Source organism: Nocardia sp. NPDC127526 (assembly GCF_042672265.1).
GTDB lineage: Bacteria > Actinomycetota > Actinomycetes > Mycobacteriales > Mycobacteriaceae > Nocardia.
Genome location: NZ_JBHXVO010000003.1, coordinates 454,294 through 511,964 on the forward strand (window position 1 = coordinate 454,294; position 57,671 = coordinate 511,964).

44 protein-coding genes and 3 pseudogenes (2 of these 47 only partly in view) are annotated in these 57,671 nt (G+C 69.3%); 34 read left to right on the plus strand and 13 right to left on the minus strand.

The annotated features are described in order from the left end of the window. From ACFVIV_RS08270 to ACFVIV_RS08330, 13 genes are all read left to right on the plus strand, one after another. Positions 1-86, plus strand: the 3' portion of a protein-coding gene (locus ACFVIV_RS08270; protein ID WP_379194094.1) for an amino acid ABC transporter ATP-binding protein. It extends 679 nt beyond the left edge of the window; only the last 86 of its 765 coding nucleotides appear in the window; its start codon lies beyond the left edge, outside the window; the stop codon is at positions 84-86. 36 nt (positions 87-122) lie between these two features. Further along, complete coding sequence (locus ACFVIV_RS08275) at positions 123-1,094, plus strand: ABC transporter substrate-binding protein (RefSeq protein WP_379194213.1); 972 nt, start codon at positions 123-125, stop codon at positions 1,092-1,094. Beyond that, positions 1,091-1,618, plus strand: a complete 528-nt coding sequence (locus ACFVIV_RS08280) for a GNAT family N-acetyltransferase (protein ID WP_379194095.1) — start codon at positions 1,091-1,093, stop codon at positions 1,616-1,618. Before ACFVIV_RS08275 ends, ACFVIV_RS08280 begins: the two co-directional genes overlap by 4 nt. Then, positions 1,615-2,685: an LLM class flavin-dependent oxidoreductase gene (locus tag ACFVIV_RS08285; RefSeq protein WP_379194096.1), complete on the plus strand. Its 1,071-nt coding sequence runs from the start codon at positions 1,615-1,617 to the stop codon at positions 2,683-2,685. The genes ACFVIV_RS08280 and ACFVIV_RS08285 overlap by 4 nt, the downstream gene beginning before the upstream one ends. Beyond that, positions 2,682-4,283, plus strand: a complete 1,602-nt coding sequence (locus ACFVIV_RS08290; protein WP_379194097.1) for an ABC transporter substrate-binding protein — start codon at positions 2,682-2,684, stop codon at positions 4,281-4,283. The genes ACFVIV_RS08285 and ACFVIV_RS08290 overlap by 4 nt, the downstream gene beginning before the upstream one ends. Before the next feature lie 4 nt (positions 4,284-4,287). Continuing rightward, a complete protein-coding gene (locus tag ACFVIV_RS08295) occupies positions 4,288-5,247 on the plus strand; it encodes an ABC transporter permease (protein WP_379194098.1) in 960 nt (319 codons plus the stop codon). Next, entirely contained in the window at positions 5,240-5,560 is a 321-nt protein-coding gene (locus ACFVIV_RS08300; protein ID WP_379194099.1) for a hypothetical protein, read from the plus strand. The genes ACFVIV_RS08295 and ACFVIV_RS08300 overlap by 8 nt, the downstream gene beginning before the upstream one ends. Positions 5,561-5,626: 66 nt before the next feature. Further along, the gene (locus ACFVIV_RS08305; RefSeq protein WP_379194100.1) at positions 5,627-6,691 is read left to right on the plus strand and encodes an ABC transporter permease; all 1,065 of its coding nucleotides are present in this window, start codon (positions 5,627-5,629) and stop codon (positions 6,689-6,691) included. After that, the gene (locus ACFVIV_RS08310) at positions 6,688-8,289 is read left to right on the plus strand and encodes an ABC transporter ATP-binding protein (RefSeq protein WP_379194101.1); all 1,602 of its coding nucleotides are present in this window, start codon (positions 6,688-6,690) and stop codon (positions 8,287-8,289) included. The genes ACFVIV_RS08305 and ACFVIV_RS08310 overlap by 4 nt, the downstream gene beginning before the upstream one ends. Next, on the plus strand, positions 8,289-9,365 hold the full coding sequence (locus ACFVIV_RS08315; protein WP_379194102.1) for an LLM class flavin-dependent oxidoreductase: 1,077 nt from the start codon (positions 8,289-8,291) through the stop codon (positions 9,363-9,365). Before ACFVIV_RS08310 ends, ACFVIV_RS08315 begins: the two co-directional genes overlap by 1 nt. An 8-nt stretch (positions 9,366-9,373) precedes the next feature. Further along, on the plus strand, positions 9,374-10,738 hold the full coding sequence (locus ACFVIV_RS08320) for an NtaA/DmoA family FMN-dependent monooxygenase (protein WP_379194103.1): 1,365 nt from the start codon (positions 9,374-9,376) through the stop codon (positions 10,736-10,738). Beyond that, positions 10,735-11,556 carry a DUF1684 domain-containing protein gene (locus tag ACFVIV_RS08325; protein ID WP_379194104.1) on the plus strand — a complete coding sequence of 274 codons (822 nt, stop codon included), beginning with the start codon at positions 10,735-10,737 and terminating at the stop codon, positions 11,554-11,556. The genes ACFVIV_RS08320 and ACFVIV_RS08325 overlap by 4 nt, the downstream gene beginning before the upstream one ends. Next, complete coding sequence (locus ACFVIV_RS08330) at positions 11,553-12,686, plus strand: LLM class flavin-dependent oxidoreductase (protein WP_379194105.1); 1,134 nt, start codon at positions 11,553-11,555, stop codon at positions 12,684-12,686. The genes ACFVIV_RS08325 and ACFVIV_RS08330 overlap by 4 nt, the downstream gene beginning before the upstream one ends. Positions 12,687-12,912: 226 nt before the next feature. Here the strand turns inward: ACFVIV_RS08330 and ACFVIV_RS08335 are convergent, their stop codons facing one another. Further along, a complete protein-coding gene (locus tag ACFVIV_RS08335; protein WP_379194106.1) occupies positions 12,913-14,205 on the minus strand; it encodes an ROK family protein in 1,293 nt (430 codons plus the stop codon). Between the two features lie 526 nt (positions 14,206-14,731). Here ACFVIV_RS08335 and ACFVIV_RS08340 point away from each other — a divergent pair. From ACFVIV_RS08340 to ACFVIV_RS08365, 6 genes and pseudogenes are all read left to right on the plus strand, one after another. Continuing rightward, positions 14,732-15,499, plus strand: a pseudogene (locus ACFVIV_RS08340) (GntR family transcriptional regulator). A 1-nt stretch (position 15,500) separates the two neighbouring features. After that, complete coding sequence (locus ACFVIV_RS08345) at positions 15,501-15,728, plus strand: ferredoxin family protein (protein ID WP_379194107.1); 228 nt, start codon at positions 15,501-15,503, stop codon at positions 15,726-15,728. Positions 15,729-15,744: 16 nt separating this feature from the next. Beyond that, positions 15,745-17,178, plus strand: a complete 1,434-nt coding sequence (locus ACFVIV_RS08350) for an ABC transporter substrate-binding protein (protein WP_379194108.1) — start codon at positions 15,745-15,747, stop codon at positions 17,176-17,178. Positions 17,179-17,233: 55 nt separating this feature from the next. Next, positions 17,234-18,100, plus strand: a complete 867-nt coding sequence (locus ACFVIV_RS08355) for an ABC transporter permease (protein ID WP_379194109.1) — start codon at positions 17,234-17,236, stop codon at positions 18,098-18,100. 11 nt (positions 18,101-18,111) lie between these two features. Then, positions 18,112-18,852: an ABC transporter ATP-binding protein gene (locus ACFVIV_RS08360; protein WP_379194214.1), complete on the plus strand. Its 741-nt coding sequence runs from the start codon at positions 18,112-18,114 to the stop codon at positions 18,850-18,852. Positions 18,853-18,889: 37 nt separating this feature from the next. Further along, on the plus strand, positions 18,890-21,592 hold the full coding sequence (locus ACFVIV_RS08365; protein WP_379194110.1) for a fumarate reductase/succinate dehydrogenase flavoprotein subunit: 2,703 nt from the start codon (positions 18,890-18,892) through the stop codon (positions 21,590-21,592). A 106-nt stretch (positions 21,593-21,698) separates the two neighbouring features. Here ACFVIV_RS08365 and ACFVIV_RS08370 read toward each other — a convergent pair whose 3' ends face one another. Continuing rightward, positions 21,699-23,285, minus strand: a complete 1,587-nt coding sequence (locus ACFVIV_RS08370) for a DUF2207 family protein (RefSeq protein ID WP_379194111.1) — start codon at positions 23,283-23,285, stop codon at positions 21,699-21,701. Between the two features lie 437 nt (positions 23,286-23,722). Here ACFVIV_RS08370 and ACFVIV_RS08375 point away from each other — a divergent pair, with 437 nt between their 5' ends. Beyond that, on the plus strand, positions 23,723-24,652 hold the full coding sequence (locus ACFVIV_RS08375) for a neutral zinc metallopeptidase (RefSeq protein ID WP_379194112.1): 930 nt from the start codon (positions 23,723-23,725) through the stop codon (positions 24,650-24,652). Between the two features lie 58 nt (positions 24,653-24,710). Here ACFVIV_RS08375 and ACFVIV_RS08380 read toward each other — a convergent pair whose 3' ends face one another. Together ACFVIV_RS08380 and ACFVIV_RS08385 are read right to left on the minus strand one after the other, a co-directional pair. Continuing rightward, positions 24,711-26,006, minus strand: coding sequence for an ammonium transporter (locus ACFVIV_RS08380; RefSeq protein ID WP_379194113.1), 1,296 nt, complete (start codon positions 26,004-26,006; stop codon positions 24,711-24,713). Positions 26,007-26,115: 109 nt separating this feature from the next. Beyond that, positions 26,116-26,949: a hypothetical protein gene (locus ACFVIV_RS08385; protein ID WP_379194114.1), complete on the minus strand. Its 834-nt coding sequence runs from the start codon at positions 26,947-26,949 to the stop codon at positions 26,116-26,118. 448 nt (positions 26,950-27,397) lie between these two features. On the opposite strand from ACFVIV_RS08385, the gene ACFVIV_RS08390 reads away from it, so the two are divergent. The 4 genes from ACFVIV_RS08390 to ACFVIV_RS08405 all read left to right on the plus strand — a co-directional run bounded on the left by ACFVIV_RS08390 (position 27,398) and on the right by ACFVIV_RS08405 (position 37,843). After that, positions 27,398-30,358 (plus strand): DNA polymerase III subunit gamma and tau, encoded by a 2,961-nt coding sequence (locus ACFVIV_RS08390; RefSeq protein ID WP_379194115.1) that lies wholly within the window; start codon positions 27,398-27,400, stop codon positions 30,356-30,358. A 255-nt stretch (positions 30,359-30,613) separates the two neighbouring features. Then, on the plus strand, positions 30,614-31,825 hold the full coding sequence (locus tag ACFVIV_RS08395; protein WP_379194116.1) for an acetyl-CoA C-acetyltransferase: 1,212 nt from the start codon (positions 30,614-30,616) through the stop codon (positions 31,823-31,825). A 37-nt stretch (positions 31,826-31,862) separates the two neighbouring features. Then, positions 31,863-34,016: a 3-hydroxyacyl-CoA dehydrogenase NAD-binding domain-containing protein gene (locus ACFVIV_RS08400; protein WP_379194117.1), complete on the plus strand. Its 2,154-nt coding sequence runs from the start codon at positions 31,863-31,865 to the stop codon at positions 34,014-34,016. Positions 34,017-34,309: 293 nt separating this feature from the next. After that, positions 34,310-37,843, plus strand: a complete 3,534-nt coding sequence (locus ACFVIV_RS08405) for a protein kinase (protein ID WP_379194118.1) — start codon at positions 34,310-34,312, stop codon at positions 37,841-37,843. 5 nt (positions 37,844-37,848) lie between these two features. Here ACFVIV_RS08405 and ACFVIV_RS08410 read toward each other — a convergent pair whose 3' ends face one another. From ACFVIV_RS08410 to ACFVIV_RS08420, 3 genes are all read right to left on the minus strand, one after another. Next, a complete protein-coding gene (locus ACFVIV_RS08410) occupies positions 37,849-39,165 on the minus strand; it encodes a class I SAM-dependent methyltransferase (RefSeq protein WP_379194119.1) in 1,317 nt (438 codons plus the stop codon). Then, on the minus strand, positions 39,162-40,595 hold the full coding sequence (locus tag ACFVIV_RS08415; protein WP_379194215.1) for an FAD-binding oxidoreductase: 1,434 nt from the start codon (positions 40,593-40,595) through the stop codon (positions 39,162-39,164). The genes ACFVIV_RS08410 and ACFVIV_RS08415 overlap by 4 nt, the downstream gene beginning before the upstream one ends. A 155-nt stretch (positions 40,596-40,750) precedes the next feature. Further along, entirely contained in the window at positions 40,751-41,290 is a 540-nt protein-coding gene (locus ACFVIV_RS08420; protein WP_379194120.1) for a hypothetical protein, read from the minus strand. A gap of 132 nt (positions 41,291-41,422) precedes the next feature. Here ACFVIV_RS08420 and ACFVIV_RS08425 point away from each other — a divergent pair, with 132 nt between their 5' ends. Beyond that, entirely contained in the window at positions 41,423-41,857 is a 435-nt protein-coding gene (locus ACFVIV_RS08425) for an SRPBCC family protein (RefSeq protein ID WP_379194216.1), read from the plus strand. 25 nt (positions 41,858-41,882) lie between these two features. On the opposite strand, the gene ACFVIV_RS08430 is transcribed toward ACFVIV_RS08425, so the two are convergent. Both ACFVIV_RS08430 and ACFVIV_RS08435 read right to left on the minus strand, forming a co-directional pair. Beyond that, positions 41,883-42,233, minus strand: coding sequence for a VOC family protein (locus ACFVIV_RS08430; protein ID WP_379194121.1), 351 nt, complete (start codon positions 42,231-42,233; stop codon positions 41,883-41,885). A 12-nt stretch (positions 42,234-42,245) separates the two neighbouring features. After that, the gene (locus ACFVIV_RS08435) at positions 42,246-43,064 is read right to left on the minus strand and encodes a MerR family transcriptional regulator (RefSeq protein WP_379194122.1); all 819 of its coding nucleotides are present in this window, start codon (positions 43,062-43,064) and stop codon (positions 42,246-42,248) included. A gap of 96 nt (positions 43,065-43,160) precedes the next feature. Here ACFVIV_RS08435 and ACFVIV_RS08440 point away from each other — a divergent pair, with 96 nt between their 5' ends. Together ACFVIV_RS08440 and recR are read left to right on the plus strand one after the other, a co-directional pair. After that, the gene (locus ACFVIV_RS08440; RefSeq protein WP_379194123.1) at positions 43,161-43,499 is read left to right on the plus strand and encodes a YbaB/EbfC family nucleoid-associated protein; all 339 of its coding nucleotides are present in this window, start codon (positions 43,161-43,163) and stop codon (positions 43,497-43,499) included. A 15-nt stretch (positions 43,500-43,514) separates the two neighbouring features. Then, entirely contained in the window at positions 43,515-44,123 is a 609-nt protein-coding gene (recR, locus tag ACFVIV_RS08445) for a recombination mediator RecR (RefSeq protein ID WP_379194124.1), read from the plus strand. Positions 44,124-44,198: 75 nt separating this feature from the next. Here the strand turns inward: recR and ACFVIV_RS08450 are convergent, their stop codons facing one another. The 3 genes from ACFVIV_RS08450 to ACFVIV_RS08460 form a co-directional block, all read right to left on the minus strand. After that, positions 44,199-44,390 (minus strand): hypothetical protein, encoded by a 192-nt coding sequence (locus ACFVIV_RS08450; RefSeq protein WP_379194125.1) that lies wholly within the window; start codon positions 44,388-44,390, stop codon positions 44,199-44,201. A 156-nt stretch (positions 44,391-44,546) separates the two neighbouring features. After that, positions 44,547-45,188, minus strand: a complete 642-nt coding sequence (locus tag ACFVIV_RS08455) for a hypothetical protein (RefSeq protein WP_379194126.1) — start codon at positions 45,186-45,188, stop codon at positions 44,547-44,549. Positions 45,189-45,245: 57 nt separating this feature from the next. Continuing rightward, complete coding sequence (locus ACFVIV_RS08460; protein WP_379194127.1) at positions 45,246-45,464, minus strand: hypothetical protein; 219 nt, start codon at positions 45,462-45,464, stop codon at positions 45,246-45,248. A gap of 128 nt (positions 45,465-45,592) precedes the next feature. Between ACFVIV_RS08460 and ACFVIV_RS08465 the strand changes: the two are divergent. From ACFVIV_RS08465 to ACFVIV_RS08485, 5 genes and pseudogenes are all read left to right on the plus strand, one after another. Beyond that, a pseudogene (locus ACFVIV_RS08465) lies at positions 45,593-46,816 on the plus strand (transglutaminase family protein); the annotation flags it as partial. A gap of 375 nt (positions 46,817-47,191) precedes the next feature. Beyond that, positions 47,192-49,354 (plus strand): annotated as a pseudogene (locus tag ACFVIV_RS08470) (transglutaminase family protein); the annotation flags it as partial. Positions 49,355-49,383: 29 nt separating this feature from the next. After that, on the plus strand, positions 49,384-52,239 hold the full coding sequence (locus ACFVIV_RS08475) for a circularly permuted type 2 ATP-grasp protein (protein ID WP_379194217.1): 2,856 nt from the start codon (positions 49,384-49,386) through the stop codon (positions 52,237-52,239). Beyond that, entirely contained in the window at positions 52,236-53,114 is an 879-nt protein-coding gene (locus tag ACFVIV_RS08480) for a transglutaminase N-terminal domain-containing protein (protein WP_379194128.1), read from the plus strand. Before ACFVIV_RS08475 ends, ACFVIV_RS08480 begins: the two co-directional genes overlap by 4 nt. A 5-nt stretch (positions 53,115-53,119) precedes the next feature. Beyond that, complete coding sequence (locus ACFVIV_RS08485; RefSeq protein WP_379194129.1) at positions 53,120-54,103, plus strand: putative zinc-binding metallopeptidase; 984 nt, start codon at positions 53,120-53,122, stop codon at positions 54,101-54,103. Here ACFVIV_RS08485 and ACFVIV_RS08490 read toward each other — a convergent pair whose 3' ends face one another. Then, positions 54,104-54,862, minus strand: a complete 759-nt coding sequence (locus tag ACFVIV_RS08490) for a sulfite exporter TauE/SafE family protein (protein WP_379194130.1) — start codon at positions 54,860-54,862, stop codon at positions 54,104-54,106. 271 nt (positions 54,863-55,133) lie between these two features. On the opposite strand from ACFVIV_RS08490, the gene leuA reads away from it, so the two are divergent. Next, positions 55,134-56,933 carry a 2-isopropylmalate synthase gene (leuA, locus tag ACFVIV_RS08495; RefSeq protein ID WP_379194131.1) on the plus strand — a complete coding sequence of 600 codons (1,800 nt, stop codon included), beginning with the start codon at positions 55,134-55,136 and terminating at the stop codon, positions 56,931-56,933. Between the two features lie 210 nt (positions 56,934-57,143). Continuing rightward, on the plus strand, positions 57,144-57,671 hold the start of the coding sequence (locus tag ACFVIV_RS08500) for a MinD/ParA family protein (protein WP_379194132.1). The gene runs 1,311 nt beyond the window's last position; only the first 528 of its 1,839 coding nucleotides appear in the window; the start codon lies at positions 57,144-57,146; its stop codon lies beyond the right edge, outside the window.

The following is a 57,671-nucleotide window of genomic DNA, read 5'->3' on the forward strand; positions in this document are numbered from 1 at the left end:
GGGTCGTCGAACAGGGCCCGCCGGAACAGGTCCTGGACAACCCGTCCCATCCCCGAACCAAAGCCTTTCTCTCACACGCGCTCTGACGTGTACCGGAATGAATGAAGGAACCATCCATGTCGATGTCGTCCCGTCGCAGACGGATCACCGCCGTAGCGGCCCTCGCCGTGCTGAGCCTGTTCGCAAGCGGCTGCGGTGACGGCGACGCCGCCGACACCGTTCAGACCGTGAACGGCCTGAACTACGACCTGTCGCCCGAACAGGCCGGCCGGGTCCGCGCCGCCAAGGTGGATTCGATCGCCGCTCAGGTCCCGGCCGCCATTCGCGACCGGGGGACGCTCATCGTGACCGGCTCGGCGACTACCGGTCCGCCGCTGCGCTTTCCGGCGTCCGACGATCGCACCTTCATCGGTTCCGAAGTCGACTTCGCCTATCTCGTCGCCGACGTGCTCGGTCTGAAGGTGGATATCCGCGCGGCCGACTGGGCACAGAACTTCGTGAAGGTCGACTCCGGCGAGGTGGACGTCTTCATCTCCAATGTGACCGTCACCGAGGAGCGCAAGGAGAAGTACGACTTCGCTACCTACCGCCTCGACACCATCGCCCTAGAGGTCCCCAAGGATTCGCCCTGGACCTATACCGACCGGAAATCCCTGGCGGGCAAGCGGATCGGCGTCGGTTCCGGCACCAACCAGGAGCAATTGCTGCTCAAGTGGAACGAGGAGAATGTCGCCGAGGGCCTGCCCAAGATCGATCTCGCCTACTTCCAGCAGACGACCGACTACTACCTGGCCCTGTCGTCCAATCGCCTGGACGGCTTCCTCGGCCCCAATCCGGCCGCCCAGTATCACGTCGCGGTCGCCGGCCAGACCAAGGTGATCGCCACCTTCTCCGGTGCGGGCGATGCCCTGCAGGCCGAGATCGCCGTGCTCACCCGCAAGGACAACGGCCTCATCGGCCCGGTGCACCAGGCCCTGCAGCACGCCATCGCCCATGGCGACTACCAGAAGGTCATCGACCGCTGGGGCCTGGCCAGCGAGGTCGTCAAGGAATCCCGGATCAATCCGCCCGGGCTGCCCAAGAAGAAGGGATGAGCGTGACGCGCACCGTATTCCACGTCGGACAGCACGACCCCCTGGCCGCTCCGCTGCTGGCGGAGCTGGCCATCGAATACAGCGGCCGCTACGGCGGGACGCCCGGTGAGGTGCACGCCGATCTGGTCGGCTATCCGGCGAGCCGGTTCGCGCCGCCGGACGGCGATCTGCTGGTGGTGGTCGAGAGCGGAGAACCGGTGGCGGGCGGTGCGTTCCAGCGCTACGACGCGGAAACAGCGGAGCTGAAGCGGATCTGGACCGCGAGCGCACACCGCCGCAAGGGCCTGGGCCGGTTGGTGCTGGAGGAATTGGAGGCCGAGATCGCCCGGCGCGGTTACCGCCGCATCTATCTCACCACCGGCCCGCGCCAGCCCGAGGCCGTCGCGCTCTACGCGGCCGCCGGGTACACACCGCTGCCGCGCGATATCGACTCCCCGGTCGGCTCGCTGCACCCGTTCGAAAAGTATGTGGCCGCAGCGGAATCCGCACACCGGTCCGATGAGTCCGAGGCGGTCCCGGCATGAAATTCCTGCAGATCACGCTCATCACCCACACACCCGACCCGGTGACCGGCGCGACCGAGACCGCGCAGCAACGCCTGCGCCGGGTGGTCGAGAGCGCGAAACTCGCCGAGGAACTGGGTTTCGACGGCTTCGCCGTGGGGGAGCGGCACGAGGACCCGTTCCTCTCCTCCGCCCCGCCCGTGGTGCTCAGCCATATCGCCGCCGTCACCTCGCGCATCGCCCTGTTCACCGGCGTGACCACGCTGAGCCTGCTGGACCCGGTGCGCGCCTTCGAGGACTACTCGACCCTGGACAACCTCTCCGGCGGCCGCCTCGAGCTCATTATCGGCAAGGGCAACGGCGCGGCACAGGCGAAGCTGTTCCACGTCACCACCGACGATCAATGGGATCGCAATCGCGAAGGCTACGAACTGTTCCGGCGGTTGTGGGACAGCGACAATGTCACCTGGCTCGGCCAGTTCCGGCCCTCGCTGACCGAGGCCAAGGCCCTGCCCCGCCCGCTGCAGCCGCGCCTGCGCATCTGGCACGGCAGCGCCACCAGCCGCGAATCCGCGGATTACGCAGCGCGGCACGGTGATCCGCTGTTCTCCGCGAACGTCACCAATCCGGTCGAACCCTATGCGGATCTGGTCGCGCACTACCGTGAGCGCTGGGCCGCCTACGGCCACGATCCGGCCGACGCCCTCGTCGGCGCGGGCACCGCGGGCTTCCTGGTCACCCGGGACTCCCAGCAGGCCCTCGACAGCTACCGACCCATTTTCGAAGCCCGCCAGGCCGTGGCCCGGAAATTCGGCGTGCCCGTCGTCTTCGACTCCATCGAGGATTTCGCCGCCCGCTCCTCGGCGCTGATCGGCAGCCCGCAGCAGGTCCTCGACAAACTGCACCGCTACCACGAGCAGCTGGGGCACGAGGTGGTCCACCTCAGCGCCGACGGCGACGGCCTCACCGACAAGCAGCACCGCGAAAGCCTCGAACTGTTCCAGGCGGAGGTGGCCCCCGAACTGCGCCGCCGCATTCCGAGCCGCCAGCTCGGAGCCGACCGCTATCCCTCCGGAGATCCCCGATGAAACGTCCCCTGGCCCTGGCGGGCGCGCTCGCCGCCACCCTCTCGCTCGCCGCCTGCGGCGGCGACACCGGCGCGAGCGACACCTCCGGGCCACCGCGGCCGGGCGGCACCCTGCGCTACGGCCTGTCGGTCGCGCCGACCTGCTCCGATCCGGTGCAGTCCATGACGAATCAGACCATCTATGTGACCCGGCAGATCGTGGACTCGCTGGTCGATCAGGATCCGGAGACCGGGCAGCTGAAGCCGTGGCTGGCCGACAGCTGGTTCGTCAGCGCCGATGCCAAGCAGTTCGTCTTCCATCTGAAGCCCGGGATCACCTTCAGCGACGGCACCCCGCTCGATGCGGAGGCGGTGCGCAGGAACTTCGACGCCATCGTGGCGGTGGGCGGCGCCAAGGCGCCGCTCGCGGCCAGCTATCTGGCGGGCTACGCGGGCACCACGGTCGTGGATCCGCAGACGGTGCGCGTGGAATTCGGCACGCCCAACGCCCAATTCCTGCAGGCCGCCTCCACCGTGCAGCTCGGCATCCAATCCGTGGCCACCATTGCGAAACCGGCCGACGAGCGGTGCCTCGGGAACAATATCGGCAGCGGGCCCTTCACCTACGCCGACTGGAAGCAGGGCGCCGCGGCCACCCTGGCCAAGCGCACCGGATACACCTGGGGCTCGGCGGTTTTCGCGCATCAGGGCGAGGCGTACCTCGACCGGATCGACTTCACCGTGGTCCCGGAGTCCGGGGTGCGCACCGGCAGCCTCGGCTCCGGCCAGCTCGACGCCATCAGTGACGCACTGCCGCAGGATGTTCCGCAGATCGAGGACAGCGGCGGGCGCGTGCAGTTCACCTCGAATCCGGGCGTGCCCTTCGGCCTGCAGCCCAATGTGACCCGCGGCGCCCTGCGCGATCCGGCGGTGCGGGCCGCGTTCCTGACCGCCCTCGACCGTCAGCAGCTGGTGGATACCGTGCTCGGCCCGGAATTCAAGACCGCCACCAGCGTGCTCGCCTCCCGCACCCCCGGATACGTGGATCTGTCGGCCCGGGTGAAGTTCGATCCCGAGGCCGCGAAAAAGATCCTGGATCAAGCGGGTTGGGTGCCCGGTGCGGACGGCATCCGCGCCAAGGACGGTCAGCGCCTCACGGTGGGGGTGCTCTTCGCCCCGGTCTTCGCGGGCAATCAGGCCATTCTCGAACTCGCCCAGCAGCAGTTGCGCGCCGTCGGCATCGAACTGAAGCTCGACCCGGTCTCGGTGGCGGAGTGGACGACCCGGCAGAACGCCAAGGACTTCGACCTCAACTACTACAACACCACCCGCGCCGACGGCGATATCCTGCGCACCACCTTCGGCGTCGACCAGCGCAACCTCAATGACCGCGGCCCCAGCGAGAAGCTGGACGCGCTGCTCACCGCCCAACTGTCCGCCACCGATGCCGCCGCCCGGGCGCGCATACTCGGCGAAGCACAGGGCGCGGTGCTGGACGAGGGCCTGTGGATCCCCACGGTGGAACTGTCGCAGGCCATCGGCGTGGCCGACAGCGTGGCCGACGTGAAGTTCGAGGCGTCCGCGCGCCTGCAATTCCACGACACCTGGCTGCGGCGGTAATCCCATGCGCCGGTACGTGATCGGACGGATCCTGCAAGCGGCGGGCGTGCTGTGGGCGGCCTTCACGCTGTCGTTCGCCGTGCTGTACCTGCTGCCCGCCGATCCGGTGGAGCTGGCCGTGAACCGCAGTGAGGGCGCGCCCGTCGATGCCGCGGCCATTGCCGAGATGAAGGCCAGATACGGGCTGGATCAACCGATCTGGGAGCAGTACTGGACCGCGCTCTCGCATGCGGTGCGCGGCGATCTGGGCCGCTCCATCGGTACCGGACAGCCGGTGACCGAGGCGCTCGCCGAGGCCCTGCCCTCCACCTTGGCGCTGGCCTCGCTGTCCCTGCTGCTGGCGGTGGCGGGCGGCGGCGCGCTGGCCGTCGCCGCCGCCTATACCCAGCGCCCCCGGCTGCGCGCTCTCCTCACCGCGTTGCCGCCGATCGGCGCGTCCATGCCGACCTTCTGGGTGGGACTACTGCTCCTGCAGGTGTTCTCGTTCCGATTGCGGCTCACCCCGGCCTTCGGCGGCGGCGGATTCAGCGGCGTCATCCTGCCCGCCATCACCCTGGCTCTCCCGGTGGGCGCGGTCATCTCGCAGGTCCTCTACTCCAGCCTGATCACCACCTGGCGGCAGCCGTTCGTGGAGGTCGCCTTCGCCAAGGGCGCCTCACGCTGGTGGGTGCAGCTGCGGCACGTGCTGCGCCCGGCCTCCGGAGCGGCGCTCACCGTGACCGGACTGTGGGTCGGCACCGTGCTGGCGGGCTCGGTGGTCGTCGAAACCGTCTTCGCCCGCAACGGAATCGGCCGCCTCACCCACGAATCCGTGCTCACCCAGGACATCCCCGTCGTCCAGGGCATCGTCACCTTCGCCGCCCTGGTCTTCGTCTCCGTGAACCTGCTCATCGACCTCGTCCTCCCCCTGCTGGATCCCCGAGTCGCCCACAGCCGCCCGAAAAAGGAGCGCGCCCATGCCTGAAACCACCATGACCCCCTCGACGGCAGCTGAGTCCCGCTCTCGGCATGCCGTCGCCTCCGGTACGACTGCGGTAGAACACACGGCGCTCGTCGCGGCCCCGTCGCGACTCCGCCGCGTCCTCGGGCGCGCACGGCACGCGGTGGAACGCACGGCGCATTCGGCCGCCGTCAACTCGGGCCGGGCGGAACCGCCCGTGACCGCCGCGGCGGACACCGGATTCCGCTCGCGGCGGCGCCTGCTGGTGTTCTCGCACGCGCTGGTCGATCCGGGCCTGGCCTATGTGTTCGACCAGGAAGGTGCGGCCGATGACTAGAGACGGGAGCCTCGCGCGCCCGCGGCATCCCTGGAACGGCATTCGGGTCCGACCGGGAGCCCGCCGATGACCGGAGCACAAGCGCCACTTGCCCGTTTGGTGGCGGGGCCGACCGCATCCGCGTCCACCACGCCCGGTCTCGCGGTGCCCGATGCGCCTGATTCGGCGGTGCCCGATGCGCCTGATTCGGCGGTGTTCGAGGCGTCCGATCCGGCGCTGCCTGACGCATCCGTGGCGGTTCCCGACGCGTCCGAGGCCGCGGTGTCCGAGGTGGCGGCACGGCGTGCGGGTGCGGCCCGCCGGGCTGTTACGGCGCGTCGCGCGGCCGGGTGGGTGCGGGGCAATCTCGGACTGGTTGTCGCGGGCCTCATTGTCGTGCTGGTGCTCGGCTGGGCGGCCGTGCCATCGCTGGTCGCCAGTGGCGATCCGCTGACGGGCGTGCCCGCGCAGAAGTTCCAGGGCCCGAGTACCGAACACTGGTTCGGCACCGACCGGTTGGGCCGTGATCTGTATACCCGCGTGGTGCACGCTGCCGGGCTCTCGCTGAGCGCAACCGTTTTCGCGGTGTTGCTCGGATTGGTCGTGGGCGCGCTGATCGGCCTCGTCGCGGGCACCGCGGGGGGCGTCGTGGACACCGTCCTGTCCCGCGTCGTCGATGTGCTGCTGTCGATTCCGGAGCTGCTGGTCTCGCTGGCGCTGGTGACCGTTCTGGGCGTCGGCACCCGGAATGTGGCCATTGCCGTGGGCGTCGCACTGATCGCGCGCTTCGCCCGCGTCATGCGCGCCGAGGTGCTGCGGGTGCGCAATGCGCCGTATGTCGAGGCGGCCTTCGCCTCCGGCGTCCGGTGGCACACCGTGCTGTTCCGCCATGTGCTGCGCAATGCTTACGGACCGGTCGCGGCGCTGGCCGCCATCGAGTTCGGCGTCGCGGTACTGGCCGTGGCCGCGCTCAGCTTCCTCGGTTACGGCGCGGTCCCGCCGACGCCGGAATGGGGTTCGCTCATTGCCGAGGGCCGCAACTACCTGGCCACGGCCTGGTGGCTCACCACCCTGCCCGGTCTGGTGATCATCGCGCTGGTGCTCGCGACACAGCGCATCGCCCGCGCCATTCACAAGGACAATGCCCGATGAGCGAACCGCTGCTGACCATCGAGAATCTCGGGGTCGAGTACCGGGGCAGCACCGGCACGACGACCGCCGTGGCGGGGGCGTCCCTGCACATCGAACGTGGCGAGACCGTCGCGCTGGTCGGCGAATCCGGTTCGGGGAAGTCCACTCTCGCGCACGCGGTGATCGGACTGCTGAATGGCGGGACCGTCACCGGGGGCGAGATCACCTTCGCGGGCGAACGCCTCGATCGAGCCGGAGAGCGTGCGCTGCAACGTATTCGCGGTGCGCGCATCGGCCTGGTCCCGCAGGATCCGGGCACCTCGCTCAATCCGGTGCTGCGCATCGGCGACCAGGTGGCCGAGGTGCTGCGCATTCACGGCCGGGCCGACCGGCGCACCGCGCGCGCCGAGGCCATCGGGATTCTCGAGGCCGCCGGACTGGACCGGCCCGAGGTGCGGGCCCGCCAGTTCCCGCAGGATCTTTCGGGCGGCCAGCGGCAGCGCGTGCTCATCGGCATCGCCCTGGCCTGCACGCCGGAGCTGGTCATCGCCGATGAACCGACCAGCGCCCTCGATGTGACGGTGCAGCGCCGCATCCTGGACCACCTGGCCGAGCGCACCCGGGAGTCGGGCACCTCGGTCCTGCTCATCACCCATGATCTGGCGGTCGCCGCCGAACGCGCGGATCGCATCGTGGTGATGCGCGGTGGTGAGATCGTCGAAACCGGCACGGCCGCCGATGTGCTCGGCAATCCGCAGCACGAGTACACCCGGCGCCTGCTGGCCGCCGCGCCCGGTCTCGATCACGACTGGCGGCCCCGGCCCGCAGCGGCTCGCGACGGCGAGCCGCTGCTGTCCGCGCACGGCCTGCACAAGACCTTCCGCATTGCGCGCGGGGTGTCGCTCACCGCCGTGGACGATGTCTCGCTCACCATCGCACGCGGCGAAACCCTGGCGGTGGTCGGCGAATCCGGCTCCGGCAAGTCCACGACCGCCCGCATCGTCGCCCGCTTGGCCGCCGCGGATACGGGCACCGTCACCTTCGATGGCCGAGATATCGCACGCCTGCGCGGTGCGCAGCTGCGCGAACTCCGCCGCCGCATCCAGGTCGTCTATCAGAACCCCTACGTGTCACTGAATCCGAAACTCACCATCGCGCAGATCGTCTCGGAACCCTTGCAGGCGTTCGGCATCGGCGAGCGCCGTACGCGCCGCGACACCGTCGCCGAACTCCTGGACCAGGTCGCCCTGCCGAGCGACTACCTCGATCGCCGCCCGGCCGAGCTCTCCGGCGGCCAGCGCCAGCGCGTGGCCATTGCCCGCGCCCTGGCCCTGCGCCCGGAACTGCTGGTCCTCGACGAACCCGTCTCCGCCCTGGACGTCTCGGTGCAGGCCCAGATCCTGGAACTCCTGGAACGCCTGCAAGCCGAACTGCACCTGGCCTATCTGTTCATCTCCCACGATCTGGCCGTGGTCCGCCGCCTGGCCGACCGGGTCGCCGTCATGCGGCAGGGCGTGATCGTCGAAACAGCGCCCACCGCAGACATTTTCGATTCTCCGCGGCACGCCTACACGCGTGAGCTGCTCGCCGCCGTACCCGCCTTCGAAAGGACCGCCTGATGCCGCAACCCACACCGCTGCTCCTCGGCCTGGAACTGTCCGGCACCGGCGCGCACCCCGCCTCCTGGCGCCGCCCGGATTCGCGCGCCGAGGAGCTGTTCACCGCCGCCTACTGGCTCGGCGCCCTGCGCGGCGCCGAGGCGGCGGGGATCGACTTCGCCTTCCTGCCGGACTCTTTCGCGCTCCAGCAGGACGGGGCCAAGGGCCGCCTGGACGCGATCGCCGTGGCCGCGCGGGCCGCCGCGGCCACCCATCGCATCGGCCTCATCCCGCAGGCCCCGGTCACCCACACCGAGCCGTTCCATATCTCGAAGGCCATCGCCAGCCTCGACTTCGCCACCGTCGGCCGCGCCGGCTGGGAGGTGACCGTATCGGCGGGGCAGGCGGCGCTGTTCGGCCGCAAATCCGAACAGGATGAGCGATCGCGCTGGCACGAGGCCGAGGAGGCTGTCGAGGTGGTAGCCCGGCTGTGGGACAGCTGGGAGGACGACGCCGAGATCCGCGATCGGGCCACCGGCCGGTTCATCGACCGGGACAAGCTGCACTACATCGATTTCGAGGGCGACAACTTCTCGGTCAAGGGCCCGTCCATCACGCCCCGTCCGCCACAGGGGCAGCCGCTGGTGGCCGTGCGCGCCGCCGATCCGCACAGCACCCGGGTCGCGGTGCACCGCGCCGACCTCATCCGCATCACCGCCCCCGATCTCGCGTCCGCCGCCGCCACCCGCGCCGAGCTGCGCGCCGCCGTCACCGCGGCGGGGCGGGATGCCGATCGGGTGCGGATCCTGCTCGACGTGGACATCCACCTCGCGGCCACCCCCGACCGGGCGGCCGCCGAGGTCGCCCAGCTCGAGGACTGGGCCGCCAGCGCCGCGCCCGGCACCGTCTTCCATATCGGCACCCCCGCTGAATTGCGAGAGGTACTGCGGCAGATCGAAACCGGGTCCGTCGCCGATGGCGTGGTGCTGCGCCCTCTCGCGCTGCCCGCCGCGCTGCCGCACCTGTCCGCGCTCACCCCGACGCTGCGCGAACGCCTCGGCCTGCCCCGTCCCGCCAACCGCTACGCCCACGCCTGAGGAGAACCATGCCGGACCATCCGATACGCAAGCAGATTCACCTCGTCGCCCACTTCCCGGGCGTCAACCACCACACCGTGTGGACCGATCCGGACTCGGGCAGCCAGATCGACTTCGACTCCTTCGTGCACCTGGCGCGCACCGCCGAACGCGGGCTGTTCGACTTCTTCTTCCTGGCCGAGGGCCTGCGGCTGCGCGAACACCGGGGCCGCATCCACGACCTGGACGTGGTCGGCCGGCCCGACACGCTCGCCGTGCTCAATGCCCTGGCCGGGGTCACCACCCACCTCGGCCTGGCGGGCACCATCAACACCACTTTCAACGAACCCTTCGAGCTGGCAAAGCAATTCGCCTCCCTCGACCACCTCTCCGGCGGGCGCGCCGCCTGGAACGCCGTCACCTCCTCGGACGCCTTCACCGGCGAGAACTTCCGCCGCGGCGGCTATCTCGAGCACGCCAAGCGCTACACCCGCGCCGCCGAGGTCGTGGACGCCACCCGCGCGCTGTGGGACAGCTGGCCCGCGGACGCGCTGCTGGTCGACCGCGAGCACGGCGTCTTCGCCCGGCCCGCACCGACTGTCCGGTTCACCAGCGACCAGTTCGACATCGACGGCGAGTTCGTGCTGCCGCGCAGTCCGCAGGGCTATCCGGTGCAGATCCAGGCCGGCGATTCCGATGAGGGCCGCGAATTCGCCGCCGCCAAGGCCGATGTCATCTTCAGCGCGCACGGCGAGCTGGAGGACGGGCGGCAGTTCTATCGCGACGTCAAGGACCGGCTCGCCAAGTACGGCCGCCGCCGCGACGACCTGAAGATCCTGCCCGCCGCCGGTTTCGTGCTCGGCGATACGCCCGCCGAGGCCGCGGAGAACGCCCGCCGCATCCGCCGCCAGCAGGTGACGCCGCAGACCGCCATCGCCTTCCTGGAGCAGGTGTGGGGACGCGATCTGTCCGCCTACGACCCGGACGGCCCGCTGCCGGATATCGATCCGGTGGACAATGCGAGCATCACCCGCGGCCGGGTCCGGCATGCCAAAGATCCACTCGCCGTGGCGAACGCGTGGCGCGCCAAGGCCGAGGCCGGGAACCTCAGCATTCGCGAGCTGATCATCGAGACCACCGCCCGGCAGCAGTTCGTCGGCACCCCGCGCCAGGTCGCCGCCGATATCGACCACTACGTGCAGAGCGATGCCGCCGACGGTTTCGTCCTCGTCCCGCACCTCACCCCCACCGGGCTCGACGAATTCGTCGACAAGGTGATCCCCGAACTACAAGCGCTCGGCAGCTTCCGCACCGAGTACACCGGCCCGACCCTGCGTGACCACCTGGGTCTGCGGCATCCCCATCACGGCACCGAAGGAGTACGCGCATCATGACCGCAACCGTCACCGAATTCGAGCAGCAGTGGGCCGAGTGGCGCAGCGAGCGCGACCGCTGGGCGCGGCAGCCCTTGGGCTGGCTCAGCCTGACCGGGCTGCACTGGCTCGGCGAGGCCGGGGAAACCTTCGACGGCTTACCCGGCACGTGGCGGGCCGATGGTGAAAACGTCCATGTCACCGTCGAATCCGAACCGCGGCCGGGCGAGGGCGAACTGTGGTTCGACGGCCGGGTGCTGTCGGGCACGACCACGCTGACGCCGGGTGAGGGACAGCCCGGACTCGAGGTGACGACCGGGCAGCGGGTCATCGAAGTGATCCGCCGCAGTGGGCAATTCGCGCTCCGCATTCACGACCCGGTGGCGCCCACCCTGGCGTCCTTCACGGAAATCCCCGCGTACCAGGCGGATCCGCGCTGGGTCGTCACCGGCCGCTTCGAGCCGTACGAGGTCGCCCGGGTCGTCACCACCGGCGCGGTGGTCGACGGCCTGGTGCACCACCATCCGGCCACCGGCACCGTCACCTTCCGGCTCGGCGAGGCCGAACACCGGTTCATCGTATTCGGCAGCCACACCACGGGACTGCACGTCCTGTTCACCGACGCTACCAGCGGCGTCACCACCTACGGCGGAGCCCGTCGCCTCGACCTGCCCCGTCCCGGCGCGGACGGCGCGGTGGTGCTCGACTTCAACCGGGCCGCCAACCTGCCCTGCGCCTTCACCGACTACGCCACCTGCCCGGTCGCCCCCGCCGAGAACCGCCTCCCGCTGGCCGTCGAAGCGGGCGAACGGGATCCGCGCAAGGAGTTCACCGCATGACCATCCCGCTCTCGGTCCTGGACCTGTCCCCGATCAGCGCCGGATCCAGCGCCCGGCAGGCCCTGCGCAACACCATCGACCTGGCCCGGCACGCCGAACGCCTGGGCTACCAGCGCTTCTGGATCGCCGAACACCATTTCGCCGCGGTCGCCAGCGCCGCCCCGACCACGCTCATCGGGCTCATCGCCGCCGCCACCGAATCCATTCGCGTCGGCACCGCGGCCGTACAGCTGGGCCATCACACCTCCTCCTCGGTGGTAGAGGCGTTCGGCACGGTCGACGCGCTGTACCCCGGCCGCCTGGACCTCGGACTCGGTCGCTCCGGTCACCGGAGCGACCGCGTACGCCCCTCCGATGTGCCCCCGGCACCGGCCCCCGATCGGCCCGCCGAGGTCCGCGACGGGGTGGTCATCCCGCCGCCCTTCGCCCCGGGCCGAGTGCTCGATACCACCCGGTTCGCCGCCGGATTGGAGAACCTCTACCTGCCCGGCGCGCAGCCGCTGCCCTACACCCGGCAGGTGCAGCAGATCCGCGCGCTCCTCGACGGCACCTACACCTCTGCCGAGGGGGTGCCGCTGCGCGCGATTCCGGGGGAGGGCGCGGACGTGCAGCTCTGGCTGTTCGGCAGCAGCGGCGGCGAAAGCGCCCAGTTGGCAGGACAATTGGGGCTGCCGTTCGCGGCGAACTACCACGTTTCCCCGGGCACCATCGTGGAGACCGTGGAGTCCTACCGCGCCGCCTTCCGTCCCTCGGCCCGCTATCCCCGCCCCTATCTGGTGGTCTCGGCGGATGTGGTCGTCGCCGAGGACGATGCGACCGCGCGCTATCTGGCCTCCACCTACGGTCACTGGGTCCACAGCATTCGCAGCGGCGCCGGCGCGGCCGAATACCTGGATCCCGACACCGCGCCGCCGCTCTCCGCGGAGCAGCGCAGCCTGGTCGAGGATCGCGTGACCACCCAATTCGTCGGTTCGCCGGCCACGGTCGCCGAACGCCTGAGCGCTCTCCAGAAGCTCACCGGCGCGGACGAACTCCTCATCACCAGCGTCACGCACGATCACGAGGACCGCCTGAACTCGCACCGCCTGCTGGCGCGGGAATGGGGCCTGACCCACGTGCGCGCCGCCTGAGACGCTCCGCCGCTCGTCAGGGAAGGGGACTCCGGAAACGAGCGGCGGAGCACCGCACCGTGCGCTGGGCCGAGCGCGGTGCGGCACCGGAGCCGGGTCCGGACAGTGGACCGTCCGGGCCCGGCTCGCGGACATTCGCACGGACATCGGAGCACCAATCGCGGCGCAGTGCCACGACAGCGAAAATCCCCGCCGGACATGGTGTCCGGCGGGGATTCCCGGGTGCTCAGCGCGCGGTGCGGGTCGCCCGTCGCATGGCCGAGAGCGGGTCGGCGTAGAACACGCTCAGCGAGGTCACCGCGGCCGCGAACTCCTGCACCCGGCCACCGAAGCGGCTGATGCGCAGATCCGCGGCCGGCAGCGTGGTGCTCTCCGCGAACGCCTGCGCCACCCGCTCCATGCCGGGCCGGTAGCCGGTGAACGCCTGACCGCCCAGGATCACCCGCTCCGGATTGAACATATCGCGCACCAGAGCCGCTGCGCGGCCGAGGATTTCGGCCCGTTCCAGCAGCAGTTCCCGGGCCGGTGCGTTACCGGCGTCGGCAGCCCGGTACAGGTCGGTGACGAGCGGCCGGCGCGGCGCCTCCGGCCGGGGCAGAATGCCCTTGCGCACAGCGCGTTCCAGCAGCGCCCGCTCCCCGACGGTGGCCTCCAAGCAGCCGCGCCGGCCGCAGGTGCACTCCACGTCCGAGCCGGTCGGCAAGTGCGCGATCGAGCCCGGTCCATTCGCGGGCGTGTGCACCCGATCGTGCAAAGTGACTGCCACACCGGCGGTTTCGCGAGCATAGATGTAGAGGCTGCTGCCCGGGCGGGTCTCCTCGCCCGAATCCCGCCCCGCGAGCAGCAGTTCGGCGGCCGCCATGGCCTCCACATGCGTGGATACCGACACCGGCAGATCCAGCACGCTGCTGAACACCGCCGCCACCGGCGCGGCCTGCCAGCCCAGCCGCGGATGATCGACCTGCCCGGCGGTGGCCTCCACCCGACCGGCCAGGGCGACGCCGGTCCACAGCGGCTTGCGCCGCGGCAGCCGATCCAGGAAGGCCTTGGCGCTGCGCGCCACAATGGTCAGCGCCGCGTCCTGACCCGTTTGCGGCGTGGCGATTTCGAGCCCGCCGAGAATCCGCCCGGACAGATCGGCGGCCACGATGCGGGTGACCGTGGAGCCGATGTGCACGCCCAAGGTCACATACGAATCGGTATCGACCTCGAACGGCACCCGCGGCCGGCCGACCGCGCCGGACGCGGTGAGATCGGCCCGCTCGCGCAGCAGCCCCGCCGAAAGCAGCGCCGACACTTGGCGATTCACAGTGGCGATGCTCAGCCCGGTGGTCTGGGCGGCGATATCGCGGAACAGCGGTCCGCGAGTGGCGGCGCGCAGCACGGCGGCCGCCGGATTGTCGGTGATCCGCAGTTCCGGCGGCACCGCGGGCCGGGCCGGGGCCAGGCGCGCCGTGGTGACGGCGGCGGCCTTCGGACCGGCGATTTTCTGAGTTCGGTCGAGCGTGGGGGAAGACAAATTCGAATCCTTGCTGCGGTCCCACTGCGACGACAGGGAGACGGATGCCTACAGGAGCGATCAGCTGTGCAGCGAGGAACCCGGATACGGGTAATCCGGAATCAGTACTCGGCTGCGCGACGGCAGGAACAACACAGTTCCCGCTGACGCGGCAGCCGCACACCCAGCGCGACGGTCACATAGGTGACCCGCGCGGCCTTGGGGCGACTGGAAGACATGGGATCAAAGTTAACATCCGGCTCAGCCCAATAGGAAGCCGTGTGCGTTCCGCGCACGCCTTCCGGGACCCAGAACACTCGGGAAATGCCTGGTGCACACGCATTCCGATCACCGTGATTCGAAGCTGTGACCCGGCCCGCACGGGTGGCGCAATACCCCGATCCGGCGGCATTCCGGCAGGCCGCGCGCTCGGGCGGGCGGCGTAGAAGCTCACCGCCCCCGTGTCGGTCGCCGTGCGTTCGGGCCGGGCGGCCCGCATCGCCATTACTTTCTGAAACCGCAGGTCAACGGCGGAAAGGAGATGAGGATGCCGCCGGAACCGATACCGCTGCGCGCCCCGGTCCGCCGGGCCGATCGCGCCCGCCAGGTGGCCGATATCCTGCGCCAGCAGGTGCACGCCGGCGCATTCGACCGCGCGCTGCCCAGCGAGACGGAGCTGGCCGCCGAATTCACGGTCTCCCGCAATACCGTGCGCGACGCCCTCGCACTGCTCAAGGACGAGGGACTCATCGAACGCGCCCCCAAAGTCGGCACCCATGTCGCGCGCCGCAAATACGACCACGGTCTCGACGCCCTGCTCGGGCTGAAGGAAACCCTGCGCGGCCACGGCGAGGTCCGCAATGAGGTGCGCGCCGCGACTCGCGTCACACCGCCGGCCGCCGTCGCCCGGCGGTTGCGGCTCGAGCCCGGACAGCCCGCCATCTAAATCGAGCGGCTGCGCTGGTTCGGCGATCTGCCGCTCAGCCTGGACCTCACCTATCTGGTCCCGGATATCGGCGACGAGGTCATCACCCGGGATCTGGAGACGAACGACCTGTTCGCACTGATCGAGCAGATCAGCGGCGGACCGCTCGGCTCGGCCGAACTGGCCCTGGAGGCCATCACCGCCGACGCCCACTCCGCCGCCACCCTGCAACTTCCCGAGGGCGGCGCGCTGCTGTTGCTGGAGCGGCTCACCAAGCTCGAGGACGGCCGCCCGGTCGATCTCGAATACATCCGGATGCGCGGCGACCGGATCACCATGCGCGGCAGCCTCACCCGGCCGCCCGAACGCACCGATTGGAGGCTGACCTGACATGGCCCTGGTCAATCAGCGCACCGATGTTCCCGTGACCATCGACGAATCCCTGTGTATCCAGGGCTGCACGCTGTGCGTGGAGATCTGCCCGCTCGACTCGCTGGCCATCGATCCGGACAACGGCAAGGCGTACATGCACGTCGACGAGTGCTGGTACTGCGGCCCCTGCGCGGCGCGCTGTCCCACCGGCGCCGTGACCGTCAACATGCCCTACCTGCTTCGCTGAATACCTAGGAACACCCATGAAGTACCGCCCCGCCCGCCTGACCGCCGTCGCCATGGCCGCGGCCCTCGCGCTCACCGCCGCCGCCTGCTCCCAGGAGAGCACCGGCACCGGCGACACCGTCAAACTGGTCATCGGCTACCAGTCCAAGACCATCAACACCGTCACGGCGGGAACCCTGCTGAAGGCCAAGGGCTTTCTGGAACAGCGGCTCGGGAAGCTGACCGAGGCGGGCGGGCCCGAGTACCAGGTGGAGTGGCAGGACTACGACACCGGCGCGCCCATTACCGCGCAGATGGTGGCGGAGAAGATCGATATCGGCTCCATGGGCGATTACCCGTTGCTCATCAACGGTTCTCGCACGCAGGACAACGAGCGCGCCAAGACGGCGCTGGTGTCCATCACCGGCTACAACCCCAAGGGTGCGCTCAATATGGTTGTGGTGCCGCCCAATTCCACGGCGCGGACCTTGAATGATCTGGCGGGACAGAAGGTTTCGGCCAGCGTCGGCTCCGCCGGGCACGGGACCCTGGTGCAGGCGCTCACCCGCGCGGGCATCGACCCCAAAACCGGCGTCGAGGTGCTCAACCAGCAGCCGCAGATCGGCGCGTCCGCCCTGGAATCCGGTCAGGTGGCGGGACTGTCGCAGTTCGTGGCCTGGCCCGGTCTGCTGGTCTTCCAGAACAAGGCCAAGCTCCTCTACGACGGCGCCGAACTGAACGTTCCCACCTTCCACGGCGTGGTGGCGCGCCGCGATTACGCGAATCAGCACCCGGAGGTATTGAACGCCTTCCTGCAGGCGCAGCTCGACGCGACCGAGTTCCTCAACAAGCAGCCCCTGGAAGCGGCGAAGATCGTCGCCGACAGCTCCGGGCTGGCCCAGGAAGTCGTGTACCTCTACAACGGGCCGGGCGGCACCTCCTTCGACACCACGCCGAAGGCGAAACTCATCGCCGCGCTCCAGGATGATGTGCGCTACCTGAAGTCCATCGGCGACTTCGCCGACCTGGACATCGGCAAGTTCGTCGACCCCACCGCATTGCAGAAGGCGTTCGCCGAGCGCGGCCTGGACTACGCGGCCGAGCTGGCGAAGACGGTCAACCCGTCCCTCGTCTCCGGCACCGACCCGGTGAGCGGCAAGCCCGCCGACAACCCGGCGCTGGCCGGCGAGATCTGGTTGCAGGGCCGGGACGAGACCCAGCCCGCCGCCGATCCGACCAGCCTGCTGCGCGCCGTGAAACAGGCTCGCGCCGAAGGCAAGACCGTGCGCGCCGCCTACGTCCCGGATGCCGAGCTCGGCACTCGCTGGTTCGCCGACAAGGCCGTGTGGGTGCGCGACGGCGACACCTACCTGCCCTTCACGACCGCGGCGGCGGCCCAGCGCCATCTCGCCGCCCACCCGGCCGGTGCGACCGTCACCTACGAGCAGGCCGTGAGCGAGGTACGGCCGTGAGCGCCCATCCCGCCGGGCCGCCGCCCCGCGCACCGCTGAACGGCGAGGTGCTCGGATGAGTACGGTGACCGCCGTTCAGCCGGATAGCGCTGTGGCCCGGGCGATCTCGGCGCCGGCGGTCGCGCGGCTCCGGGCGGGCCGGGCGGTGTGGCGCTCTCGGGTGGTCCGGCTCGCGTCGGTGCTGGCGGCCATTGGCCTGTGGCAGGTGCTGACCAGCGGCGACGTCCGGCTGTGGGTGCGGTTCGACACGCTGCCGAGCGTCACCGAGATCGTGCGGGCATTCCGGCATCAGCTGGGGACCGAGGTCTACTACCTGGATCTGGGACAGTCGCTCATCCGGATCCTGTCCGGATTCGGGCTGGCGGCGGCGCTGGGCGTGAGTGCCGGTGTGGCGCTGGGGCGTTCGCGGTGGTTCGCCGACACGGTCGGACCGCTGACCGAGCTTACGCGGCCGATCCCGGCCATTGCCATTGTGCCGGTGGCGATTCTGCTCTTCCCGGACGATGAGGCCGGCATCGTGTTCATCACCTTTCTGGCGGCCTTCTTCCCGGTCATGGTGTCCACCCGGCATGCGGTGCGGGCGCTCCCCACGATCTGGGAGGATTCGGTGCGCACCCTGGGCGGCGGTCGCTGGGACGTGCTGCTGCGAGTCGTCTTGCCGGGCAGCCTGCCCGGAGTGTTCGGCGGCCTGTCGGTGGGGATCGGGGTCGCCTGGATCTGTGTGGTGTCCGCCGAAATGATCTCGGGGCGGCTCGGGGTCGGGTATCGGACCTGGCAGGCGTACACGATCGTCGACTATCCGGGGGTGTTCGTCGGGATCATCACCATCGGCGCACTGGGGTACGGCACCTCCGCGGCGGTGGAGCTGCTCGGCCGCCGAGTGACGCACTGGCTCCCGCGGGTGCAGGAGGCGGCCAAGTGAGCGGCATCGGAATGAGCTTGCGGCTGGATCGGATTCGACTGTCGTACACGGGTGCGCCGGTCATCGCGGAGCTGTCGCTGGACGTGCGGCCGGGTGAGATCCTGATCCTCACCGGGCCCTCCGGCTGCGGGAAATCCACGGTCCTGCGCGCGCTCGCGGGCTTGCTGCGACCGGACTCCGGCCGGGTGCTGGCCGATGACGTCGCGGTCGGCGGCACCTCCCGCGACCGGGCCGTGGTCTTCCAGGACAATGCGCTGCTGCCCTGGCGCACCGTGCGATCCAATATCGAACTCGCCCTGAAGCTGCGTGGTGAGCCGCGTGCCGGTCGAAAGGCCCAGGCGGAGCGCTGGATCGAGGAGATCGGCCTCACCGGGTTCGCGGACTTCCTGCCCAAGAGCCTCTCGGGCGGGATGCGGCAGCGAGTGCAGCTGGCGCGCGGACTGGCGGGTGCGCCGCGCGCGGCGCTCATGGACGAGCCCTTCGGCGCGCTCGATTCGCAGACCCGCGCCACCATGCAGCGGCTGCTCGTCGACACCTGGCGCACCCATCCGACCACCGTCGTCTTCGTCACCCACGATGTGGACGAGGCGCTGCTGCTCGGCGACCGGGTGGCCGTGCTCGGCCGCGCGGGCGAACCGCTGCGCGCACTGCTGGAGGTGCCGCAGCCGCGCGAACTCGGCGTCGACCGTTCCGGCCTGCGCGCCGAAATCATTACCGCGCTGGATCATTCGGGCGATCTCGCCGCGCTCTGAAGATTCTCGCTTCCTTCGATCGAATGCTGGTGTGCTCATGGAGATTCCCGATCTGGCGGATACCGTCCGACTCGACTGCGACGTGCTGGTGATCGGCGGCGGCACCGCGGGCACCATGGCCGCGCTCACCGCCGCCGAAGCGGGCGCGAACGTGCTGCTGCTGGAGAAGGCGCACGTCCGGCATTCGGGTGCGCTCGCCATGGGCATGGACGGCGTGAACAATGCCGTCATCCCCGGCAAGGCCGAACCCGAGGACTACGTCGCCGAGATCACCCGCGCCAATGACGGAATCGTCAACCAGCGCACCATCTATCAGACCGCCACCCGCGGCTTCGCCATGGTGCAGCGGCTCGAACGCTACGGGGTGAAGTTCGAGAAGGACGCGTACGGGGAGTACGCGGTGCGCCGGGTGCACCGGTCGGGCTCGTACGTGCTACCCATGCCGGAGGGCAAGGACGTCAAGAAGGCGCTGTATCGCGTGCTGCGGCAACGGAAGATGCGCGAACGGATCCGCATCGAGAACCGGCTCATGCCGGTGCGGGTGCTCACCGCGGACGGCCGGGCCGTCGGCGCGGCCGCATTGCACACGCGCACGGGGGAATTCGTGGCCGTAGCCGCCAAGGCCGTCATCCTGGCCACCGGACCGTGCGGACGGCTCGGGCTGCCCGCCTCGGGTTACCTGTACGGCACCTACGAGAACCCCACCAACGCCGGTGACGGCTACGCCATGGCCTACCACGCGGGCGCGGAGCTCTCGGGCATCGAATGCTTCCAGATCAACCCGCTCATCAAGGATTACAACGGGCCCGCCTGCGCGTATGTCGCCAATCCCTTCGGCGGCTACCAGGTCAACGCGCTCGGTGAACGCTTCGTCGACTCCGACTACTGGTCCGGGCAGATGATGTCGGAGGTGAAGCGGGAGATCGAATCCGCGCGCGGGCCCATCTATCTGAAGGTCTCGCACCTGCCGAAGGAAACCCTCGACGCGCTCGAAGGCATTCTGCACACCACCGAGCGCCCCACCCGCGGCACCTTCCACGCCAATCGCGGCCACGACTACCGCACCCACGACATCGAGATGCACATCTCCGAAATCGGCTTGTGCAGCGGGCATTCCGCCTCCGGAGTCTGGGTCGACGAACACGCCCGCACCACCGTCCCCGGCCTCTACGCCGCCGGCGACCTGGCCTGCGTGCCGCACAACTACATGATCGGGGCCTTCGTCTACGGCGATCTCGCGGGCGCGCACGCCGCCGCCACCCTCGCCGCCACCCCGGCTCCCGGAGAACTGCCCGCCGATCAGCTCGCCGCCGCCCACGAACTCGTCTACCGCCCGCTGCGCAATCCGGAGGGCCCGCCGCAGCAGCAGGTGGAGTACAAACTCCGCCGCTTCGTCAACGACTATGTGGCGCCGCCCAAGACGGCCACCAAGCTCTCCCTCGCCATCGAGACCTTCGATCGCATGCTCGGCGATCTCGAGACCATGGGCGCGCAGACCCCGCACGAGCTCATGCGCTGCGCCGAAGTCGGCTTCATCCGCGACTGCGCCGAAATGGCCGCGCGCTCCTCGCTGACCCGCACCGAATCCCGTTGGGGTCTCTACCACGAACGCGCCGATCTGCCCGAACGCGATGACGTCGAATGGCGCTACCACCTCAACCTGCGCAAGAACGCCGACGGGGAGATGGAATTCCTGAAGCGCCCGGTCGCACCGTATTTCGTGCCGGTGCCCGGCCTGGACGCACTGCCGTCGGACGAGACGGCCGTCCTCCCCGTGGCACAGCCCCCGCTCATCGGCAGCCCGCCCAATCTGGGCGAGGAGGCCCGGACACACCCCACGCCGGTGGCGGCCGAAGCGCAACGACAGACCCTCGCGCCGCGAATCGCCCTGCTGCTGGGCTTGGACGCACCCGATGTCGCCGAACTCGCCCCGTTCCTCGACGATCCGGACCCACAGGTGCGCGCTACCGCGCTGGCGGTGCTCACCGAGGGCGCCCCGGATGGTTTCGGCGACCGCCTCATCGCCGCCCTGGGCGATCCGGACGCCCAGGTCCGCGCCGCGGCCGTGGCCGGACTGCGCGAGCTGGTGGAAATCCTGCCCGCCGCCTCCGGACTCGCGGTGCACACCGAATCGCCCGATCCGCTGGTCCGCGCCGCCGTGGTGGATCTGCTGCGGGCGCTGCGCCGTGGCACACCCGAGCTGTTCGCCAAGGCCGCCGTCGATCCGGACCACCGGGTGCGCATCGAAGCCGTCAACGGCCTGGTCTCCCTGGACGATTGGCCCGCCCTGACCGGCGCCGCCCACGACGACAGCCGGGAGGTCCGCATTGCCGCCGCCCGCGGGCTGGCGACTATCGGGGCCGGTGGTCTGGACACGGTGCGCCTCCTGGTGGGCGACCGCGATCCGCTGGTCCGCGCCGCCGCCCTCACCGCCCTGTCCCGGCTCGGCACCGCCGACGACGCGCCCACCCTGGCCGCCGCGCTGCGGGACTCCGCCTGGCAGGTCCGCGAAGGCGCCGCCCGCGGACTACCTTCGGCCGGACCCGAACTGGCCGCCGAACCACTGCGCGCCGCCCTCGCCGACGTCCACCCGGACGTCCGCAAGGCCGCCGTCCTCACCCTCACCACCTGGCCGGAGAACGACTCCGCCCGAACCGCTTTGGAAACCGCCCTCACCGACACCGACGCGGACGTCCGGGCGTACGCGCGACGAGCCCTCGCAGTGCACTCGGGCGCATGATTCTGGGCCGCTGGGCCGCAGGAATGTGGGGTTGGCGTGGTTGCGGGCGTGGGGTTTCAGGGGCGACAGCCCCTGAGGGCCCCCGAGAGCGGGGGCCTATCCAACCCTATTCGGCGAACAAGCCCTCCACGGCCGTAATGAAATACGGGAAGTGGCTCGCGAATCGGTGCAGGTTCTGATCGCCGTCGAAGCCGCCGAACCAGTACAGGCCGGGTACGCCGTCGTCACTCGGATTCAGGTCCCGCCATACGCGCACCCAGTGATCGCCGCGCCGCCCGGCCACCATGAACGGCAGGCCGCGCGAGAACATGAGCTCCTGGTACGGCTCGGGAACACGGTGCGGGACAGTCCCGTCCAGGGCGCGCACCATGCCCTGCACCCGGGTCGCCATATCCCGGCCGAGCGCGGTGCGTGCGGGCAGATAGCGGGGGAGCAGCAGGGCCGCCACGCCGCCGAGGGCGATGGCCACACCCACCAGGGCGTGGCCCGGGCCGAGCGCCAGCACCACGGTCGCGATCGCACCGGCCGCGATCAGCCCGACGCCGAGCCAGAATTCGAAGCCGCGCCGGGAGCGGTCGATGAAGGCGCCGCGCGCGGTGGCATCGTCGATCAGCGCCTTGCGCACCTGCGCCACGGGGAGCTTCCCGCGCAGTTCCGACAGCAGCACCGCGTCGGCGCCCTCCGGCAGCAGCGCCGCGTAGACGGCGCGTTCGTAGCCGGTCAGCTGCTCGTCCGGCGGGTTCATGCGGGAGAAGCGCCAGTCCGAATCACCGGCCACCGCTACCCAGATATAGCTGCGCACAGCCAGATCCACGATGGTGGCGGCCATGTCCCAGGAGTCCACATAGCCGTCCACCAGTAGTCCGGCCATACCCGGGGTCACACCGTCCGGAGAGGCGAACTGGGCCCGATCACCGTCGCGCTGAAGCGGATCCAGTATGTCGTCATCGCCGGGCGTGGCTCGCCGCGCCCACACCACGTACCCGGCGGCGGCCGCCAGACCCGCCAGCAGCACGCCGAAGGCGGCCAGCACGGGACCCGTTACCGAGAACGGGCCGGGCGCAGTGTCGTCCTGGATATCGGCATTGGCCTCGACCGTGCCCGGCGGGAGCTGCAGCGTCACATCGAGCACGTCGCCCTTGCGCAGATCGGTCTTCTCCAGATGCGCGACCCCGTCCGGTTCGACGCGAATATCCGCGCAGTCCTGCGGATTTCCCGGCGGCCCGATGGTGCACTTCGTCACGCCCATCCGGAAGTCGGGACCGGTCACCGTCGCGCTGATCGACGCCACATCGGTGTTCAGCACCCCGGTCCAGTGGAAAACCTGTGCGCCCGAGGCATTGCTGACCGTCTTGTGCACCGTGTACTTGACGGTCACCGATCGGGGCCGCGCCACAATGGTGAACCGGTCGTCGCCAACGGTCGCCTCACCATCACCGGAGGCCTGCACATCGGTGACCTCGAAGCGGCGCTGCACGCCTTCGGCGATCTGCACCCGCAGCGGCAGCACCTGCCGGAATTCGCCGCCCTCGGGTACTTCCACGGTTTCGGTGACACGCAACAGCCCGTCGTCACCGAGATCCACCTCGGCGACGATCCGCACCCCGTCCGCCTGCGCCCGGGCGGCCGGCGCGGCCACCCCTAGCAATGTCAGCAACAGCGCGACGAGGGCAGCCCCCCGAAAAATCCGCATGGAAGGCTACTTTAGACAGCTTGCTATCCTTCCGAAGCGGCTGTCGGTTGTCTCTGAGAACGAGGGGGTGCGGGGGGATGACTCGCCCACCGTCCGGACAAGGACCCAACCCAGCCGGTGGACGGCCTCCGCAACCGGGCCCCTGGCCCCCGCCGCCGCAGCAATCACCCCGCCAAGCACAGGGACCCGGATATCCCCAGGGCCCGGGATATCCGCAGCGCCCGTGGCAGCCGCAGGGGCCGGGACAACCGCAGCAGCCGCGGCAGCCCCAGGGCCCGGGATATCCGCAGCGGCCCGGACAGTCACCCGCGCAAGGCTTTCCGCAGGTACCGGGGTATCCCCAGCGTCCGGGCTACCCGCCGCCCGGCTACCGCGCCCCCGCCGGCTACGGCGCTGCGGGCCACGCGCCACCGCGGCAACCCGGCTACCGCCCGCCCATGCCGCCGCCCGCCGCCGCCACTCCGGTCGGCGCGGCCCACACCCCGCCCCCGCCGCCGCGGCGCCGGCGCTGGGGCACCCTGCTGCTCATTCTCGTCATCCTGGTGACCAGCGTGGTGCTGCGCGCCGCGTTCAAGAACGGCCTGAACGCGCTCGGCTCCGGCGATTCCGTCCAGACCACTTACGATCCGGAACCGGGCGGCGCGAGCCTCGGCGTGGCCGACACCGCGAACAACCCCTTGGTCACCGATACCGATCTCACCCTGCTGCCCGCGCGCTGCGCCTACTCCGCCTGGGGCACCGACGTGAGCACCGCGCGCACCTTCTTCGAAACCGCCGCGGGGTGTTTGGAGAGCGCGTGGCAGCCCGCCTTCGCGGAGGCCGGGCTGGCCTTCGATCCGCCGAAGCTCATGGTCTCCGCCGACACCAGCGGCATCACCACCCTGTGCACCGGCAACAGCAGCAATTTCGCCGCCTTCTACTGCTCGGCCGACAAGACCATCTACATGCCGATCAGCCAGCTGCAGACCGATCTGTTCGGCAACAACTGGGTCGTCTACCTGTCGGTCTTCGCCCACGAGTACGGCCATCACGTCCAGGCGCAATCCGGCATCCTCGGCAAGGTGCACACCGAGCGCCGTCAGGCCGGCGCGCGCAGCGACCTCGGCCTGGAACTGTCGCGCCGCACCGAACTTCAGGCCAACTGCTTCGACGGCATGTACCTGTCGTCCTCCTCGCACGGCGGTTCGCTGACCTCGGCGCAGATCAGCGTCGCGCGCAATGACGCCTACGGCCGCGGCGACGCCCCCGGGGACATGCGCGACCACGGCACCTCGGAGAACGGCGGGGCCTGGTTCGAAATCGGCTACGACAAGAACCTCACCTTCGAGTGCAATACCTTCAACGCCCCCGCGGCCAAGGTGAAGTGACCCGAAAGCGGAAGGGCGGCAGGTCTTTCGACCTGCCGCCCTGCTTCCACCGCTCGCGCTAGTGCCCGAACGGCCCCTCACCGAGCTTGCGCGGCCCATGGCCGTGCCCGCTCACACCTTCCGCGTACGCGGTCTCCGCGTGCAGCGCGAAGTCGATACCGGAGATCTCCTCCTCCTTGCCGACCCGGAAGCCGATCACCAGGTCGATGACCTTGCCCAGCGCATACGACACACCGAATGCGAAGGCCGCCACCGCGACAACGCCCACCGCCTGCTTGCCGAGCTGGCCCAGCCCGCCGCCGTAGAGCAGCCCCTCCGCGCCGCCCTCGCCGGTCATGGCCTGATTGGCGAGCAGCCCGATCAGCAGCGTGCCGACCACGCCGCCCATGAAGTGCACGCCCACCACGTCGAGCGAATCGTCGTAGCCGCCCTTGAACTTCCAGCCCACCGCGAACGAGCACACCACGCCCGCGACCAGGCCCACGATCAGCGCGCCCATGGTGTTCACGTACCCGCAGGACGGGGTGATGGCCACCAGGCCCGCCACCGCGCCGGAGGCCGCGCCGAAGGTGGTCGGCCGGCCGTCGCGCACCTGTTCCACCACCAGCCAGCCCAGCATGCCGAGGCAGCCGGCGACGAGGGTGTTCAGGAAGACCGCCGCGGCGGTTCCATTGGCCGCCAACGCCGAACCGGCATTGAACCCGAACCAGCCGAACCACAGCAGGCCCGCGCCCAGCAGCACGAACGGCAGATTGTGCGGGCGCATGGCATCGGTCTTGAAGCCGATGCGCGGACCCAGCACCAGGGCCAGCGCCAGCGCCGAAGCGCCGGAAGCGATCTCGACGACCAGGCCGCCCGCGTAGTCCAGCGCGCCGAACTTGGTCAGCCAGCCGTCCGGGGTCCACACCCAGTGCGCGATGGGCGCGTACACCAGCAGCGCCCACACCGGCACGAAGACCATCCACGCGGAGAACTTGGCGCGATCGGCGATGGCGCCGCTCACCAGGGCGATGGTCAGAATGGCGAAGGTCAGCTGGAAGGTGACGTAGAGCAGTTCCGGGATGGCGGTGTTCTCCCGCACCGTGGACGGGTCGATGCCCGACAGCCCGAAGAACTCGAAATTGCCGATGAGCCCGCCGCCGGCGTCTTCGCCGAAGGCGAAGCTGTATCCGGCCAGCAGCCACACCACCGTCACCAGCGGAATGGAGATGAAGCTCATCATCAGCATGTTGAGCACACCGCTGGACCGCACCATGCCGCCGTAGAAGATCGCCAGGCCCGGCGTCATGAGCAGCACCATGGCCGTGGCCGCGAGCAGCCACGCCGTTGCCGCCGGATCGATGGTAAAGGTCATGTTGGGGGTAACTCCTTCCGCGCGTGATCGCGTTGCACGGAAGTTACCTTTTCCTCACGTTTCGGCGCTGTTACGAAAATGAGGACTTGGATACGTGTCTGTAACAGGTCTAGCTGCGACGATCCCGGCTCTTGCGGCCGAGCGCGCGCAATCCGCGAGGTCCGGCCACGGGCAGGCCGTCGTCGAGGCCCATCCATTCGGCGGTGGTGAGCCACTGCTGCTGGGAGCGGGCGTCGGCAGTGTCGTTGAACACGCGGCGGCCGCGATCGTCGCGCAGTTCGTAGGCGAGCACCGACCAGCGCGGCGGGCGGCCGTGCTCGGCCACTTGATCCCGCAGATACGCCGCGACCAGGGTGCCGATGGTATTCACCGGGCGTAGCGAAACCCGATTTCCATAACGCGCGGCGTGGAAACGCCTTCCTGCGCACAGGGATCGGGGAGCGGCGTTATAGGCGATCCAGCCGGCGCGCTGTGCGCGCTCGATCAACCACAAATGTTTGACGGCGGTCGGCGGAATGTTGCCGACGCGATCGCGAATGAGATTGAAAACCGGTTCGGAAAGCAGAATGTCGCGACGGGTGGGACCGGTTCCGTGCGCGGTCCAATATTCGTCGGTCAGCTTGGCGAGCACCCGGCCGAAATCGTCGATGCTGCGCTGGGCGCGGCGGCCCAGGCGTTCGATGCGCTCGGCCTCGGCGCGCATGTCGTTCTGCACGATGAGGGTGTTGATGGCCGCCATGGTCGGCACCTGGCCGCGTTCCAGCAGCTCCAGAATGGCATTGGCGGTGGCCGGATCGGCGGCGGCGGAGACCGGTAGCGAATCACGCTTGAGGTCGTAATCCTGCGGGGCGATGGCTCGGCTGAGCAGATCGACGGCGGCGGTGTTACCCGCGAAGTCGGTGCTGGAGAGCCAGGCTGCGGCGATGACGTCGTGCTGCGGCACCAGGGCGATTCCTCCGGGAGATTTGGTTGTGCCCCGGTCGGGATGAGGGACCGGCCGGGGCCACCAACCTGATGAAGGTTTGGCTACCGAAGTTGCCGATGTCCACGGTAGCCAAACGATTGCGATCTTGCTGCATCGGTTGATGGGATCGTTATGTCGGCTCTGCGGAGTTGAAACCGAACGCGCATCAGTAAATGGTGATCTTGGGTGGAAGACGCGTCCGGCTATGCCTTTTCTGAAATCGCGCTGAGAATTTGCTCGACATGATCACAAACTTTGCGGTCGGTCTCGGGCGTTTTGAACGGGCGACCGGAATGCATGTGATTTGAATCACAGGTTTGGATGTCCAGACTGGATGAACCCAGCAATCCGGACAACCGGCGAGCCGATCGGATGCCGCGCGGGCAGCGAATCGCTCGATGTCGCCCCTACTCGGTACCCTCGGGCCGTGGCTCTGTACCGGAAGTACCGACCGGCAACGTTCGCTGAAGTGGTGGGGCAGGAGCACGTCACCGATCCCCTGAGCACCGCGCTCGACACCGGCCGGATCAGTCATGCCTATTTGTTCTCGGGCCCGCGCGGTTGCGGCAAGACCTCCTCCGCGCGCATCCTCGCGCGCTCGCTGAACTGCGTCGAGGGCCCGACCTCCACGCCGTGCGGCGTCTGCCCCTCATGCGTGGCGCTGGGCCCGGGCGGCTCCGGCAATCTCGATGTCATCGAACTCGACGCCGCGAGCCACGGCGGCGTCGACGACACCCGCGAACTGCGCGACCGCGCCTTCTACGCCCCCGCCGAATCCCGCTACCGCGTCTTCATTGTCGACGAGGCGCACATGGTGACCACCGCGGGCTTCAACGCGCTGCTCAAGATCGTCGAAGAGCCGCCCGCCCACCTCATCTTCGTCTTCGCCACCACGGAACCGGACAAGGTCCTGCCGACCATCCGCTCCCGCACCCACCACTACCCCTTCCGCCTGCTCCCGCCCGCCACCATGCGCGGCCTGCTCGGCAAGATCTGCGAGCAGGAGAACGTCCAGGTCGAAGAGTCGGTCTACCCCTTGGTCATCCGCGCCGGCGGCGGCTCCCCCCGCGACAGCCTCAGCGTCCTCGACCAGCTCCTCGCCGGCGCCGGCCCCGAAGGCGTCACCTACCCCCGCGCCGTGGCCCTCCTCGGCGTCACCGACGTAGCCCTCATCGACAGCGCGATCGAGGCCCTCGCCGCCGCCGACGGCGCGGCCCTGTTCTCCGCCATCGACCACGTCGTCGAGGCCGGCCACGACCCCCGCCGCTTCGCCACCGACCTCCTCGAGCGCCTCCGCGACCTCATCCTGCTGCGCGCCGTCCCCGACGCCGCCGACCGCAACCTCGTCACCGGTCCCGGCGACGTCCTCGACCGCATGCGCGACCAGGCCACCCGCATCGGCCCGGCCACCCTCGCCCGCTATGCCGAACTCCTGCACGAGGGCCTCGGCGACATGCGCGGCGCGACGGCCCCCCGCCTCCTGCTCGAGGTCATCGCCGCCCGCATGCTCCTCCCCGCCGTCTCCGACGCCGAAACGGCCACCCTGCAACGCCTGGAAACCCTGGAACGTCGCGTAGCAAGCGGCCCCATCCCGGCCGCCGCCCAGTCCGCGGCCCCTGCAGCCGCGCCGGCTTCCGCCGCGCCGACCGCCCCGCAGGCCCCTGCCTCCGGCGAACCGCGGCGTCGCGGCGCGGAGGCGCTTGCCGCCCTGCGGGAAAGCCGCTCCGGCAAGGGAGCGGCGTCCAGCGCGTCCGCACCGGTTCAGCCATCCGTGCCCAACCAGGCTGCCGCGGACGGGAATCCGAGCCATGCCGGACAAGCCCCCGCGCCACAGGCGTCGGCTCCCGCTCAGCAACCGCAGGCCTCCGCGGGTGGGACGGCGGCCGGCGCTGGATCCGCTCACTCGACAGCAGAGGCCACAGCGGCGGCGCCGCAAGGAGATTCGCCGGAGCCCAGCCGCCCGGCCACGGTCCGGCCGCCCGAGATGAACGCGGTGGGAGCCGTCCCCGCCGAAGTCGCACCGGTGCCGTCGGCCCGCGCGGGTGAAGACGCCGCCTCCCAGCACGCCGCCGCGCCTGCGCCGAGCGCTGCCGCCCCATCCACGGCGGCGGCCGGCTCGCAGATCGGTACCACGTCCGCCGAAGGGGCGTCGGCCGTGTCGCCCAATGCCCCGGCTCCGGCAAATGAAGGCAGTGAGCCGCCACAGGTTTCCCGATCCGCGTCGGCTTCGCTGCCTTCGCGGCCCGATGGCTCGGCGAACACTCCTCCTCACGGGACGGCGTCTGCGCCGACGCCCGTAGCGGCTGTCCCTTCCGCCGAGGCGCAGTCTCCGGGCGGACAGTTCGCGTCGGAGAGCGCAGCGGTGGCCCCGGACCGGATGGCCTTCTCGACGCAGCAGTCGGCGGTGGCTCCCGACACGACCGCTGCCGCCGCCGGGGCGGGTGCGCCCGCGCCATCCGCGCAGGCGCCTGCCGAAGTGGCGCCCGAACCCGGTTCCGCGGCGGTCGGTTTCGAGGAAACCGCTGCCCCGCAGGCGGCGCTGCCCGCCGACGCGGTCGCTGCGGGCGACGTCGATCCGAGCGATGTCAGCGATGTCGAAGCCTCGGGTGGCGCGCCCGCGGGTGCGGTGGATTCCACTGAAATGGCCGGTCTGTCCGGGGCGGATGTGCTGCGGGAGATCGAGGGGGCCTGGGCGGATATTCGGGCCAAGGTGCGGGAGTTCGGGTCGGCGGCGGTGCAGGCGCTGTTGTCGGGCGGAACGGTGCTGCGGGTCGAGGGGGAGACGATCGTCTTCGGGCATCAGCATGCGCCGTTGGCGCAGCGGTTGTCGCAGCCGGCGAACCTCGATGCGGTGCGGTCGGCGGTGCGGGCCGTGCTGGGGCGTGAGCACGACATCAAGTGGGAGGTCGGGGGTTCCGGGCCCGCCGGCGCGGGGCGCGGGGCGGGGGCCGGGCCGGGGGGCGGCGGTAAGAGCGCGCCCAAGAAGGAGGCTCCGCGGTTCTCGCGGCCGAGTCAGGCGAAGGCGGCGGGGAGTGCGGCCGCCACGGTTGCCGCGCCCGCGAATGCGGGTGGGTGGGGGACCCCTACCGCAGGGGGTGTGGACAGCGATTCGGGGAATGCCGGGCGGGGTGGATCCGGGGCCGCGGCGGCGCCGCCGGAGGACGATATTCCGCTGCCTGACGGGCCGGACCTTCCGGACGATCCCGGGGCGGGGGACTACTCGTCGGTAGGTTATGACGGCGTCCCACCTGCTACTACGGAGGAAGAGGAGCGGGAGATGTTGGCGGACGCGGCGCGGCCGGTGCCGGCCGAGGAACGCCGCGACCCGGATGAGGTGGCCTTGGAACTGTTGCGGTCGGAATTGGGAGCTACGCCTCTGGAGGGTTGACAGTTCCCCTGTGAGGCACATTAAGTTAACCGGAGTTCGCACTCGGCGGTACTATGATCGGGTGGCCGTGAGTATCGGTTGGCGAGGGTTCTAAGGTATGCCCAGGCGTACGGGCTGCCAGAGCGCACGTCGGCCGGTTCATGAGGCTGTTTGTACAGCGTCAGGACGGTCGGTCGACAGGCCGATCGGGCAGGGTTACCCGCGGCCGCCCGCACAACGCGGTGTCGGCGCACCTTGAGGAAGGAAAACTCCGATATGACCACAGAGGCCTACATTTACGAGGCCATCCGCACCCCGCGCGGCCGCAACAAGAAGGGGTCGCTGCATTCGGTCAAGCCGATCGATCTGACCACCGGTCTGGTCGAGGAGCTGCGGAACCGTTACCCGAACCTCGATGAGGATCGGATTTCGGACATCATCCTGGGTGTCGTCTCCCCCGTGGCCGACCAGGGCGCCGATATCGCCCGCACCACCGTGCTGGCCGCCGGCCTGCCCGACACCGTCGGCGGCGTGCAGATCAACCGCTTCTGCGCCTCCGGCCTGGAGGCCGTGAACCTGGCCGCCCAGAAGGTGCGCTCCGGCTTCGAGGACCTGGTCATCGCCGGCGGCGTGGAGTCCATGTCCCGCGTGCCGATGGGCTCCGACGGCGGCGCCATGTTCATGGACCCGGCCACCGCGTACCCGAACTACATTGTGCCGCAGGGCATCTCGGCCGACCTCATTGCCACCATCGAGGGCTTCACCCGCGATGACGTGGACGCCTACGCCGTGCGCTCGCAGGACCTGGCCGCCAACGCCTGGAAGAACGGCTACTTCAAGAACTCCGTCGTTCCGGTCAAGGACATCAACGGCCTGACCGTGCTGGACAACGACGAGCACATGCGCCCCGGCACCACCGCCGAGGACCTGGCCAAGCTGAACCCGGCCTTCGCCGGCATCGGCGACATGGGCGGCTTCGACGCCGTGGCCATGCAGCGCTACACCTACGTCGAGAAGATCGACCACGTGCACCACGGCGGCAACAGCTCGGGCATCGTCGACGGCGCCGCGCTGGTGCTGGTCGGCTCCGAGGAGGCCGGCAAGGCTTCGGGCCTGACCCCGCGCGCCCGCATCGTGTCCACCGGCATCTCCGGCGCCGACGCCACCATCATGCTGACCGGTCCGACCCCGGCCGCCGAGAAGGCGCTGGCCAAGGCGGGCCTGAAGCGTGAAGACATCGACATCTACGAGATCAACGAGGCCTTCGCCTCCGTCGTGCTGAAGTTCCAGAAGGATCTGCAGATCCCGGACGAGAAGCTGAACGTCAACGGTGGCGCCATCGCCATGGGCCACCCGCTGGGCGCCACCGGCGCCATGATCACCGGCACCGTGGTCGACGAGCTGCACCGTCGCAACGCCCGCTACGGCCTGATCACCCTGTGCATCGGCGGCGGCATGGGCGTCGCCACCATCATCGAGCGCGTCTGACGCCCAGCCACCACGACTTTCGGGAGAACGAAACACGATGACTGAGAACATGATCAGCTGGGAGAAGGACGCCGACGGCATCGTCGTGCTGACCATGGACGACCCCAACCAGGGCGCCAACACCATGAACCAGCTCTACAAGGACTCCATGCGGGCCACCGTGGACCGCCTGGTCGCCGAGAAGGACGACATCACCGGTGTCGTGCTGACCTCCGCGAAGAAGACCTTCTTCGCCGGCGGCGACCTGAAGAACATGATGCAGACCGGCCCGGACGACGCCGCCGCCATCATGGAGGAGCTCACCTTCATCAAGAGCGACCTGCGTCGCCTCGAGCAGCTGGGCAAGCCGGTCGTCTCGGCGATCAACGGCGCCGCCCTGGGCGGCGGCCTGGAGATCACCCTGGCCACCCACTACCGCATCGCGGCCGATGTGAAGGGCCTGAAGATCGGCCTGCCCGAGGTGAAGCTGGGCCTGCTGCCCGCCGGCGGCGGCGTCACCCGCATCACCCGCATGCTGGGCATCGCCAACGGCCTGATGGGCGTGCTGCTGCAGGGCAACGAGTTCAACGCGCAGAAGGCCAAGGCCACCGGCCTGGTCAACGAGGTCGTGGGCTCGGTCGAGGAGCTGGTCCCGGCCGCCAAGGCGTGGATCAAGGCCAACCCGGACAAGGGCGTGCAGCCGTGGGACGTCAAGGGATTCAAGATCCCGGGCGGCACCCCGACCACCCCGTCGCTGGCCGCCAACCTGCCGGCCTTCCCGGCCAACCTGCGCAAGCAGCTCAAGGGCCAGAACATGCCGGCCCCGCAGGCCATCATGGCCGCCGCGGTCGAGGGCGCCCAGGTCGATTTCGACAATGCCTCGCTCATCGAGTCGCGCTACTTCGTCTCGCTGCTGACCGGCCCGGTCGCGAAGAACATGATCCAGGCGTTCTTCTTCGACCTGCAGTCGATCAACAACGGCGGTTCGCGTCCCAAGGACGTGCCGAAGCGTGAGATCAAGAAGGTCGGCGTGATCGGCGCGGGCATGATGGGCGCGGGCATCGCGTACGTCACCGCCAAGGCCGGCATCGACGTCGTCCTCAAGGACGTCACCATCGAGGCCGCCAACAAGGGCAAGAACTACTCCGAGAAGCTCGAGGAGAAGGCCCTCTCGCGTGGCAAGACCACCGAGGAGAAGTCCAAGGCGCTGCTGGATCGCATCAAGCCGACCGCCGACGCCGCCGACTTCGCGGGCGTGGACTTCGTCATCGAGGCCGTGTTCGAGAACCCGGAGCTCAAGGCCAAGGTCTTCGGCGAGATCGAGGACATCGTGGACGCCGACGCGCTGCTCGGCTCCAACACCTCGACCCTGCCCATCACCCTGCTGGCCAATGGCGTGAAGCGGGCCGAGGACTTCATCGGCATCCACTTCTTCTCGCCGGTCGACAAGATGCCGCTGGTCGAGATCATCAAGGGCGAGAAGACCTCCGACGAGGCGCTGGCCCGGGTGTACGACTACACCCTCGCCATCCGCAAGACCCCGATCGTGGTCAACGACTCGCGTGGCTTCTACACCTCGCGCGTCATCGGCAAGTTCATCAACGAGGCCATCAAGATGCTGGCCGAGGGCGTGGACCCGCAGACCATCGAGCAGGCCGGTCTGCAGGCGGGCTACCCGGCGGCGCCGCTGAAGCTGTCGGACGAGCTGAACTTCACCACCATGCAGAAGATCTACAAGGAGACCGCCGAGGCCATCGTGGCCGCCGGTGGCGAGATCGATGCCGCGTCGGCCGCGACCGCCGGCATCCTCGACAAGCTGGTGGGCGAGTTCGACCGCAAGGGCAAGGCCGGCGGCGCGGGCTTCTACGACTACGTGGACGGCAAGGCCACGGGTCTGTGGGCCGAGCTGCGCTCGCTGTTCAACACCTCGCGTGAGCTGCCCGAGGGCGTCACCTTCGACGACCTGAAGGACCGCATGCTCTTCGCCGAGGCCATCGAGACCCAGAAGTGCTTCGACGAGGGTGTGCTGACCACCACCGCCGACGCCAATATCGGCTCGATCTTCGGCATCGGCTACCCGGCCTGGACCGGTGGCACCCACCAGTTCATCGTCGGCTACCCGGGTGGACAGGAAGGCTTCGTCGCGCGCGCCGACGAGCTGGCCGCCAAGTTCGGCGACCGCTTCCAGGTGCCCGCCTCGCTGCGCAAGTAATACGGCGCTGCGGCGCTGAAACACCCGGCCCGGGTCGCGATCATCGCGGCCCGGGCCGGGGCGTTTCCGGGGGAGGCCCGGTGACCGGGCCTGACATGCGGAGGTGCACCGAATCCTCAACGCACATGTGCGTGTCGCGCTACGTTTGGTGGAGTGCGGGTGACGCCGACCACCCGTAGGTTCGGTACGCGCACTTCCAGGTTCGAGGTGGCCAGATGAATCCACAGGCGCGCCCGGGGGGCACCGGGGGCGACTCGACGCGAGCCGAGTCCGCCACCGAGGGGTTCGTGCCCATGAGCATCACCGATGAACTCGAGGCCATGGGGCTGGGCGAGGCCGAGGAGATCGGGCGGGGCGGGTTCGGCATCGTATTCCGTTGTGCGCAAAGGGCACTGGACCGCATCGTGGCGGTGAAGGTGCTGTCCTCGGAGATCGACGAGGAGAGCCGGGAGCGGTTCCTGCGCGAGGAACAGGCCATGGGGCGGCTGTCCGGGCATCCGAATATCGTCGACATCCTGCAGGTGGACGTGACCCCGACGGGGCGGCCGTTCATTGTCATGCAGTACGCCACGCACGGGTCGCTGGAACGGCTGGTCCGCGAGAACGGCCCGTTGACCTGGTCGGATTCCCTGCGGGTCGGGGTGAAGCTGGCGGGCGCCATCGAGACCGCGCATCGCGTGCAGGTGCTGCACCGGGATGTGAAGCCGGCGAACGTGCTGTTGAGCCGGTACGGGGAGCCGCAGCTCACCGATTTCGGAATCGCCCGCATCCCAGGGGGTTTCCGCACTTCCACCAGCATGATCACCGGGTCCCCGGCATTCACGGCCCCCGAAGTGCTCAAGGGCGAGGAACCGACCGTCCGCTCGGATGTATACGGTCTCGGATCCACATTGTTCGCATTACTGACCGGTCACGCCGCCTATGAACGGCAGGCGGGAGAGAAGGTCGTCGCGCAGTTCCTGCGCATCACCAGTCAACCGCTGCCGGATCTGCGGGAGCTGGAGATACCGGCCGACGTGGCCGCGGCCATCGAGGCCGCCATGTCCCCGGATCCGGAGAAGCGGCCCGGATCGGCGGTGGAATTCGGGGACATGCTGCGCGCCATCCAATCCGAGCACGGTCAGGTGCCCGATGAGATGGCCCTGCTGGACGGGGACGGGAGCGCCGGGGACGGCCCGGATCCCGGTGCGACCCAGCACTATTCGCGACAGCGCACCGGCACCGTGGTGACCGCGCCGCGCAATCGCTCACTGAGCCTGCGGCCGTCCGGCCCGGCGGCGAGCGGAATCTTCCCGGCAATGGGCGGCACCGGGACGACATTGCCGCCCACGGCCATGACGAAATTCCGGCCGCCGCGACCGGCGCGGGAACCGGTGCTGCGCCCGCGGCTGCTGGAACCGCTGCGCGCCGGGGGGCGGCGACGGCTCGCGGTCGTCCACGGTCCGGCGGGCTTCGGCAAGAGCACCCTGGCCGCGCAGTGGTGCGCCGAGCTCACCGATCGCGGTATCCCGGTGGCCTGGATCGGCATCGACCGCGGCGACGACAACGAGGTGTGGCTGCTCGCGCACATCATCGCCGCCATCCGCAAGGTCCGCCCGGACCTCGGGGCCGGACTGGAGCAGGTGCTCGAGGAGCGGCCCGCCGAGGCGGTGTCCTACGCGGTGACCGCGCTCATCGACGAGGTGCACGCCAGTGGTTCGGCCGTCGTGGTGATGGTGGACGACTGGCATCGCGTCACCGACGCCGGGGCGCACCGGGTGCTGGAGTCGCTGCTCGACAGCGGCTGCCACCATTTGCGTTTCGTGATCACCAGCCGGGAGCGCGCCGGGCTGCCGCTCAACCGCATGCAGGTGGCCGACGAACTGGTCGAGATCGGGTCCGGGCAGTTGCGTCTCACCGAGGAGGAGACGCGGCAGATTCTGGTGGACCGCACCGGGCTCGAGCTCACCGACCGGCAGGTCGAGCAGATCCACACCGCCACCGACGGCTGGCCGGCGGCCATTCAATTCGCGAGCCTGTCGCTGCGCGCCGCGGACCAGGATCCGGATCAGCTCATCGCCCGATTGTCCGGGGACAACAAGGCCATTCGCGACTATCTCGCCGAGAACGTGCTCGATTCCCTGGAACCGCGCATGCTCGAATTCCTCACCGCCATCGCGGTGCCCGAGCGGGTGAGCGCCTCCCTCGCCGAGGCGCTCACCGGTGCGGCCGATGCCGCCGAACTGCTGGAGCAGGCCGAACAGCGGGAGTTGTTCGTGCACCGGATCGCCGAGGATTCCGGCGTCTACCGCATGCAGCCCATGGTGGCCGAGCATCTGCGCGCCCGCCTGGAGCGCGCCCAGCCGGGTCAGGTGAAGGCGTTGCACCGCAAGGCTTCCCGCTGGTACGCCGAACATCAGATGCTGCGCCAGTCGGTGGATCACGCCCTGGCCGCCACCGACTTCAAGTTCGCCCTGGACCTGGTCGAGAGCGGCGGCATGGACCTGATCGACCGTTCCCGTCTGGCGACGCTGTTCGCGACGGTGTCGAAACTGCCCGTGCAGCAGGTGGCCTCGCGTTCGAAGCTGCTCATGGCGCTGGCCCGGGCCAATGTGACCCTGCAGCAGTCGGGTGCGGCCCGCACCGCGCTGGGCCGGTTGTCGAATATGCTGGCCCGCAGCGCACCGAATGATGCGGAGGCGGTGCAGCAGCGCTGTCAGGCCGCCGTGCTCGCCGCCGCCGACCAGGTGGCCCGCGATCGCACCGAGGGCGTCATGGAACGCCTCACCGACTGCCTGGCGCTGGCCGACGACCTGCCCGCCTGGACGGTGTCCACGGCCGCGAATCTCGCATCCTTCGTGCGCCTGTGCGAATTCGACTTCGAGGGCGCGCGCACGATGCAGGAGTGGGCCGCGCCGTACCATGCCCGCTCCGCCGACCCGCTCGGCGCGGTCTTCGGCCTCTGCGGCCAAGGGGACGCCGCCTACGAGCAACTCGATATCACCACCGCCACACAGTTTTTCGAACAGGCCTGGCAGACCGCCCGGGATCGTTCCGGTCCGCGCTCGCACGCGGTGCGGGTGGCGGGGGCGCTGCTGGGCGAGGTGGCCTATCGCCGCGGGGATCTCGACGGCGCGCAGCGCCTGCTCGACCAGTCCCACGAGCTCGTCCCGCGCGTCGGTCCGGTTGATTTCCTGGTCACCATCTTCGCCACCGGCGCGCGCGTCAAGGCCGTGCTGGGGGATATGGAGACCGCCACCGCCCGGCTCGACGAGGGTGCGCGAATCGCGGTGGACCGCAAGCTGCCTCGCCTGGCCGCGCATATTCGCGCCGAGCGTTTCCGGCTCGGCCTGCCCGCCGATGCGCTCACCGCGGGCCTGGTCACCGATCCGCCGATCCGCCCCGTCCGCCATCTCACCGGCGCCGCGGTCCTCACCGCCGAGGCCGAGGAGATCGCCACCATTCGCGCGCTGCTGGCCCGCCACTACCGTGGCGACGACCGCTCGCTCACCGATGAGCTGGCTCCGCTCGGCACCGACGACACGGTAGTCAAGCGGGCGCGCGCCCTGCACGGCCGCACCCGTGAGAAACGCCGTCCCCGAGCGGAACTGGACTCGGCGCTGCTGCTGGCCGAATGCCTCTCGGCCGCCGGCTGGATGGGCGAGGCCATCGCCGTGCTCAGCCCGGTGGTGATCCGGTGCGCCGAACTCGGCTGGCCGCGACCGCTAGTGGACGCGGGCCCGGGCGTGCAGGGCATCCTGCGCACCCTGCGCACGGACATGCCCCTGGTCACCGGCAATGCCGAGGGCCAGGAGCTACCGCGGGCGTTCCTGGATTCGCTGTTGTGAGCCGGTCAGGCGTTCCACCACGGGCGCAGCGGTACGGTCCACGCCTTGTCCGCGCCCAGCTTGACGCCCAGCACCTGATGTAGCTGAACGACATTGGTCTCGAAGCCGAGCTGGCAGCCGGCCATGTAGAGGCCCCACACCTTGGCGGTGCCCTCGCCCACCTCGGCGACGGCGGCGTCCCAGTTCTCGACCAGGTTGTCGCACCATTCGGCGAGGGTGAGCGCGTAGTGCCGGCGGAGGTCCTCTTCGTGCAGGACTTCCAGGCCCACGTTCTGGATCTCGGAGATGATGCGGCCGGAGCCGGCCAGTTCGCCGTCGGGGAAGACGTAGCGGTCGATGAAATCCCCGGCCTTGCTGGTGGCCTTGTTGTCGGGCCGGGTGATCGAATGGTTGAGGAACAGGCCGCCGTCGCGCAGCTTGGACTTCATGAACTCGAAGTAGGCCGGGTAGTTGTGCACCCCGATGTGCTCGGTGAGGCCGATGGAGGAGACGGCGTCGAAACCGCTCTCCTGGACATCGCGGTAATCGGAGTGGCGGACCTCGGCCAGCTCGGACAGGCCCTCCTCGGCAATCTTGGCCTGCGCCCATTCGGCCTGTTCGGCCGATAGTGTCGCGCCGATGACCTTGACACCGCGCTTGGCGGCGTAGCGCACCATGCCGCCCCAGCCGCAGCCGATATCGAGCAGCCGGTCGCCGGCCTTCAGGTTCAGCTTCTCGAAGACCAGCCGGTACTTGTTCTCCTGCGCCTGCTCGAGGGTCCAGTTCTCGTCCCCGTACACCGCGCAGGTGTAGGTCATGGACGGGCCCAGCACGTACTCGTAGAAGGTGTTGGAGACGTCGTAGTGGTGGTGGATGGCCTCGGCGTCGCGAGTCTTGGAGTGCCGCAGGCCTTCCAGCGCGATCCGGCGCCAGCGCGGCAGCGTCTCCTGCGGCGGCGGGGCGATCGGCTTGAGCAGCTCCCAGCCCAGCGAGCGCGCGATGACGACCAATTGCAGGGCGGTGGGGCGGTGGAACTTCAGTTGGCCCAGGGCCTTCAGCAGCTCGTACGGGTCGCCCGGGTGCACGCCGTGCGCCTTCATATCGCCGGCGATATAGGCGCGGGCCATGCCCAGATCACCGGGCGCGGTGGCGATGTAGTTGACGCCGCGCGGATTGATGATCTCCAGGCCGAATTCCGAGTCGGCCGGGCCGGTGGTGCTGCCGTCGTACGCGGTGAAGCGAATCGGCATCGGCCCGTCTATGAGGGTCTCGAAGATCTCGGCAATGCTGAGCTTGCTCCCGAGCTCGGCGAAAACGTCGGAACGGTCCTTGAACGTGGTCACTTGCGTTGCACCGCCTTCGAATACAGATCCAGTAAACGATGATCCGGGTCGTAGTGCTGCTTGAGCTTGGCATAGGTGTCGCCGCCGTAATACAGCGCGGCGAACTCGTCTTTGTCGTAGTAGGAATCCGAGTACAGCGATTTGTGCCCGTCGAGGGCGGACACCTCGCTTTCGATGGCGCGATTGGCCGCGCCCTCGGGCTGCCCGGCCACGGTCGGCACCGCCGACCAGAAGCCGACGTTCACGTAGGTGCGATCCGGTTCGAGGGGGTACAGCGGCCACGGCCGCTCGCCGTCGCCGGTGTCGCGCAATCGCAACGGGCACAACCAGATCGGCTCGATCGGGATCTCCCGCAGGAACCAGTGCAGGAAGTCGGCGGTGCGCTCGATGGGCACCTCGATGTCCTGCACCACCCGCTCGCGGGGCGGATTGCCCTGGCGGGCCTCCAGCTTGTCGCCGATGTGGTACTTGTGATCGAGGGCGATGAGCTTCCAGTAGAAGCTGCTGCGCCGGTATTGCCTGGGCCAGAAGCGGCGGATCCGCGGATTCTGCGCGCCGAAGGCGCGCGAGCACCAGAACCAGTCGGTATCCCATCGCCACAGGTAATCGCTGATGGTCAGCCGATCGCGCTTCGGTTCCGCGCCGTCGTGCTGGATGGACCGGTAGAAGATGTCCATGCCGGTGTAGTCGCTGACCGGCCCGGGTTCCTCGGTCTGGCGTCCGAGCACCAGATAGCTCTCGGCGGCGGTGAACACCACGCCGTCGAGATAGTCGACCTGCTCGCCGGCATACGAGCGGTCCGCGATGATCTGCGCCATGGTCGTCTCCAGGTCCCGCAGCTCATGAAACCGCAAGTGCCGCAGCGCCACAAACGGTTTCACCGTTTCCAGCTCGATCTTCAGGCGGGTGGAGTAGCCGAGCGTCCCGTAGGAGTTCGGGAAACCTCGGAACAGATCGGCGTGCGGGCCGTCCGGGGTGGCGGTGATGATCTCGCCGGACCCGGTCAACACGTCGATCTCCAGCACGGATTCGTGTGGCAGGCCATTGCGGAAGGAGGTCGACTCGATGCCGAGCCCGGTCACCGCGCCGCCCAGGGTGATGGTCTTGAGCTGCGGCACCACCAGCGGCGCCAGCCCGTAGGCCAGGGTGGTGGCGACCAGATCCTCGTAGGTGGTCATGCCCGCCACCTCGGCGGTGCGCGCCTGCGGATCCACCGCGATGACCTTGTCCAGACCGGAGACGTCCAGGCCGGGGGCGGTGTTCTTGGCGCGTGCCCGGAACAGATTGGAGGTCTTCTTGGCCAGCCGGACATTCGCGTCCGGCGGGATCGCACGGTAGGACGCCAGCAGTCTTTCGACCCCGGCGCGGTGCGCGGCAAAACCTGATTCCTGTGCGGCCGGTGCGCGGCCGGCCTTCCCCAACAGACTCACTGCCACCCTCGGAACGCTAGCGTGCACCGCCGGGTGCGGCCAGTAGGAAGACACCGGCGGGGCGGTTTTTCACGCACAGTTTGCATGTGCGCCTGCGGAACTACCTGCCATATCCGAGGCTATTCCCGATCCCGCGGTGATCATTCTTACTTAAGCTAACGATACTGTGGCGGATATCCCGGCTGCGGCTGAACCGGCTGCGCGTATCCCGGATGCGGGGCGGCGTATCCGGGCGGGGGACCGTACTGCGGCGGCGCGGCATAGCCTTGCGGTGCACCGTAATTCGGGGGATACCCGGGCTGCGGATAGGGTTGGGGATAGGGCTGCGGGTAGGGCTGGTTCGGCTGGAAGGGCGGTGGCGTGCCGGGGCCCGAGCCGTTGCCGCCGCCGGAGGACCGCTTGAACTCGCCGGCCAGCATGACCGCGCCGCCCACGGCGAGCAACCCGCCGATGCCGAAGAGGATCCACGGCGTCCAGCCATTGCTCTCCTTCTGCTCGTCGTAGCTGCGCTCGGTGGTCTTCCCCTTGCGGGTGGTGGTGCAGGTGTCGCCGGGATGCATCTCCCGGTTGCCGCACATGACCTTCCCGTCGCCGGAGTCGCCGAGCGTGACGACACCGCCGATCAACAGGGCACATCCGATGACGATGGCAGCGAGATACGACACCACGTTCTTGACGCGGCGCACGGTGTGCATGCTGGAACGATTCCCCTCGATGAAAACCGGGTACCGAAAGCCCGGGTACTACAGACGAAAACCAGTCGCGCTGGGTTGCGGCGTAGCATAACCGGGCGGCACCAGGGCCGGGGAATCAATAAGGAGCACATGGTGGGACAGGTCAGCGCCTCCAGTTCGATCGTCGTGACGGCAGATCCGAAGCGGACCCTCGACGCGATCGCGGACTACGAGTCGGTGCGCCCGCGCATCCTCTCGCCGCACTACCGTGACTACAAGGTGGTCGAGGGCGGCGTGGGCGCCGGCACCGTCGCCGAGTGGACGCTGCAGGCCACCGAGAAGCGCGTCCGCAATGTGCGCGCCGCGGTCTCCGTCTCGGATTCCATGGTGACCGAACGCGATTCGAACTCCTCCATGGTCACCACCTGGACCGTGACCCCGTCCGGCACCGGCGCACTGGTCACTGTGCGCACCAGCTGGAAGGGCGCGGGCGGCATCGGCGGCATCTTCGAGGGCATCTTCGCCCCCCTCGGCCTGAAGAAGATCCAGGCCGAGGTGCTGGAGAACCTGAAGAAGGAACTGGCTTAGAGATTCCGGTACTCGGCGGGCGGAACTAGGCCGCCGCGATATCGAACAGATTGCCCTCCGGGTCGGCCATGGTCGTCCATTGCATGCCGTACTCGTCGAAATCGGCGATGTGCTTGGCGCCGAGCGCGATCGCGCGGTCGATCCGGGCGGGCAGATCGTCGGCGCTCAGGTCGAGGTGCACGACGTTCTTCCCGGGCGTCTTGTCCGGGACGCGGGTGAACATGAGCAGCGGCGCCGCGCCCGCGCTGCGGCCGACGGTGGCGAACTCGGCATTCGCCTCCGGATCGACCGGAAGCTCCAGCAGTCGCGCCCAGAATTCGGCGAGCTCGGCGGCGTTCGCACAGTCGAAGGTGATGTTGGCGATGGTGACGGCCATGGTGATGTCCTTTCAGAGCCGGCCGATGGGCCAGCAGATCTCGGTGACGAATTCGGCGGGCTCGACCTCACCGGGCCCGGCCAGATAGCGCTCGCGAATGGGTTCGGCGAGCGCGGTGTCGTGTTCGGCCACATGGCTGCCCAAGGCCCCGTAGGTGCGGTCGAAATCGATGAACGGACCGTGGTGCACGGCGATGGCGAAGCGGCGGGCGGGCAGTTCGAGCACCGTGCCGTGGGCGGCGGCGCGGCCGGTGTCGGCCGGGGCGAGGGGCACGAAGGCCACCACCTCGCCCTTGTCCTGCTCGAAGAACTCGAGCGCGTAGGTGGCGCCGCCGGGGCCGCCGGGCTGCACGCCCGCGGTCTCCAGGGCCTGATACAGCGTGCCGAAGGCGCTGTCGCACCAGGCGTCGATCTCCTCCCGCGCCACCACCTCGGCAATCGCCAAGGCGGGATGGCTTGGAATGGAACGGTATTCGACCTGAACCCGGACCGGGCTGGGCGGCAGCAGCAGGGTGCGCAGCGAGGCCACCACATCGCGGGTGCGCAGGAGCTCGGCCTCCATGCGATCCAGATGGGTGCGCAGGGCGGCGTCGCGCGTCTCCCGATCCGGCGCGGCCAGCACCTCCCGGATCTCGGGCACCGGCATGTTCAGGTCGCGCAACCGCCGGATGAGGTGCGCCTGCTCCACCTGCTCGGTCGAATAGAACCGGTAACCCGAGCTGGGATCGACTTCCGCCGGCTCCAGCAGATCGATCTCGTGGTAGTAGCGCAGCGCCTTCACACTGAGGTGACTGAGCCGGGAGAACTCACCGATCGGAACGGTTGCTGTCATGCCCTCAGCGAACACTCTCCCACCGGGGGAGAGTCAAGTACCGCGAGTCCGCGACTAGGCTGGGGACGAATCAGTTCCCCGCAGAGAGGACACCCCGTGCAGCCCGGTGGAGAGTTCGACATCCAGCAGTTGATGGCCCAGGCGCAGCAGATGCAGCAGGCCGTGATGGCCGCGCAGCAGGAGATCGCGGAGTCCGAGGTGGAGGGCGAGGCGGGCGGCGGCCTGGTGCGCGCCAAGATTCGCGCCACCGGCGAGGTGCTGTCGCTGACCATCGACCCGAAGATCGTCGATCCCGAGGATGTCGACACCCTGCAGGATCTGGTCATCGGCGCGCTCAACGACGCCATGAACAATGCGCAGAACCTGGCCGCGGAACGCCTGGGCCCGCTGGCCGGCGGGTTCGGCGGCGCCGGCGGCGCGCTGCCCGGCTTCTGATCGGGGCCGGCGCAGGTGTACGAGGGTCCCGTTCAGGATCTCATCGACGAGCTGGGCAAACTGCCCGGCGTCGGTCCGAAGAGCGCGCAGCGCATCGCCTTTCATCTGCTCGGCGTCGAACCGCCGGAGATCGACCGCCTGCAGGCGGCCCTGCAGAAGGTGCGCGACGGCGTGCGGTTCTGCGCCGTCTGCGGCACGGTCTCCGATGGTGAGCTCTGCCGCATCTGCGCCGATCCGCGCCGCGACCGCACCATGATCTGCGTGGTCGAGGAACCCAAGGACGTGCAGGCCATCGAGCGCACCCGCGAATTCCGCGGCCGCTACCACGTGCTCGGCGGCGCCCTCGACCCGCTCTCCGGCATCGGCCCCGACCAGCTCCGCATCCGCGAACTGCTGACCCGCATCGGCAATCAGGACGACGGGGTGGACGTCACCGAGGTCATCATCGCCACCGACCCGAACACCGAGGGCGAGGCGACGGCGACCTATCTGGTCCGCATGCTGCGCGATTTCCCCGGCCTGTCGGTGACCCGACTGGCTTCCGGTCTACCCATGGGCGGTGATCTCGAATTCGCCGACGAGCTGACCCTGGGTCGAGCGCTGTCCGGACGTCGCGCGCTCTGACGGTGTTCGCCGGGCCGGGGATCTCGGGCCGTGGGGGTTTCAGGGGGAACCCCTGAGAGTCCTACGAGAGTTGTTCTAGGTCCAGTAGGGCGGGGCCGGCATGGCCGCGGGCTGCGGGCACGGAATGTGCTGGCTGTTGCGGGGAATGTCGGCCCCCGCCCCGGTGGCGTGCAGGGCAACCGCCACGGCGAGGGTGGCTGCGACACCGGCGAGAATCGCCAGGCTTTTTCGCAATCGCGGGGTACCGATCTTCGGGCGGAGCTTCATCGGTGCACTCCTCGCTCGCAGTGAGTTACGAGAACAAGCCGTGTTGCGCCGTGCGGAATAACCGAAAGGCTAGCGTTCCTGCACCCGCGCAGCCTTTACCCCGAGGGTGCTCGAGCCCGAATCGAAATGCGCCTGTTATGTCCCCGCCGCGCGAATTCAGAAGGTGAGGCGCTGCCAGGGCAGCGTGTCGAAGCGCGACCGATCCCCGGTGGTCCATTCCCAGATGAGGTCCGCGACCAGTGCCGGATCATTCAAGGCGACGGTGAAATGCCGGTCCGCCGACCCGTCCCGGTATTCCAGGTCGTAATGCCCGTCATCGTGCCGATAGGTCTGGATATAGACCTCGCCGCCGCGATCCACGATCAGATACGGCCCCGGCTGCCCCAGCTCCGGAACCCAGTGGCGCACGAGTGCTTGTGTGAGATAAGGGAATTCGCCCGCACCGCCGTGCGATACCGCGACCGGCACGTGCCCGGCCGGATCGATCAGCCACGCCAGCTGCGGGTCGTACACCGCGTATCCGCGCGGCGTCGCCAGCTCGAACAGCAGATTCCGCACGAACCCCACGGCATCGATCGGACCGGACACGAACAGGGCCGCGCCGACCGCGCTCTCGGCGGCGGCGCTCTCGAGGAAGTTGTCCTCCTCGGGCAGCTCGCCATTGCGCTTGTCGAGTTCGGCGGCCATCTCCGCCACCGCGGGCGAGGCCGGTTTCCCGTCCTGTGTCGCCAGATACGCGTCGACCGCCGCGGAGGTGGCGGCGGCGCCGGAGGGCAGCAGAACGTGGTCGTAGCTCACCCGGCCAGGCTAGTGGCAGGCGAGCCGGGCATTGCCGCCAGCCCGCGGGGGGCGGGCCTAACCTGCCAGGCTCTGCGGTCCCGCGTCCATGACGACCTCGGCTTCCAGGCATTCGCAGCCGCCGGCCACTTCGGAGCAGTCGGCCACGAATACATGGCGTATCCGGTCGAGATCCTCGCAGTGCCAGTCGGTGCATTCGGCAGCGCCGTCGGCGTGCGCGATCAACGTCCCGTGGCAGTGATCGAGGGCCGATTCACAGAGCGAGCAGGTGCTCATGAAGCTCCTCCAATCGTCTCTACGAGTTCCTATCACTCGGGTGCGACAACTGTGGGAGGTCACCGCGTGTCGTCCGAACTGTCGGGAATCCGCCCGCGTGTCCGGGGTCTGGCGTGGTGAACTTAAGAATGGGCGTCAAAGTGTCCCTGGAACATCGCACGACCTACACCTTCGACCGCCCGGTGCGGATCCATCCCCATGTGGTGCGGCTGCGACCGGCGCCGCACACCCGCACCGCCATCGAGGCGTATTCCCTGCGGGTGACGCCCGCCGCGCACTGGGTGAACTGGCAGCAGGACGCCTTCGGGAATTTCCTTGCGCGCCTTGTCTTCAACGAACCGGCGCGGGAGATGTCGGTGCTGGTGGGGCTGATCGCGGATATGGATGTGATCAACCCGTTCGATTTCTTCGTCGAGGAGTACGCCGAACATTTCCCGTTCGACTATCCGCCGCAGCTGGCCGCCGATCTGGAACCGTATCTGCGGCCGGTGGACGAGGGCGAACCGGGTTCCGGCCCAGGGAAATCCGTGCGCGATTGGGTGCGCGCCCACCCGCCCCTGCCGGGTGCGCACATCTTCGACTTCCTGGTCTCGGTCAATCAGGCCCTGCACCGCGATGTCGGCTACACCATCCGGATGGAACCCGGTGTGCAGACGCCCGGCCACACGCTGCGCGCCGCGCTGGGATCCTGCCGGGATTCGGCCTGGCTGCTGGTCTCCATCCTGCGCGCGTACGGGCTGGCCGCGCGCTTCGTCTCCGGCTACCTCATCCAGCTGGCCCAGGACGTGCCCTCCCTGGACGGGCCGTCCGGCCCGCCCGCCGATTTCACCGATCTGCACGCCTGGACCGAGGTCTACGTTCCCGGCGCGGGCTGGATGGGCCTGGACCCCACCTCCGGTCTGTTCGCGGGCGAGGGCCACATCCCGCTCGCCGCCACTCCGCACCCGGTGTCCTCCGCCCCCATCACCGGCGCCACCGACCCGGTCCGCGCCACCCTGGATTTCTCCAATACCGTCCGCCGCATCCACGAGGATCCCCGAGTCACCCGCCCCTACACCGAAACCCAGTGGGACCGCATCACCGCCGTCGGCGCGGCCGTCGACACCCGCACCGAAGCCGCCGACATCGGCCTGACCGTAGGCGGCGAACCCACCTTCGTCTCCATCGACGACCAGACCGCCCCGGAATGGACCACCGCCGCCGACGGCCCGCACAAGCGCGAACGCGCCGCCGACCTGGCCCAGCGCCTGCGCCGCCTCTACGCCCCCCACGGCCTGATCCAATACCGCCAGGGCAAGTGGTATCCGGGAGAACCCTTGCCCCGCTGGGACATCGCCCTGCTCTGGCGCGCCGACAACCAGCCCCTGTGGCGCCACCCCGACCTCCTCATCGACCCGTGGCTCCCGCCGCCGCATCCGGAACAGGCGCACCGGGATACGGCCGCCACCTCACGACGGATCTCTGATTCGGAGCCGGATGATCCGCTGCCACGAGTGATCGGCGATGAATTCCGCTTGTACGCGGCGATTCCGGACGCCGGAGATTCAGTGGGCATTCCCGATGGAGATGGCCGAATCAGCCACTCGGATGCCGGTGCCGGTGCCGGTGCCGGTGCCGCGGTCGCGGTGGCAGGTGCGGACCCGCAACAGCTTTCGCGGCCGACCGGTCCGTTGCCCGGTCGGGTCGGGCAGGGCGGGTTCGTCGACGACCATGGCGCCGAACGTGCTGCCCGCTCGCCCAGCGTGCCGGGCGGCGGCGCGGCGGTGACGCCGGACGATGAAGAGTGGGGTGCGGACCCGCAGCGGCGGTTACGGGCGGGAGCGGAGTGGACTGATTCGCCGCTGCCATGGCGCGCCGAGCCGTCGGCCGCGCGGGCGGTCATTGCGCATGTCGCGGCCGGTCTCGGGCTGCCCGGCACGCAGGTGCGGGCGGCGTATGAGGATCCGTTGTTGCGTATGGCCGCGAAAGCCCATGCGCCCGAAGGGGAACCGGTGGAATCCCCGGACGATCTCGTGCCGGAGGAGGATTCGGCGCAGGCGCGCAAGGACCTGCTGGCGCGGTGGGATGCGGCGGTGACCGAGCCCGCCGCCTATGTGCTGTCGCTGTATCGGCGGTCGGACGAATCCGGGTGGGCCAGCGCCGATTGGCGGTTGCGGCGGGGCCGGATCATGTTGACGGAAGGGGATTCTCCCGCGGGTCTGCGATTGCCGCTGGGTGCGATCTCCTGGCAGTCGCCGCCGCCGCGACCGGAGGTCGATCCCTTCGCGCCGCCGCGGCCGATGCGGGCCGATGAACCGGTCGCGGTGGTGGAGACCGCGGATCGGGCGCCGACCACCGCGCTGGTGGCAGAGGTGCGGGACGGGCGGCTGTTCGTGTTCCTGCCGCCGGTGGCGGAGCCGAACGCGTTCTTCGATCTGGTGCGGCGGGTGGAGGCGGCGGTGGCGGCGGTCGGGCAGCCGGTGGTGCTGGAAGGGTATGGGCCGCCGGTGGATTCGCGGTTGCGGACCTTGTCGATCACGCCGGATCCGGGGGTGATCGAGGTGAATGTGCAGCCGACCGGGTCGTTCGCCGAGCAGGCCGGGTTGCTGGAGAACCTGTACGAGCAGGCGCGGTTGGCGCGGTTGAGTACGGAGTCCTTCGATGTGGACGGGACGCACAGCGGGACCGGGGGCGGGAATCACATCACGCTGGGCGGGCGGACGCCGGCGCGGTCGCCCTTGCTGCGGCGGCCGGATCTGCTGGTGTCCCTGTTGCGGTATTGGCAGCGGCATCCGGCGTTGTCGTATCTGTTCTCCGGGCGGTTCATCGGCCCGACCTCGCAGGCGCCGCGGGTGGACGAGGGACGCGAGGATGCCCTGTACGAGTTGGAGATCGCGTTCGCGGAGATCGCCAGGCTCAGTGGTGACGGCGCGGGGGTCGCACCGTGGCTGGTGGACCGGGCGCTGCGGCATCTGCTCACCGATCTCACCGGCAATACCCATCGCGCCGAGTTCTGTGTGGACAAGTTGTTCAGCCCGGAATCCGCGCGCGGGCGGCTGGGACTGGTGGAATTGCGCGGGTTCGAGATGCCGCCGCACCACCGCATGGCCATGGTGCAGTCGCTGCTGGTGCGCGCGCTGGTGCTGCGGTTCTGGGAGCGGCCCTGCACCGCGCCGCTCATCCGGCACGGCGCGAATCTGCACGGCCGGTATCTGCTGCCGCATTTCCTGCTGGCCGATATCGCCGAGGTCGCCGCCGATCTGCGCGCGCACGGTATCGAATTCGATATCAGCTGGCTCGATCCGTTCGCCGAGTTCCGTTTTCCGCGGGTGGGCACGGTGGTACTAGGTGATATGGAAGTCGAAGTGCGCGGGGCCATCGAGCCCTGGAACACCCTCGGTGAGCAGACCACCGCCTCCGGGACCGCGCGATATGTGGATTCCTCGGTGGAGCGCCTGCAGGTGCGGGTGGTGGGCGCCGATCGCGGCCGGTATGCGCTGACCTGCAATGGTTTCCCGATTCCGCTGCTGTCCACCGGGAAGGCGGATGTGCAGGTGGCGGGCGTGCGCTATCGGGCGTGGCAGCCGCCGAATTCCCTGCATCCCTCGCTCACGGTGGACGCGCCACTGGTTTTCGATGTGGTCGACTTGGAGACCGGTCTGTCGCGCGGCGGCTGCACCTATCACGTCTCGCATCCCGGCGGCCGCTTCTATGCGGGACCCCCGGTGAACGCGGTCGAGGCGCAATCCCGCCGCAATCGCCGTTTCGAACCTTTCGGACATACGCCGGGACCGGTCGATATCGCGGCGCTACGTGCCAAAATGGCCGTACAGGCCACCGATATCGGCGCACCCGGAATCCTCGACCTCCGCCGGGCCCGGACCGTGTGGGGCGTGGCCGGCGACCGGTAGGCCTACCCGGGGAAGTGGTAGCGGTGACACTGCTCGATGCGACGCCACCGGGTGAGCCCGCGCCCGGACCACCCGACTGGTGGTCCGATCCCGCGGCCCGGCCCGATATCGCCGAGGTCTTCGCGAAATACCGTGCCGCCGCGGCCGAAACCGGCGCCTTCGACGCGTGCGGGCTGCCGACCGGCGGCTACTACGACGAACTCGTCGACCGCCGCGGCCGCCTGCGCCCCATGTGGGCCGAGCTCTCCGCCGACTTCCTCGACCAGGGCCGGGACGGACTGCATCGCATCGACGGCCGGGTGCGGCGGCTCATCGAGGACGACGGGATCACCTACACCGAGCTCAAGACCACCCCGGAGGAATCCGCGACGCCGTCGCCATGGCGGCTCGACCCCATCCCGCTGCTGATCTCCGCCGACGACTGGTCGGCGCTGGAAGCCGGTGTGGTGCAACGCTCCCGGCTGCTCGACGCCCTGCTCGCCGATCTCTACGGCCCGCGCCGCACCCTCACCGCCGGACTGCTGCCGCCCGCGGTCGTCTTCGCGCACAGCGGGTATGTGCGCGCCGCGCACGGCATTTCGCTGCCCGGCCGTCATCAGCTCTTCCTGCACGCCTGCGATATCAGCCGCTGGAGCGACGGCGGCTTCCGCGTGCTCGCCGATTGGGCGCAGGCCCCGTCGGGCATCGGTTATGCGGTGGCGGACCGGCGGGTGGTCTCGGCCGCCATCCCCGAGGCCTTCGAGCTGGCCGGTTCGCTACCGCTCACGCCCTTCGTGCGGGCCATGCGGCTGATGCTGGTGGAGGCCGCCCCGCGCGCGGCCGCCGAGGAACCCGTGGTGGTTGTCCTGAGCCCCGGCGTGCACTCCGAAACCGCGTTCGATCAGGCGTATTTGGCGTCGATCCTCGGTTTCCCGCTGGTGGAGAGCGCTGATCTGGTGGTGCGTGACGGGCGGCTGTGGATGCGCTCGCTCGGCACACTGAAACAGGTCGACGTGGTGTTACGCCGGGTGGACGCGGAATTCTCCGATCCGCTGGACCTGCGCCCGGATTCCCGGCTCGGGGTGGTGGGCCTGGTGGAGGTTTTGCGGCGCGGTGCGGTCACCGTGGTCAACACGCTCGGCAGCGGACTGCTGGAGAGTCCCGCGGTGGCCGCGTTCCTGCCGCGGCTGTCGCGACTGCTGCTCGACGAGGAGCTGAAACTGCCGGGTGCGGAGGCATATTGGGGTGGCGAGGAGGTCGAGCGCGGTCATCTGATCGCCAACCTGCACCGCCTGATCCTGCGCTCAGCAATCGATGACGCCACCGTGTTCGGCCCCCTCCTGTCCCGGACCCAGCTGGCCGAGTGGCGCGCCCGCATCGACGCCGAAGGCTGGAAATGGGTGGGCCAGCAGCCCGCCCGCTTCTCCGTCGCCCCGGCCGTCTCCGGATCGGGCGGACTGGCCGCGGCGCCGGTCGCGCTGCGACTGTTCGCTCTGGCCGGACGCGTCGGATATCGCGTGATGGCGGGTGGGCTCGGCCAGTTGCACCAGCGCAGCGGCTCGGACGGCATGATCGGCGAGGCGGCGGCCAAAGACGTCTGGGTGCAAGCCGCTCCCGCGCCCGTACCGGCCGTCGAGGTGCCCGAAGAACGTGAACGCCGGGTGGCCGTCGCCGCCTCCCGGGCGGGCGTCAGCTCACCGCGCGTCCTCAACGACCTGTTCTGGATGGGCCGGTATCGCGAACGCGCCGAGGGCGCCGTGCGGCTGCTGGCGGCAGTCCACGACCGGCATCAGGACTACCGGTACCGCCCGTGGATGGAAGGCGCAGAGGCGATGCCCATTCTGATGGCGACGCTGGGCCAGGTGACCGGGACCGCGCCGCCGGAGCCCAGAAGGACTGCCGCGCCGCAGGATTCCCCGGCCGCTCCGGCCCCGCAACAGCAGCGTGCGGGTGAACGGCAGGACCCTGTCCAGAGCCAGAGCCAGAGCCAGAGCCAGAGCCAGAGCCAGAGCCAGAGCCAGAGCCAGAGCCAGAGCCAGAGCCAGAGCCAGGGGCGCCGCGAATACTCCGACGAACCGACCGTTCCCATCGCATTGCCGGGAGCCTCGCGCCGGGACTATGACTACCTGGTTTCGCTGACCGTCGACCGGGAACTGCGGGGATCCCTGGCATTCGCGGTGGATCGATACGGGAAGGCGGGACGGGCCGTGCGCGATCGACTCTCGCCCGATACCTGGATGATCCTCAGCTCGGCGGACCGTGCGCTGTCGGAATATCGTGCGGCACACGGAGATCGGGGATCGGCGCTGTCCGCGGTGCATTCCCGGGTGCTGGCGGCGCTGCTGTCGCTGACCGGTATCGACGCCGAATCCACGGTGCGCGATACCGGCTGGCACGTGCAGGACATCGGCCGTCGCGTCGAACGCGGGCTGGCGCTGTGCGCCCTGCTGGACGCGGCGCTCATCGACGCCCATCCCCCCGAGGTGGGCCGGGTGGTGACCGAAGCCGTGCTGCAGGCGGCGGTCTCGTCGGTGAGTTACCGCCGCCGGCACGGGGATTCGATGCGGGTGTCCGCCATCGCGGGGCTGCTGCTCTTCGACGCGGGCAATCCGCGCTCGCTGGCCTATCAGCTGGAGCGCATGGAGGCGGACTTCCTTGCCCTGCCCGCCGCCACCGGCTCCTCCCGGCCGCAACGGCTGCTCACCGATGCCCAGCGCATGCTGCGCCGAATCGATCCGGCGGACTTGGAGGCGACCGACGACGACGGCAGGCGCGCCGACCTCGCCGAACTTCTCGACGGTGTGCACCTGCGCTTGCGCAAGATCTCCGAGTCCTTCGAGGCGACAAGGCTTTCGGTGCCGCGTGAGATGCAGCCACTGTGGGGCTCCACCCGGGTGGTGGGATGAGCGGCAAGCGCTATCGGGTACTGCACCGCACCGTCTACGTCTACTCGGATGCGGTCACCAGCTCATACGGGCGGGCCTATCTGACACCGCGCGAGTTTTCCGGACAAGCCCTGCGGGAACACGAGATTCGCGTCGATCCGGTGCCCTCGGACCGGTCGGTGGGGCTGGATGTCTACGGCAATACGACGCTGTACTTCCACGTGACCTCCGATCACCGCCGCCTGGAGGTGACGGGGGAGTCGGTCGTCGATGTCGAGCGTCCGGCCGCCGCATCTTCGTCCCCGCCCTGGGAGCAGGCCCGCCCGACCGCCGGCCATGGTCCCCTGGCAGTCGAATTCACCCTCGACCTGGCGCCGCCGGAGATCACCCCGGAGATCGCCGCCTATGCCGCGGAATCCTTCGAACCCGACCGCCCACTGCTCGACGCGGTGACCGAGCTCAACACCCGCATCCACGCCGACTTCACCTATGAATCGGGTTCCACCACCGTGAGCACTCGCGTCGCGGATGTCTTCGCAGCCCGCGAAGGGGTCTGCCAGGACTTTGCCCGCTTGGCCCTGGCCTGCCTGCGCTCGCGGGGATTGGCGGCGCGCTATGTCTCGGGATATCTCGCCACCGAACCGCCGCCGGGCACGGAACGCGTGGTCGGCGCGGACGCCACGCACGCCTGGGCGGCGGTGTGGCTGCCGGGCGAATCCGGCGGTCACTGGATCGGATTCGATCCCACCAATGATCAATTCGCCGACGAGCGCTATGTCACCCTCGCGTGGGGGCGTGACTATGCGGATGTGCCGCCGCTGCGGGGGATCATCTACACCGACGCGCAGGAGAGCACCATTACCGTCTCGGTCGACGTCGCACCCGTCGAGGTGTAGACGCTATGCGGGATTTCAACTGCCCTCAGTGCGGCCAGCGCCTGGCTTTCGAGAATTCGTTGTGCCTGGGCTGTGGCAGTCCGCTCGGCTTCAGTCTCGACGAGCGGGCGATCGTGGTGGTCGGCGCGGGGTCCCGGCTGTGTGACAACCAGCATGTGGCGCAGTGCAATTGGCTGGTTTCGAGCAATTGCGGGCCCACCTTGTGCGCATCCTGCCGCCTCACCCGCACCCGTCCGTCGGACTCCGACAGCGCGTCGCTGCCCGCCTACGGCGAGGCCGAGGCCGCCAAGCGCCGCCTGGTGCTGGAGCTCGCCGAACTCGGCCTGCCCCTGGTCGGCCGCGAGACCGATCCCGAGCACGGCCTGGCCTTCGACCTGCTGTCCAGCGCCGAGCGCGCGGTCACCACCGGGCACGAGAACGGCGTCGTCACACTCGATCTCGCCGAGGGCGACGACGTGCACCGCGAACAGCTCCGCGTCGAGATGGACGAGCCCTATCGCACGCTGCTCGGCCACTTCCGCCACGAGATCGGCCACTATTACTTCCCGGTCCTCGTCACCGCTGCCGCGGACCTGAACCGGTTCCGGGAACTCTTCGGCGACCCCGACACCGATTATCAGAAGGCACTGGATCGGCACTATGCCGAAGGCGCGCCGCCCGATTGGGAATCGGCCTACGTGTCGTCCTATGCCACCATGCATCCGGCCGAGGACTGGGCCGAGACCTTCGCCCACTACCTGCACATTCGCGACACCCTCGACACCGCGGCCGCTGTCGGTTTCGCCCCCTCGGGCGCCACCCTCGATCGGCCGCAGTCCGGACCGGCCGCCTTCGGCCGCATCATCGACCTCTGGCTCCCGCTGGCCTGGGCGCTGAACATGGTGAACCGCTCCATGGGCCACCACGATCTCTACCCGTTCGTGCTCGCCGATCCGGTGCTCGACAAGATGCGCTTCATCCACGACCTCTGCGCCGCGGACGAGCGCTGATCACGTGGTCAGCAGCCGCACGACGGCGATCAGGCCGACCACCACGATGACCCCGCGCAGCACGGCCGGGGGCATCCGCCGCCCCACGCGGGCCCCGATCTGACCGCCCGCGATCGAGCCGATGGCGATCAAAGCCGCTGCTTCCCAGGCGATATCGGCTATCGCGATGAAGATGGCCGCGGACAGCGCGTTCACCAGCAGCGCGAGGAAGTTCTTCACGCCATTGAGCCGCTGCAGCTCGTCGTGCACGAAGATGCCCAGCAGGCCGATCAGCAGCACGCCTTGGGCCGCACCGAAATAGCCGCCGTAGACACCGGTCCCGAAGACCGCCGCGAACAGCAGCGGTCCGCCGTGCTCGGGCAGCGCTCCGGCCTGCCGTTGCTTCACCCACGCCGACACGCGCGGCTGCACCACCACGAGCACCAGGGCGATGACGATCAGCACCGGCACGATCGCCTTGAACGCGCCCGCCGGCAGGGTCAGCAGCAGCACCGCCCCGAGCGCGCCGCCCAGCAGCGAGGCCGTGCCGAGCCGGATCAGCCGCGCCTGCTGCCCGGCCAGTTCGCGGCGGTAGCCGTACACGCCGCTGAGCCCGCCCGGCACCAGCCCGACGGTATTGGAGACATTCGCGGTCACCGGCGGATAGCCGAACGCCAGCAGCACCGGAAAAGTGATGAGCGTGCCCGAGCCCACGATCGTATTGATGCATCCGGCGGCGACGCCCGCGCCGAGCACCGCCACCGCTTCGATCCAAGTCATTGCAGAAATCCTTCGACGTCCCGTCGGACAGCGTCCGTACAAGCGTGCTTTGCTGCGGACGCTATAGGTAGGACGAATTCGTGTGGCGCCCGCCTCCCCCCGTTCCGGGGCGGTATTGCCGACCTGTAAACTCCGATCATCATGCAGCGGGCACTTCTTCTCCTCGGCCGCCGCGACGGGTTCTGATACGGACTGGCTCCCGTCGCGGGTGTTAGTCGTGCCGGTCTACCCCAACCCTGGGATCCAGCCACACTCTCGGAGATAAATCGCCATGTCACCCGCAGACGCCTTCGTATCCGGCCGCTCCATCACCGCGCCCGCCAAGCCGGCGCCGGCCGATCAGCCCGCCTGGAACAAGCAGAAGAACTCCTCCATGCCGGTGTTCCGATACCGGCCGTTCGCCGAGGAGGTCGAGCCGATCACGCTGCCCGACCGGACCTGGCCGGACAAGATCATCGATCGCGCCCCGTCCTGGTGTGCCGTGGATCTGCGCGACGGCAATCAGGCGCTCATCGATCCCATGAGCCCGGCCCGCAAGCGCCGCATGTTCGATCTGCTGGTGCGGATGGGCTACAAGGAGATCGAGGTCGGCTTCCCGTCCGCCTCGCAGACCGATTTCGACTTCGTGCGCGAGATCATCGAGGACGGCGCGATTCCGGCCGACGTCACCATCCAGGTGCTGACGCAGTGCCGTCCGGAACTGATCCAGCGCACCTTCGAGGCGTGCAATGGCGCGCCGAACGTGATCGTGCACTTCTACAACTCCACCTCGATCCTGCAGCGGCGCGTGGTGTTCCGCGCGGATCGCGACGCGGTGAAGAAGATCGCCACCGATGCCGCGAAGCTGTGCCTGGAGGTCGAGCAGCGCTACCCGGACACCAACTGGCGCTACGAGTACAGCCCGGAGTCCTACACCGGCACCGAGCTGGACTACGCCCGCGAGGTGTGCGACGCGGTCTCCGAGATCATCGCGCCGACGCCGGACAAGCCGCTGATCATCAACCTGCCCGCGACCGTGGAGATGGCGACCCCGAACGTCTACGCCGACTCCATCGAGTGGATGAGCCGCCATCTGGCCCGCCGCGACTCCATCGTGCTGTCGCTGCACCCGCACAATGACCGCGGCACCGCCGTGGCCGCCGCCGAGCTCGGCTACCAGGCCGGCGCGGACCGCATCGAGGGCTGCCTGTTCGGCAATGGCGAGCGCACCGGCAATGTCTGCCTGGTCACGCTGGGCATGAACATGTTCTCCCGCGGTATCGATCCGCAGATCGACTTCTCGAATATCGACGAGATCCGCCGCACCGTCGAATACTGCAACCAGCTGGCCGTGGCCGAGCGCCACCCCTACGGCGGCGACCTGGTCTACACCGCCTTCTCCGGCAGCCACCAGGACGCCATCAACAAGGGCCTGGACGCCATGAAGGCCGCCGCCGACGCCGCCGGCTCCGATGTCGACGACATCACCTGGGAGGTCCCGTACCTGCCCATCGACCCGAAGGACGTCGGCCGCACCTACGAGGCCGTCATCCGGGTGAACTCGCAGTCCGGCAAGGGCGGCGTCGCCTACATCATGAAGACCGATCACGGCCTGGTGCTGCCGCGCCGCCTGCAGATCGAGTTCTCGCAGGCGATCCAGCGGATCACCGACGGCGAGGGCGGCGAGGTCACCCCGAAGGAGATGTGGGACGTCTTCGCCGACGAATACCTGACCCCCATTCGCCCGCTGGAGCGCATCCGCCAGAAGGTCACCGCCTCCGAAACCGACGGCGGCGTCGACCACATCGAGGCCGTGGTCAAGGTCGACGGCGTCGAACAGGAAATCTCCGGCGAAGGCAATGGCCCCCTGGCCGCCTTCGTGGACGCGCTCTCCGCCATCGGCTACGACATCCGCATCCTGGACTACTCCGAACACGCCATGTCGGCGGGCGACGACGCCCAGGCCGCCTCCTACGTCGAATGCCAGGTCGGAGACAAGGTGACCTGGGGCGTCGGCATCGCCACCTCCATTACGACGGCCTCGCTGCGGGCCGTGGTCTCGGCCGTCAACCGGGCGGCCCGCACCCGCTGAAACCGAAGCCGATCAACAGCATTCGAGGAGCCCGCTCCGGCATCGCCGGGGCGGGTTCCGTCGTATTTGGCCGTGAACTCGTGGTTGCGGCCGAGTTGCCGAGGGGTGCGAAGACTGACCAGACCAGGATGTGAGTGGGCGCGTGATGCTAGCGTTGTTCCGCATTAGCGCCGAGCTCTCTGTTCGAGCCGTCGAACAGATGGGGGACACGTGACCACTAAAGATCAGAATCCGACCTCGCAGCCCGAACTGGGGCCGCCGGTGGACGCCGACGACATCGAACCGGACGAGCGCGCCTCGGGCGCGCCGGAACGGGACGAGGACGCCGCGGCGGAAGAGGGCAAGGACGAGGCGGAGCAGGGGTCCGGGTTCTTTCCGCCGGTTCCGGATTCGATCGACCAGACCACGGTGTTCTCGCCGGAGGGTCCGGGGCCGGGTGGATTCCCGCCGCCCGGGCCGGGCGAGGGGCCGAATCCGTTCGCGCCGGGGCCGTATGGGCCGGGCAGTGGTCCGAACCCGTTCGCCGGCGGGCCGGAAGGCGCGCCGCCGTTCCCGGGCGGGCCGTACGGCGGGCCCGGATTCCAGGGTGGTCCGAACGGGGCCGCCGAGGGGCAGGGGCCGTTCTCCGGTTCCGGGCCGCAGGGGTTCGCGCCCACCGGGGGTTTCCCGGTGCCGGATGCGGGGCAGTTCGCGCCGCCGCCGAATCCCGGTGCGCCGGGCGGGTTTCCGCCGCCGGGT

Excerpts from the sequence above, each read along its gene's own strand:
- ACFVIV_RS08490 (WP_379194130.1), bottom strand. The coding sequence starts at position 54,862 with ATGACTTGGATCGAAGCGGTGGCGGTGCTCGGCGCGGGCGTCGCCGCC.
- ACFVIV_RS08330 (WP_379194105.1), top strand. The coding sequence starts at position 11,553 with ATGACCATCCCGCTCTCGGTCCTGGACCTGTCCCCGATCAGCGCCGGA.
- ACFVIV_RS08435 (WP_379194122.1), bottom strand. The coding sequence starts at position 43,064 with ATGACAGCAACCGTTCCGATCGGTGAGTTCTCCCGGCTCAGTCACCTC.
- ACFVIV_RS08375 (WP_379194112.1), top strand. The coding sequence starts at position 23,723 with ATGCCGCCGCCCGCCGCCGCCACTCCGGTCGGCGCGGCCCACACCCCG.
- ACFVIV_RS08480 (WP_379194128.1), top strand. The coding sequence starts at position 52,236 with ATGAGCGGCAAGCGCTATCGGGTACTGCACCGCACCGTCTACGTCTAC.
- ACFVIV_RS08350 (WP_379194108.1), top strand. The coding sequence starts at position 15,745 with ATGAAGTACCGCCCCGCCCGCCTGACCGCCGTCGCCATGGCCGCGGCC.
- ACFVIV_RS08300 (WP_379194099.1), top strand. The coding sequence starts at position 5,240 with ATGCCTGAAACCACCATGACCCCCTCGACGGCAGCTGAGTCCCGCTCT.
- ACFVIV_RS08345 (WP_379194107.1), top strand. The coding sequence starts at position 15,501 with ATGGCCCTGGTCAATCAGCGCACCGATGTTCCCGTGACCATCGACGAA.
- ACFVIV_RS08285 (WP_379194096.1), top strand. The coding sequence starts at position 1,615 with ATGAAATTCCTGCAGATCACGCTCATCACCCACACACCCGACCCGGTG.
- ACFVIV_RS08290 (WP_379194097.1), top strand. The coding sequence starts at position 2,682 with ATGAAACGTCCCCTGGCCCTGGCGGGCGCGCTCGCCGCCACCCTCTCG.
- ACFVIV_RS08305 (WP_379194100.1), top strand. The coding sequence starts at position 5,627 with ATGACCGGAGCACAAGCGCCACTTGCCCGTTTGGTGGCGGGGCCGACC.
- ACFVIV_RS08365 (WP_379194110.1), top strand. The coding sequence starts at position 18,890 with ATGGAGATTCCCGATCTGGCGGATACCGTCCGACTCGACTGCGACGTG.
- ACFVIV_RS08315 (WP_379194102.1), top strand. The coding sequence starts at position 8,289 with ATGCCGCAACCCACACCGCTGCTCCTCGGCCTGGAACTGTCCGGCACC.
- ACFVIV_RS08325 (WP_379194104.1), top strand. The coding sequence starts at position 10,735 with ATGACCGCAACCGTCACCGAATTCGAGCAGCAGTGGGCCGAGTGGCGC.
- ACFVIV_RS08485 (WP_379194129.1), top strand. The coding sequence starts at position 53,120 with ATGCGGGATTTCAACTGCCCTCAGTGCGGCCAGCGCCTGGCTTTCGAG.
- ACFVIV_RS08360 (WP_379194214.1), top strand. The coding sequence starts at position 18,112 with ATGAGCTTGCGGCTGGATCGGATTCGACTGTCGTACACGGGTGCGCCG.
- ACFVIV_RS08310 (WP_379194101.1), top strand. The coding sequence starts at position 6,688 with ATGAGCGAACCGCTGCTGACCATCGAGAATCTCGGGGTCGAGTACCGG.
- ACFVIV_RS08400 (WP_379194117.1), top strand. The coding sequence starts at position 31,863 with ATGACTGAGAACATGATCAGCTGGGAGAAGGACGCCGACGGCATCGTC.
- ACFVIV_RS08320 (WP_379194103.1), top strand. The coding sequence starts at position 9,374 with ATGCCGGACCATCCGATACGCAAGCAGATTCACCTCGTCGCCCACTTC.
- ACFVIV_RS08295 (WP_379194098.1), top strand. The coding sequence starts at position 4,288 with ATGCGCCGGTACGTGATCGGACGGATCCTGCAAGCGGCGGGCGTGCTG.
- leuA (WP_379194131.1), top strand. The coding sequence starts at position 55,134 with ATGTCACCCGCAGACGCCTTCGTATCCGGCCGCTCCATCACCGCGCCC.
- ACFVIV_RS08355 (WP_379194109.1), top strand. The coding sequence starts at position 17,234 with ATGAGTACGGTGACCGCCGTTCAGCCGGATAGCGCTGTGGCCCGGGCG.
- ACFVIV_RS08460 (WP_379194127.1), bottom strand. The coding sequence starts at position 45,464 with ATGAGCACCTGCTCGCTCTGTGAATCGGCCCTCGATCACTGCCACGGG.
- ACFVIV_RS08275 (WP_379194213.1), top strand. The coding sequence starts at position 123 with ATGTCGTCCCGTCGCAGACGGATCACCGCCGTAGCGGCCCTCGCCGTG.
- ACFVIV_RS08405 (WP_379194118.1), top strand. The coding sequence starts at position 34,310 with ATGAGCATCACCGATGAACTCGAGGCCATGGGGCTGGGCGAGGCCGAG.
- ACFVIV_RS08380 (WP_379194113.1), bottom strand. The coding sequence starts at position 26,006 with ATGACCTTTACCATCGATCCGGCGGCAACGGCGTGGCTGCTCGCGGCC.
- ACFVIV_RS08450 (WP_379194125.1), bottom strand. The coding sequence starts at position 44,390 with ATGAAGCTCCGCCCGAAGATCGGTACCCCGCGATTGCGAAAAAGCCTG.
- ACFVIV_RS08395 (WP_379194116.1), top strand. The coding sequence starts at position 30,614 with ATGACCACAGAGGCCTACATTTACGAGGCCATCCGCACCCCGCGCGGC.
- ACFVIV_RS08370 (WP_379194111.1), bottom strand. The coding sequence starts at position 23,285 with ATGCGGATTTTTCGGGGGGCTGCCCTCGTCGCGCTGTTGCTGACATTG.
- ACFVIV_RS08280 (WP_379194095.1), top strand. The coding sequence starts at position 1,091 with ATGAGCGTGACGCGCACCGTATTCCACGTCGGACAGCACGACCCCCTG.
- ACFVIV_RS08430 (WP_379194121.1), bottom strand. The coding sequence starts at position 42,233 with ATGGCCGTCACCATCGCCAACATCACCTTCGACTGTGCGAACGCCGCC.
- ACFVIV_RS08420 (WP_379194120.1), bottom strand. The coding sequence starts at position 41,290 with ATGCACACCGTGCGCCGCGTCAAGAACGTGGTGTCGTATCTCGCTGCC.